General features: G+C 63.9%; 55 protein-coding genes (2 of these 55 cut by a window edge). 33 read left to right on the forward strand and 22 right to left on the reverse strand.

From position 1 onward, the window contains the following. The 4 genes from AWB66_RS00770 to AWB66_RS00785 all read right to left on the reverse strand — a co-directional run. On the reverse strand, positions 1-268 hold the 5' portion of the coding sequence (locus AWB66_RS00770; RefSeq protein WP_087628347.1) for an organic hydroperoxide resistance protein. 149 nt of this gene lie to the left of the window's left edge; 268 of the gene's 417 nt are visible here — the first part of the coding sequence; it begins with the start codon at positions 266-268; its stop codon lies off the left edge, out of view. A 27-nt stretch (positions 269-295) separates the two neighbouring features. Further along, complete coding sequence (locus AWB66_RS00775) at positions 296-571, reverse strand: hypothetical protein (protein WP_087628348.1); 276 nt, start codon at positions 569-571, stop codon at positions 296-298. A 70-nt stretch (positions 572-641) separates the two neighbouring features. Beyond that, on the reverse strand, positions 642-863 hold the full coding sequence (locus AWB66_RS00780; RefSeq protein ID WP_087628349.1) for a DUF4148 domain-containing protein: 222 nt from the start codon (positions 861-863) through the stop codon (positions 642-644). A 210-nt stretch (positions 864-1,073) separates the two neighbouring features. Next, a complete protein-coding gene (locus AWB66_RS00785; RefSeq protein WP_087628350.1) occupies positions 1,074-1,604 on the reverse strand; it encodes a thioredoxin family protein in 531 nt (176 codons plus the stop codon). A gap of 181 nt (positions 1,605-1,785) precedes the next feature. Here AWB66_RS00785 and AWB66_RS00790 point away from each other — a divergent pair, with 181 nt between their 5' ends. Genes AWB66_RS00790 through AWB66_RS00800 form a run of 4 tightly spaced genes read left to right on the forward strand, consistent with a single transcriptional unit; the run spans position 1,786 to position 4,346 of the window. Further along, complete coding sequence (locus tag AWB66_RS00790; RefSeq protein ID WP_087628351.1) at positions 1,786-2,163, forward strand: GFA family protein; 378 nt, start codon at positions 1,786-1,788, stop codon at positions 2,161-2,163. Further along, complete coding sequence (locus tag AWB66_RS34865; RefSeq protein WP_268811125.1) at positions 2,160-2,282, forward strand: hypothetical protein; 123 nt, start codon at positions 2,160-2,162, stop codon at positions 2,280-2,282. The genes AWB66_RS00790 and AWB66_RS34865 overlap by 4 nt, the downstream gene beginning before the upstream one ends. A gap of 7 nt (positions 2,283-2,289) precedes the next feature. Next, complete coding sequence (locus AWB66_RS00795; protein WP_087628352.1) at positions 2,290-3,030, forward strand: response regulator; 741 nt, start codon at positions 2,290-2,292, stop codon at positions 3,028-3,030. After that, positions 3,027-4,346: an ATP-binding protein gene (locus AWB66_RS00800; RefSeq protein WP_087628353.1), complete on the forward strand. Its 1,320-nt coding sequence runs from the start codon at positions 3,027-3,029 to the stop codon at positions 4,344-4,346. Before AWB66_RS00795 ends, AWB66_RS00800 begins: the two co-directional genes overlap by 4 nt. On the opposite strand, the gene AWB66_RS00805 is transcribed toward AWB66_RS00800, so the two are convergent. Both AWB66_RS00805 and AWB66_RS00810 read right to left on the reverse strand, forming a co-directional pair. Next, positions 4,343-5,539 (reverse strand): glycosyl hydrolase, encoded by a 1,197-nt coding sequence (locus AWB66_RS00805; RefSeq protein WP_087628354.1) that lies wholly within the window; start codon positions 5,537-5,539, stop codon positions 4,343-4,345. The genes AWB66_RS00800 and AWB66_RS00805 overlap by 4 nt on opposite strands. Before the next feature lie 468 nt (positions 5,540-6,007). Then, on the reverse strand, positions 6,008-6,529 hold the full coding sequence (locus AWB66_RS00810; RefSeq protein ID WP_087628355.1) for a hypothetical protein: 522 nt from the start codon (positions 6,527-6,529) through the stop codon (positions 6,008-6,010). A gap of 155 nt (positions 6,530-6,684) precedes the next feature. Here AWB66_RS00810 and AWB66_RS00815 point away from each other — a divergent pair, with 155 nt between their 5' ends. After that, on the forward strand, positions 6,685-7,338 hold the full coding sequence (locus AWB66_RS00815; RefSeq protein ID WP_407642255.1) for a YceI family protein: 654 nt from the start codon (positions 6,685-6,687) through the stop codon (positions 7,336-7,338). Positions 7,339-7,362: 24 nt separating this feature from the next. On the opposite strand, the gene tdh is transcribed toward AWB66_RS00815, so the two are convergent. Next, a complete protein-coding gene (gene tdh, locus AWB66_RS00820; RefSeq protein WP_087628357.1) occupies positions 7,363-8,394 on the reverse strand; it encodes an L-threonine 3-dehydrogenase in 1,032 nt (343 codons plus the stop codon). 135 nt (positions 8,395-8,529) lie between these two features. Beyond that, positions 8,530-9,729 (reverse strand): glycine C-acetyltransferase, encoded by a 1,200-nt coding sequence (locus AWB66_RS00825; protein WP_087628358.1) that lies wholly within the window; start codon positions 9,727-9,729, stop codon positions 8,530-8,532. Between the two features lie 136 nt (positions 9,730-9,865). On the opposite strand from AWB66_RS00825, the gene AWB66_RS00830 reads away from it, so the two are divergent. After that, a complete protein-coding gene (locus AWB66_RS00830) occupies positions 9,866-10,483 on the forward strand; it encodes a helix-turn-helix domain-containing protein (protein ID WP_407642256.1) in 618 nt (205 codons plus the stop codon). A gap of 172 nt (positions 10,484-10,655) precedes the next feature. Here AWB66_RS00830 and AWB66_RS00835 read toward each other — a convergent pair whose 3' ends face one another. Further along, complete coding sequence (locus AWB66_RS00835; protein WP_087628360.1) at positions 10,656-10,844, reverse strand: CsbD family protein; 189 nt, start codon at positions 10,842-10,844, stop codon at positions 10,656-10,658. Between the two features lie 266 nt (positions 10,845-11,110). Between AWB66_RS00835 and AWB66_RS00840 the strand changes: the two genes are divergently transcribed. Continuing rightward, positions 11,111-11,470 (forward strand): DUF2471 family protein, encoded by a 360-nt coding sequence (locus AWB66_RS00840; protein ID WP_087628361.1) that lies wholly within the window; start codon positions 11,111-11,113, stop codon positions 11,468-11,470. A gap of 55 nt (positions 11,471-11,525) precedes the next feature. On the opposite strand, the gene AWB66_RS00845 is transcribed toward AWB66_RS00840, so the two are convergent. Further along, complete coding sequence (locus tag AWB66_RS00845; RefSeq protein ID WP_087628362.1) at positions 11,526-12,956, reverse strand: DUF2252 domain-containing protein; 1,431 nt, start codon at positions 12,954-12,956, stop codon at positions 11,526-11,528. Between the two features lie 181 nt (positions 12,957-13,137). On the opposite strand from AWB66_RS00845, the gene AWB66_RS00850 reads away from it, so the two are divergent. Then, a complete protein-coding gene (locus AWB66_RS00850; RefSeq protein WP_087628363.1) occupies positions 13,138-14,148 on the forward strand; it encodes a tyrosine-type recombinase/integrase in 1,011 nt (336 codons plus the stop codon). A 66-nt stretch (positions 14,149-14,214) separates the two neighbouring features. Here the strand turns inward: AWB66_RS00850 and AWB66_RS00855 are convergent, their stop codons facing one another. Beyond that, positions 14,215-15,414 carry a DNA-binding protein gene (locus tag AWB66_RS00855; protein WP_087628364.1) on the reverse strand — a complete coding sequence of 400 codons (1,200 nt, stop codon included), beginning with the start codon at positions 15,412-15,414 and terminating at the stop codon, positions 14,215-14,217. A 1,450-nt stretch (positions 15,415-16,864) separates the two neighbouring features. Continuing rightward, entirely contained in the window at positions 16,865-17,014 is a 150-nt protein-coding gene (locus AWB66_RS33540; protein WP_159462863.1) for a hypothetical protein, read from the reverse strand. A gap of 160 nt (positions 17,015-17,174) precedes the next feature. Here AWB66_RS33540 and AWB66_RS00860 point away from each other — a divergent pair, with 160 nt between their 5' ends. Then, positions 17,175-18,527 carry a replication initiation protein gene (locus AWB66_RS00860; RefSeq protein WP_087628365.1) on the forward strand — a complete coding sequence of 451 codons (1,353 nt, stop codon included), beginning with the start codon at positions 17,175-17,177 and terminating at the stop codon, positions 18,525-18,527. A gap of 33 nt (positions 18,528-18,560) precedes the next feature. Here AWB66_RS00860 and AWB66_RS00865 read toward each other — a convergent pair whose 3' ends face one another. Beyond that, complete coding sequence (locus tag AWB66_RS00865; protein ID WP_087628366.1) at positions 18,561-19,625, reverse strand: ParB/RepB/Spo0J family partition protein; 1,065 nt, start codon at positions 19,623-19,625, stop codon at positions 18,561-18,563. A gap of 24 nt (positions 19,626-19,649) precedes the next feature. Next, positions 19,650-20,312 (reverse strand): ParA family partition ATPase, encoded by a 663-nt coding sequence (parA, locus tag AWB66_RS00870; protein ID WP_087628367.1) that lies wholly within the window; start codon positions 20,310-20,312, stop codon positions 19,650-19,652. A gap of 553 nt (positions 20,313-20,865) precedes the next feature. Between parA and AWB66_RS00875 the strand changes: the two genes are divergently transcribed. From AWB66_RS00875 to AWB66_RS00895, 5 genes are all read left to right on the forward strand, one after another. After that, complete coding sequence (locus AWB66_RS00875) at positions 20,866-21,429, forward strand: fimbrial protein (protein WP_087628368.1); 564 nt, start codon at positions 20,866-20,868, stop codon at positions 21,427-21,429. 146 nt (positions 21,430-21,575) lie between these two features. After that, complete coding sequence (locus AWB66_RS00880; RefSeq protein ID WP_235020936.1) at positions 21,576-22,253, forward strand: fimbrial biogenesis chaperone; 678 nt, start codon at positions 21,576-21,578, stop codon at positions 22,251-22,253. A gap of 237 nt (positions 22,254-22,490) precedes the next feature. After that, positions 22,491-25,058, forward strand: a complete 2,568-nt coding sequence (locus AWB66_RS00885; protein ID WP_235020956.1) for a fimbria/pilus outer membrane usher protein — start codon at positions 22,491-22,493, stop codon at positions 25,056-25,058. Further along, positions 25,055-26,059 carry a fimbrial protein gene (locus tag AWB66_RS00890; RefSeq protein ID WP_087628371.1) on the forward strand — a complete coding sequence of 335 codons (1,005 nt, stop codon included), beginning with the start codon at positions 25,055-25,057 and terminating at the stop codon, positions 26,057-26,059. Before AWB66_RS00885 ends, AWB66_RS00890 begins: the two co-directional genes overlap by 4 nt. Before the next feature lie 79 nt (positions 26,060-26,138). Next, a complete protein-coding gene (locus AWB66_RS00895; protein ID WP_087628372.1) occupies positions 26,139-28,565 on the forward strand; it encodes a GNAT family N-acetyltransferase in 2,427 nt (808 codons plus the stop codon). Between the two features lie 51 nt (positions 28,566-28,616). Here the strand turns inward: AWB66_RS00895 and AWB66_RS00900 are convergent, their stop codons facing one another. Then, positions 28,617-29,162 carry a hypothetical protein gene (locus AWB66_RS00900; RefSeq protein ID WP_087628373.1) on the reverse strand — a complete coding sequence of 182 codons (546 nt, stop codon included), beginning with the start codon at positions 29,160-29,162 and terminating at the stop codon, positions 28,617-28,619. A 90-nt stretch (positions 29,163-29,252) separates the two neighbouring features. Continuing rightward, complete coding sequence (locus AWB66_RS00905; protein ID WP_087628374.1) at positions 29,253-30,053, reverse strand: IclR family transcriptional regulator; 801 nt, start codon at positions 30,051-30,053, stop codon at positions 29,253-29,255. A 263-nt stretch (positions 30,054-30,316) separates the two neighbouring features. Here AWB66_RS00905 and AWB66_RS00910 point away from each other — a divergent pair, with 263 nt between their 5' ends. The 9 genes from AWB66_RS00910 to AWB66_RS00950 all read left to right on the forward strand — a co-directional run bounded on the left by AWB66_RS00910 (position 30,317) and on the right by AWB66_RS00950 (position 39,166). After that, entirely contained in the window at positions 30,317-31,342 is a 1,026-nt protein-coding gene (locus AWB66_RS00910) for a sugar ABC transporter substrate-binding protein (protein ID WP_125469626.1), read from the forward strand. Beyond that, positions 31,339-32,844, forward strand: coding sequence for a sugar ABC transporter ATP-binding protein (locus AWB66_RS00915; protein ID WP_087628375.1), 1,506 nt, complete (start codon positions 31,339-31,341; stop codon positions 32,842-32,844). Before AWB66_RS00910 ends, AWB66_RS00915 begins: the two co-directional genes overlap by 4 nt. Beyond that, positions 32,834-33,874 carry an ABC transporter permease gene (locus tag AWB66_RS00920; protein ID WP_087628376.1) on the forward strand — a complete coding sequence of 347 codons (1,041 nt, stop codon included), beginning with the start codon at positions 32,834-32,836 and terminating at the stop codon, positions 33,872-33,874. Before AWB66_RS00915 ends, AWB66_RS00920 begins: the two co-directional genes overlap by 11 nt. Position 33,875: 1 nt before the next feature. After that, positions 33,876-34,196, forward strand: a complete 321-nt coding sequence (locus AWB66_RS00925; protein ID WP_087628377.1) for a UxaA family hydrolase — start codon at positions 33,876-33,878, stop codon at positions 34,194-34,196. 41 nt (positions 34,197-34,237) lie between these two features. Then, positions 34,238-35,551 carry a UxaA family hydrolase gene (locus AWB66_RS00930; RefSeq protein WP_087628767.1) on the forward strand — a complete coding sequence of 438 codons (1,314 nt, stop codon included), beginning with the start codon at positions 34,238-34,240 and terminating at the stop codon, positions 35,549-35,551. A gap of 22 nt (positions 35,552-35,573) precedes the next feature. After that, positions 35,574-36,626, forward strand: a complete 1,053-nt coding sequence (locus tag AWB66_RS00935) for an aldo/keto reductase (RefSeq protein ID WP_087628378.1) — start codon at positions 35,574-35,576, stop codon at positions 36,624-36,626. Continuing rightward, on the forward strand, positions 36,623-37,465 hold the full coding sequence (locus tag AWB66_RS00940) for an amidohydrolase family protein (RefSeq protein WP_087628379.1): 843 nt from the start codon (positions 36,623-36,625) through the stop codon (positions 37,463-37,465). Before AWB66_RS00935 ends, AWB66_RS00940 begins: the two co-directional genes overlap by 4 nt. A 61-nt stretch (positions 37,466-37,526) precedes the next feature. Further along, positions 37,527-38,270: an SDR family oxidoreductase gene (locus AWB66_RS00945; RefSeq protein WP_087628380.1), complete on the forward strand. Its 744-nt coding sequence runs from the start codon at positions 37,527-37,529 to the stop codon at positions 38,268-38,270. Between the two features lie 47 nt (positions 38,271-38,317). Beyond that, positions 38,318-39,166 (forward strand): ureidoglycolate lyase, encoded by an 849-nt coding sequence (locus AWB66_RS00950; RefSeq protein ID WP_087628381.1) that lies wholly within the window; start codon positions 38,318-38,320, stop codon positions 39,164-39,166. 139 nt (positions 39,167-39,305) lie between these two features. Here the strand turns inward: AWB66_RS00950 and AWB66_RS00955 are convergent, their stop codons facing one another. Next, positions 39,306-39,746, reverse strand: coding sequence for a PaaI family thioesterase (locus tag AWB66_RS00955; protein WP_087628382.1), 441 nt, complete (start codon positions 39,744-39,746; stop codon positions 39,306-39,308). A gap of 228 nt (positions 39,747-39,974) precedes the next feature. Here AWB66_RS00955 and AWB66_RS00960 point away from each other — a divergent pair, with 228 nt between their 5' ends. Further along, positions 39,975-41,585: a methyl-accepting chemotaxis protein gene (locus AWB66_RS00960; RefSeq protein WP_087628383.1), complete on the forward strand. Its 1,611-nt coding sequence runs from the start codon at positions 39,975-39,977 to the stop codon at positions 41,583-41,585. On the opposite strand, the gene AWB66_RS00965 is transcribed toward AWB66_RS00960, so the two are convergent. Beyond that, positions 41,586-42,710 (reverse strand): AGE family epimerase/isomerase, encoded by a 1,125-nt coding sequence (locus AWB66_RS00965; protein WP_087628384.1) that lies wholly within the window; start codon positions 42,708-42,710, stop codon positions 41,586-41,588. Positions 42,711-42,850: 140 nt separating this feature from the next. On the opposite strand from AWB66_RS00965, the gene AWB66_RS00970 reads away from it, so the two are divergent. From AWB66_RS00970 to AWB66_RS33925, 3 genes are all read left to right on the forward strand, one after another. Beyond that, the gene (locus AWB66_RS00970) at positions 42,851-43,534 is read left to right on the forward strand and encodes an MgtC/SapB family protein (RefSeq protein WP_087628385.1); all 684 of its coding nucleotides are present in this window, start codon (positions 42,851-42,853) and stop codon (positions 43,532-43,534) included. A 255-nt stretch (positions 43,535-43,789) separates the two neighbouring features. After that, entirely contained in the window at positions 43,790-44,791 is a 1,002-nt protein-coding gene (locus AWB66_RS00975; protein WP_235020937.1) for a hypothetical protein, read from the forward strand. 291 nt (positions 44,792-45,082) lie between these two features. Continuing rightward, a complete protein-coding gene (locus AWB66_RS33925; RefSeq protein WP_200818895.1) occupies positions 45,083-45,235 on the forward strand; it encodes a hypothetical protein in 153 nt (50 codons plus the stop codon). A gap of 163 nt (positions 45,236-45,398) precedes the next feature. On the opposite strand, the gene AWB66_RS00980 is transcribed toward AWB66_RS33925, so the two are convergent. Further along, positions 45,399-45,998, reverse strand: a complete 600-nt coding sequence (locus tag AWB66_RS00980; RefSeq protein ID WP_087628386.1) for a DUF2239 family protein — start codon at positions 45,996-45,998, stop codon at positions 45,399-45,401. 144 nt (positions 45,999-46,142) lie between these two features. On the opposite strand from AWB66_RS00980, the gene AWB66_RS00985 reads away from it, so the two are divergent. Beyond that, positions 46,143-46,760, forward strand: coding sequence for a flavin reductase family protein (locus tag AWB66_RS00985; RefSeq protein WP_087628387.1), 618 nt, complete (start codon positions 46,143-46,145; stop codon positions 46,758-46,760). 60 nt (positions 46,761-46,820) lie between these two features. On the opposite strand, the gene AWB66_RS00990 is transcribed toward AWB66_RS00985, so the two are convergent. Further along, entirely contained in the window at positions 46,821-48,764 is a 1,944-nt protein-coding gene (locus AWB66_RS00990) for a methyl-accepting chemotaxis protein (RefSeq protein WP_143328340.1), read from the reverse strand. A 337-nt stretch (positions 48,765-49,101) separates the two neighbouring features. Between AWB66_RS00990 and AWB66_RS00995 the strand changes: the two genes are divergently transcribed. From AWB66_RS00995 to AWB66_RS01005, 3 genes are read left to right on the forward strand one after another with little or no spacing between them, the layout of a single operon-like run. Further along, positions 49,102-50,280, forward strand: a complete 1,179-nt coding sequence (locus tag AWB66_RS00995; RefSeq protein ID WP_087628389.1) for a quaternary amine ABC transporter ATP-binding protein — start codon at positions 49,102-49,104, stop codon at positions 50,278-50,280. Beyond that, positions 50,273-51,175: a choline ABC transporter permease subunit gene (choW, locus tag AWB66_RS01000; RefSeq protein ID WP_087628390.1), complete on the forward strand. Its 903-nt coding sequence runs from the start codon at positions 50,273-50,275 to the stop codon at positions 51,173-51,175. The genes AWB66_RS00995 and choW overlap by 8 nt, the downstream gene beginning before the upstream one ends. A 7-nt stretch (positions 51,176-51,182) precedes the next feature. Next, positions 51,183-52,175 carry a GlxA family transcriptional regulator gene (locus tag AWB66_RS01005; protein ID WP_087628391.1) on the forward strand — a complete coding sequence of 331 codons (993 nt, stop codon included), beginning with the start codon at positions 51,183-51,185 and terminating at the stop codon, positions 52,173-52,175. Positions 52,176-52,416: 241 nt separating this feature from the next. Here AWB66_RS01005 and AWB66_RS01010 read toward each other — a convergent pair whose 3' ends face one another. Beyond that, complete coding sequence (locus tag AWB66_RS01010) at positions 52,417-53,172, reverse strand: class II aldolase/adducin family protein (RefSeq protein ID WP_087628392.1); 756 nt, start codon at positions 53,170-53,172, stop codon at positions 52,417-52,419. Between the two features lie 17 nt (positions 53,173-53,189). Continuing rightward, on the reverse strand, positions 53,190-54,269 hold the full coding sequence (locus AWB66_RS01015; RefSeq protein WP_087628393.1) for a GlxA family transcriptional regulator: 1,080 nt from the start codon (positions 54,267-54,269) through the stop codon (positions 53,190-53,192). A gap of 459 nt (positions 54,270-54,728) precedes the next feature. Here AWB66_RS01015 and AWB66_RS32740 point away from each other — a divergent pair, with 459 nt between their 5' ends. Further along, the gene (locus AWB66_RS32740; protein ID WP_143328341.1) at positions 54,729-55,139 is read left to right on the forward strand and encodes a hypothetical protein; all 411 of its coding nucleotides are present in this window, start codon (positions 54,729-54,731) and stop codon (positions 55,137-55,139) included. A 231-nt stretch (positions 55,140-55,370) separates the two neighbouring features. Further along, positions 55,371-56,305: the 5' portion of an L-serine ammonia-lyase gene (locus tag AWB66_RS01025; RefSeq protein ID WP_087628395.1), read on the forward strand. The gene runs 460 nt beyond the window's last position; the window shows 935 of its 1,395 coding nt (coding positions 1-935); its start codon is at positions 55,371-55,373; its stop codon lies off the right edge, out of view.

Consider the following 56,305-nt stretch of genomic DNA (forward strand, 5'->3'; position numbering starts at 1 on the left):
CATCGGTCGTACCGAGATCGACTTCGGCATCGACGGCCGTATCGGCGGGAAGCGCGACTTTCATCTTCGCTGCCGCCAGCCCCATCGCGCCGATGAAACACGCGGACCAGCCGGCCGCCAGCATCTGCTCGGGATTCGTGCCGCTGCCCTTCGAGCCGGGCGCCGAGAGCTTGACGTCGAGGCGTCCGTCCGAACTGCGGGCGGCGCCGTCGCGGCCGCCGGTGGTGTGCGTCTTGCCGGTGTAGAGCACTTTGTCGATCTGGGTCATGATGAATTCCTTGCGTGATGGATTGGCTTAGTGATGCGCGAAGAGCGATGCGGACCCATTCGATCCAACGAAGACGCCCGATTGCGATGTCGTATCGCGCACGCCGCCATACGATTGCGTGCCGGTGTCGGCATTCGCGTATTCGGCGTTGATCGTCTGAGTGCTCACGCCGCGTTGCGACGCGGGCGCGCCGGCCGTCGGGTTGTAATGCGGCGCGGGGCCATAGCCGCTGCTCGCGAACACGGAGCCGGCGGCGGCGAGTCCAACGGTGACGACAGTCGCGGTGATAAGACGCTTGAACATGATTGATCCTTGATGAATGAATGAGGTTGCGGGGCCGGTCGATGCGATCATCGGACCGGCCTTTCGACTTTCAGCTACCGCGATACAGGTTGCTGAGCGACGCAATCTGACCGTCCTTCTGCGCGTGCACCAGTTCTTGCCGGACTTCCGCGCGCGTCTTCGCCATCACACTGTTGCGGCTCACAGACACGACGGCCGTCTTGTCGGCGCCATCAGGCGCGGGCACGGCAGCGTGAGCGATACCCGTGAAGGCGGAAGCGGCGAGGGCCAAAGCGATGATCGAGGTTTTCATGGTGTTCTCCTGGAACGATTAAAAGGTAAGACGCCGGGATTCCATCGGGTGCTGCTGGCTTGTCGTGTGGAATCCGTCGTTGATGCAATTTGAACCCGCCGATGTATCTGGCTCATGTCGGAAAATCCGTGTTTTGCAATGTTGTGTATCGGCTGAGACGCTGGATACATTGCGATACGAAACCACCCGAAGACCGCGGCGGCTGCCGCCCTACTTCTGTGCGAGCAAGGTCTTGATCGCGGCCTCGGTCTGCGCGTAATCGCCTTCGCCGAAGTGGCTGTAGACCACCTGACCTTGCTTGTCGATGAGATAGAAGGCGGGCCAATACTGGTTGTCGTAGGCGCGCCAGGTCGCGTAGCGATTGTCCTGAGCCACCGGGAAAGTGATGCCGTAGCGCTTGACGGCCGACTTCACGTTGCCCGTGTCGCGCTCGAACGGAAACTCGGGCGTATGCACGCCGACGACCACGAGCCCCTGGTCCTTGAATTTCTGATTCCAGCTCTGGACTTGCGGCAGCGTATGGATGCAGTTGATGCAGCTATAGGTCCAGAAGTCGACCAGCACGACCTTTCCTCGCAACTGGTTGAGCGTCAGCGGATCGCTGTTGATCCACGAATCGATGCCGGTGAATTCCGGCGCGGGCTTGCTGTTCACCGGCGTGCCCGCGATGGCGGCGCCGCTGGTTGCGGCGGCCACCGCGAAGACGGTCAGGGCTGCGACGTTCTTGAGTCGGGAGAGCATGTCAGGTCCTTTGCATACGGGTTGGAATGGCCGTATTGGACCGTTTGCGCGTATCCGGCTTGTGTCGTCGCGGGGTGGTTTGTGCAATGTTATGTATCGTGCGAACGGCGGGATACACTGGGATACAAAACTCCGCCCGACCTGCGCTATAACGCAGTCATCGACGATCACGGAGCATCACATGAGCACGAATACCCAGCTGTTGCACGGAGCCTGTCATTGCGGTCGCGTCCGGTTCGAAGTTCGCACCGCGCTCGCGCCAGCGTCGCGCTGCAATTGCAGCCTGTGCCGCCGCAAGGGCGCGTTGATGACGCCGCCGTTCGCCGCCGCCGAACTTGCGATCCTGAGTGGCGAAGACGCGCTCACGCTGTACCAGTTCAACACGCGCGTGGCGAAGCATTATTTCTGCAAACACTGCGGCATCTACCCGTTTCACCAGACGCGCAAAGACCCGCAGCTCTGGCGCGTGAACATCGGTTGCCTGGAGGGCGTCGATCCCTATACGCTTGACGCTGGTCTCTCGGACGGCGCGAGTCTGTCGGTCGTGGAGGACGCATGAGACGACTGCTTTCGATCGTCGCGTTCCTCGCAGGCGGATTCGCGGCCGAACTGGCGAATCCGGTGCAGTGTCTTCTAATCGATGCGGGCCGGGTGCAGGTCAAGCGCAACAAACCATGATCCGATGATGGAAACCACTGACCACGTGCTGATCGTCGACGACGATCGCGGGATTCGCGAACTGCTCGCCACGTATCTCGAGAAGAACGGCATGCGCGTGTCGCTTGCCGCGAACGGGCGCGAGATGCGCGCCGCGCTCGAACAGGGCGCGCCCGATCTGATCGTGCTCGACCTGATGATGCCCGGCGAGGACGGACTCGTCCTGTGCCGCGAATTGCGGGCGGGCAAGTTCCGCGCGGTGCCGGTCGTGATGCTCACCGCGCGCAACGAGGAAGCGGACCGCATCGTCGGTCTGGAAATGGGCGCCGACGACTATCTGCCGAAGCCGTTCGCGGTGCGCGAACTGCTGGCGCGCATTCGCTCGGTGCTGCGCCGCGCGCGCATGTTGCCGCCGGGCATGCAGGTCGTGGAATCCGCGCCGATACTGAGCTTCGGCGACTGGCGGCTCGACACGACCGCGCGCCATCTGCTCGATCCGGACGGCACGATGGTCGCGCTCTCGGGCGCGGAGTACCGGCTGCTGCGCGTGTTTCTCGATCACCCGCAGCGCGTGCTGACGCGCGACCAGTTGCTCAACCTGACACAGGGCCGGCAAGCGGACCCGTTCGACCGTTCCATCGATTTGCTGGTGAGCCGGCTGCGTCAGCGTCTGAACGACGTCGCGCGCGAGCCGCGCTACATCAAGACGCTGCGCAGCGAAGGCTACGTGTTCTCCGCGGCGGTGGTTCCGCTCGAAGGTCCGCAATGAACGCCCGCTCGTTGCTGCGCTGGCCGCGCAGCCTGTTCGCGCGACTCGCGTTGATCCTCTTCGTCGGTCTGGCGATCGCGCAGACGCTGTCGTCCTGGCTCACGATGACCGAGCGCGACCAGACGATGACCAACGTCATGATGGGTTATATCGAACGCGAGGTCGCGAGTTCGGTCGCGCTGCTCGATCATCTGCCGCCCGCCGAACGCGCCGAATGGCTGCCCCGGCTGGCGCGGCGCACCTATACGTTCGAACTCGGACCGGGCATCGGGGGCGCACCGCCCGATGCCGAACTGTCGGAGCGCGTGGCCCGCTCGATTGCGGAAGGCATCGGCAAGCGCTATCCGCTGACGGCGAACGCCGTTCCCGGCGATCCCGAACGTCTGCAAGTGCACCTGAACCTGAGTGACGGCGCGCCGCTCACCATCGACTATCGGCCGATGCCGGGCGCGCCGCTGTCGCGCTGGCTGCCGCTCGTGCTGGCACTGCAACTGGCGGTGGTCGGCGCGTGCTGCTGGCTCGCCGTGCGCCTCGCGACGCTTCCGCTGAAGCAGCTCGCGCGGGCCGCCGACACGCTCGGACCCGACCTCAAGGCGGATCGCCTGCCGGAAGACGGTCCGGACGAAGTGGCGCGCGCGGCCCGGGCCTTCAACGCGATGCAGGATCGCGTCGCGATGTACATGACCGAGCGCATGCAGATCCTGGCCGCGATTTCGCACGACCTGCAAACGCCGATCACCCGCATGCGCCTGCGCGTCGACGTGATGGACGACAGCGCGCAGGGCGCCAAGCTGCAACAGGATCTGCGCGAGATGGAAACGCTCGTCAAGGAAGGCGTGACGTATGCGCGCACGCTGCACGGCGCGAGCGAGGTGCCCTGCCGCATCGATCCGGATGCGCTCTTCGACAGCCTCGTCTGCGACTATCTCGACGCCGGGAGCAAGGTGGCGCTGCAGGGCCAGGTCGGGCGGCCGCTGGTGACGCGTCCGCAGGCGCTGCGCCGGATCGTCGGCAATCTGGTCGACAACGCGCTGAAGTTCGCCGGCGCCGCGGAAATCAGCGTGGAGGCGCGCGCGGACGGTCAGGTCGTCATTGCGGTGCTCGATCGCGGGCCGGGCATTCCGGCCGAAGCGCTGGACGCCGTGTTCGAACCGTTCTACCGCCTCGAAGGCTCACGCAACCGGCACACGGGTGGCACCGGGCTCGGTCTGGCGATCGCGCGGCAACTCGCGCTCGCGATGGATTCGATCCTGACGCTGCAAAACCGTGCCGGCGGCGGGCTGGAGGCGCGGCTCGTGCTGAAGAAGGTCAGCTAGACCGGATTCGCCGCGACGAAGTCCCTGAACGCGGCGTAAGCGGCATTCTTCGACTTGCCGTCCATCTGGATCAGCCCGTAGTTCGGGTCGATCACGCAGTACATCATCACCGATTCGATGTCGTACTTGTCCTTGATCGACCGGTATTGTTTGAGCGCCTTCGTCACGTAGTCGGCTGCCGACTGCTGTGTGTCCCCGCTGCCGGCCCAGCCCCACTCCGTCAGCCAGATCGGCACGCCGAACGAGTCCTTCAGCACCTGCAACACGTCCACGCACGCGTTGTAGCGCCCGCCGCACTGGATGTCGCCGGAACTTTTGTACCAGTGATAGCTCGTGAAATCCCAGCGCAGCGCCGCCGCGCCCGACACGCCCGCTGCGCTGCCATCGGGCGAAACGCCGTTCCACAGCATCTGCAACGCGCGATACGCCATCGGAATGCCGACGTTAACGCCGCACTTGATGGACGGATCGATCGACTTCACGCCGTCGATCATCCCGCGCAAAGCGCCGCGAAACGACGGCCAGTAGGCCGGGTTCCAGTCGGACGAGAGACTGCCGTCGCCGCCGATCTTGAGCGGCACGTCGAGTTCGTTGCCGCATTCGATGTGCGTGACGAGCCCCTTCAGCGGGCGCGCGCAGTTCACGCCGAGGTCGTAGCCGAGCGTGTACGCCGCCGCTTCGGAACTCGTGCAGTCCCACCCGGCGGAAAACGGATTGAGCACAGGCAGGATCGAGACGCCGCTGCCCGCGAACGCGCCCTTCAATGCATCGGCGAGCACCTGTGACATGACGCTGCCCGCGACGTCGCAGCGGTAGTTGGTGACGCCCAGATCCTTGAGGATGGCGAGTTGCTCGGCAGCCGACATCGATTTGTAGATGCCGTTGCCGTAGGCCATGTGGCCGTTCATGCCGTAGAAGAGCGTCGAGGCGTTCGAAGACGATGCGACCGTCTCCGGGACCGTCTGCGGAACCGGCACCACGGCCTGCGACGCGGGGCTCGGGTCGGACGTCGCCTTGCCGACGCTGCCCACGGCTTGCGTTCCACCGCCGCCGCCGCACCCTGACAGCATCGCGCCGCCCGCTGACGCCAGCATCATCGAGAGGAACTTGCGGCGCGAAGTCGGCGTGCCGACGCGCCCGTTTTCGGCGGGTGTGTGTGGCGCGATGGCGTCGTCGGGGTCGGGGTCGAACATGGGCGGTGGTTTTTCGGGCGGGAATAACCTCCGTTTACGGCTGAACGACGGCGACCTTGAATCGCGGGAATGATTTTCGGGGCCGCGTGCAGACGCGTTTTCGCTACGCGCGCTAGTGTGTGACCACGCCGGAACGTCGGCGGCGTTCGTCAACGATGACGGCACCAGCGCGAACCCCGATGGCGAGGTGAACGTCAGCCCGCCGTGGCGGGCTCGTCGGCCGGCCTCGGTCGCGGTCAGAATAACGACACGGTCGTGGTTGCGACCCGTCGGCGAGCAATCCGTCGATCACACTCGTGCTCGACCGCACGAGCGGCTCGACACGCGCCACGATCCCGTTCAGCGGCGTGGACCGGATCGCGTATTGGAAGTCTGGTGCCTCAGCGGCAGGAAAAAGCGATTCGACGCAGCGTGCGACGCAACTGTTCCGACCTGCGCCTCTCGGGCCTTCTCAGATTCCGCAGCGCTTCAAAACTTCACCTTGAGTTGGAACCCGATCGTGAACGGCAGATCGCTCGATGGAATCGGCGGAATCAGGATGATGTTCGCCCCGACGCGCCGGTACTCGGCCATGATGAGCGGCGCGATCACGGGCCCGATCGTGTGATCGTGCCCGAAGCCCCAGTTGCCGTACGGATAGCCGGAGATCAGGCCGCCCATCGCGGCCAGCCGGATAAATCCCCAGTGCGCGAATTCCGGCGCCCAGACGCCGCCGCCGTACAGCGACGGCTTCGACAGCGAATTGCGGAAGTACCCGCCTGTCAGCGCCCATTCCGGCGCGATCCAGCACTCGACGCCGATGCCCGGATTGAATTCCTCGAAATCCTTCTTGGGGTGGATGTGATGCGAGCCGATCATCGCGTCGATCCACACGCCGTTGCCGCACCAGTCGCCAGCGCGGGCTTCCGGCGCCGCCGCAAGCGACGCGCAAGTCGCAAGTACGAGCCATGTCGCGCGTGACGCGCCGAGTCGGGTCAACCATGAACGCATGTGTTTTCCGCCCTCGCATTTCGCGAGGACGCCTTTTTCGAGACAGGTTTTTCGACCGGAACTCTACCTGAAGGCGCGTGTATCGTGTGGGACGTGATCCCGGCGCAACGCGCGTTGCGTCGCTTCCGCAACCGTCATTCAAGTGAAATACGATGATGAGCCGACATGCATCGAACCGCGCGCGCGCCTGGGCCGCCTGCGGCGCCCTTCTCGCCCTGATCGCCTGTACGCCGTTGCAGGTCGTGACGCACCGCGTGTCGCCGAACGAGGCCAGCGTGCCGGCCGGGCGCTACGTGCTCGACCCGCATCACTGGAACGTGAGTTTCGATGTCGATCACTTTCACTACTCGCGATTCGTCATTCGCTTCGACAAGGTCGCAGCCGCGCTGGACTGGAACAGCGGCGGCGTCGAGCAAAGCACCGTGTCCGCGACGATCGACGCAGCAAGCGTGAATACGAACGTTGCGCTGCTCGACCGGCTGGTGAGAGGCCCGGACATGTTCGAGACCGAGCGCTATCCGGAGATTCGCTTCGTGAGCACGCGTTTCGTGCGCACCGGTGACGACAAGGGCACGCTGACCGGCGACCTGACCGTGCACGGCACGACCCGGCCGGTCACGCTGAACGTGACGTTCAACGGACACGCGCCCAACCCGCTGACGAAACAGGAAACGCTGGGCTTTTCCGCCGACGGGCATTTCAGCCGAGCGCAGTTCGGGTTGTCGAAGTGGTATCCGGCCGTCGGCGACGATGTGCACGTCGCCATTCAGGCCGAGTTCGTGAAGGCGCCGGCAGACGCGGCGCGGTGAGCGGAAGCGACCGCGCGCGATCGCTCAGGCCGCGGTCCAGTCGAGCACGACCTTGCCGCTGTTGCCGGAGAGCATCGTGGCGAACGCGCGCTCGAAGTCGTCGACGGGATAGGTGTGCGTCAGAATCGGCGAGAGGTCGAGCCCGCTCTGCAACATCGCGACCATCTTGTACCAGGTCTCGAACATCTCGCGCCCGTAGATGCCCTTGATTTCCAGTCCCTTGAAAATCACCTGATTCCAATCGATCGCGGTTTGCGCGGGCGGAATGCCCAGCAGCGCGACCTTGCCGCCGTGGTTCATCGCTTCGAGCAGCCCCGTGAACGCACTCGGCACGCCGGACATTTCCATCCCGACGTCGAAGCCCTCGGTCATGCCGAGTTCGCTCATCACGTCGCGCAAATTTTCGCTCGCGACATTCACGGCGCGCGTCGCGCCCATCTTGCGCGCGAGTTCGAGCCGGTATTCGTTGACGTCCGTCACGACGACATTGCGCGCGCCGACGTGCCGCGCAATCGCGACGGCCATCACGCCGATCGGTCCGGCGCCGGTAATCAGCACGTCCTCGCCGACGAGATTGAACGACAGCGCCGTGTGCGTCGCGTTGCCGAACGGATCGAAGATGGCGGCGAGGTCGTCGGAGATGTCGGCGGGAATCTTGAATGCGTTGAACGCGGGAATCACGAGATATTCCGCGAACGCGCCCTCCCGGTTCACGCCGACACCGACCGTATTGCGACATAGATGCCGACGCCCTGCCCGGCAGTTGCGGCAGAACCCGCAGGTGATATGCCCTTCGCCCGACACGCGGTCGCCCAGCGAAAATCCGCGCACCTCCTGCCCCATCTCGACAATTTCGCCGACGTACTCGTGCCCGACGTGCATCGGCACGGGAATCGTCTTTTGCGCCCATTCGTCCCACTTCCAGATATGGATGTCGGTCCCGCAGATGGCCGTTTTCCTGATGCGGATCAGGACGTCGTTATGGCCGACCTCCGGACGCTTCACGCGCGTCATCGTCAGGCCCGGCGCGCGTTCGAGTTTGGCTAAAGCTTTCATGGGTGGCGATCCTTAAGCGCGGTCGATGCGCGGCTCGGCGTTATGTCGTCGATGGTGAGGAGCGATGCGCGCTTGCCGCGAGGCGAGGCGAACTTTATGCGCATCAAGTTTTTGGGGTGCTCGTCCGGACGCCGCTCAGATCACGCCGAGCGATCGTCCGACTCGCGCGAACGCGTCGATCGCGCGGTCGATCTGTTCCGGCGTATGCGCGGCGCTCATCTGCGTGCGAATCCGCGCGCCCCCTTTCGGTACGACCGGATAAGAAAAACCGATCACATAGACGCCTTCTTCGAGCAACGCGTCGGCCATCTTCGAGGCGAGTTGCGCGTCGCCGAGCATGACGGGGATGATCGGATGGTCGCCGGGAACGAGCGTGAAGCCGAGCGCGCTCATTGCCGCGCGAAACCGCGCGCCGTTTTCGTGGACGCGCCGTCTGAGCGCGTCGCCTTCCGCGCTCGCGAGCAATTCCAGCACTTTCAGCGACGCGGACGCGATGCTCGGCGCGAGCGTGTTCGAAAAGAGATACGGCCGGCTGCGCTGGCGTAGCAATTCGACGATTTCCTTGTGCGCGGCGACGTAGCCGCCCGACGCACCGCCGAGTGCCTTGCCGAGCGTGCCCGTGATGATGTCGACGCGGTCGAGCACGCCGCAGTGTTCCGGCGTGCCGCGCCCGTTCGGGCCGATGAAGCCGACCGCGTGCGAGTCGTCGACCATCACGAGCGCGCCATAGCGGTCGGCGAGATCGCAAATGCCGGCGAGGTCGGCGATGATGCCGTCCATCGAAAACACGCCGTCGGTCGCGATCAGTTTGAAGCGCGCGCCGGCTTGGTCGGCTTCCTGCAATTTCGCTTCGAGATCGGCGAGATCGTTGTTCCGGTAACGCAGGCGCTTCGCCTTCGAGAGCCGCACGCCGTCGATGATGCTCGCGTGGTTCAACTCGTCGCTGATGATCGCGTCTTCTTCGCCCAACAGTGTCTCGAAAAGACCGCCGTTCGCATCGAAGCAGCTCGAATAGAGAATCGCGTCGTCGGTCAGCAGGAAATCGGCGAGCGCCTTTTCGAGCGCCTTGTGCACGCTTTGCGTCCCGCAGATGAAGCGCACTGACGCCATGCCGAAGCCGTCCGCATCGAGTCCCGCCTTGGCCGCGTCGATCAGACGCCGGTCGTCGGCGAGGCCGAGGTAATTGTTCGCGCAGAAGTTCAGCACTTCGTCGCCGTCGGCGAGCCGAATGTCCGACGATTGCGGGCTAGCGATCACTCGCTCGGTCTTGTAGAAACCCGCCGCGCGAATTTCGTCAATCGTGTGCTGCACGTGAGACAGATAGCGCTCTTTCATCGTGGACTCGTGTGGTCGGTGGCTGGGCGGTTCGCCGCGTCGATTACGCGGGCCTCAAGCCTGTTATAGTCGATCCATTGGGCTGGACATATTCGATATTTCGAATTGATTTCCAATATACCGAACACTCTAAGGGATAGACGCGTCGATGGCAAGCTCGGGCACGAGAGACAAAGCAGGCGCGCTGGCGCCGCCCGCGGTAGCGGCGCCGCCGCGGGTGGGTGAACAAATACAGCGGTTGCGCAACGAAAGAAAATTGACGCTCGACGATTTATCGCGCGCTGCGGGCGTATCGAAATCGATGTTGTCGGAAATCGAGCGGGACAAAGCCAATCCCACGATCGCGGTTGCGTGGCGGCTGACGAACGCGCTCGGCATCAGCCTCGATCAGTTGTTCGCGCAACAGAAGCAAGCGGACACGATTCGCGTCGCGGGGCCGCACGAGATTCCGACTTTGAGCGGCGACGAAGGCGCATACCAGTTGCGCGTGTGGGGGCCCATCGAGCTGGCCGGTAAATTCGAATGGTACGAACTGACGCTGCAGCCGGGTGGGGCGCTCGTCTCCAACGCGCACGAGCCGGGTACGCGCGAACATCTCACGGTACTCAACGGGACGATCGAAGTGGACGCATCGGGGACGACCCGGCGCGTGAAAGCAGCCGAGACCGCGCGTTATGCCGCCGACGAACCGCACGCGATCCGCAACGTCGGGCGAGCGGAGGCAAAAGCGCTATTGGTCGTGATCCACGGTTGAGCGTCGCGAGGTTGCAACGCGGGCGGCCCGGGGCGCGGCAAAAACTTGATGCGCATAAAGTTTTCAGGTCCTTCAGCCCACGCGCGCATGACGCGAAAAAAAACGGGACACGCGTTAAACGTGTCCCGCCTCTCAGGCCACAGCTATGCGGCCGGACAACTCGCTACGACCCTTACGGGTTCTTCTTCACGCTGTCCTTCAGGTCTTCGCGTGCATCGCCGACGCCTTTCTGTACCTTGCCGGCCGCCTGCTGCATGTCGCCCTTGGCTTCCTGCGCCGGGTCATTGGTGACCTTGCCGACGACTTCGTTGACCTTGCCCTTCGCTTGCTTCAGTACGCCGTCCGTTTGATCCTTGTTCATCGTCGATCTCCTTGAAGTGCATCGGTTTTAGGCGCTTGGCGCAGTGCGCACCGCAACTGTCGCGCCTCGCCGGGAGCGTCCCTGAGGACGTCGCCGAGCATGACTCTACGATGCGCTCCGTGGCGCGGCGCGCATAGCCGCGCATGTCTGATAAGCGCGTAGGCGGAATCGCACATACAGACCGCGCGAGTAGAGCGACGCTATTCTCGTTGCTACAAATACTGTATGTATGTACAGTACACAACGACGTGTAGAAGGGGAACAAGATGGACTCGAACGGCGAGAATCTGAACAAAAAGCAGTTTGCCCGGGCGGTGCGCGATCTCGAGCGTATTACTCGCCAGATCGCGGCGCGCTACATCGAGCAGGGTGTGCCGCTCACGTGGCGACTGCTGCACGCGATCGAAGGGGAAGCGGTGGCGGACCTCGGATTCGCCGGCCGGCACGAAGCGGCTTTGCGCGAACTGTTCGCGCGTCCGGACGCGTTCCAGTACCCGGAGACCGACGATGTCGTCGATTTTCGTTCGTCCGACGCGCTACCGGCGGTTTTCGCGTTCGCCGTCGATGCCTACGAGCGCGCCGCGCAACACGGTAAGCCGAAGCTGGCACTGGCGGCGGGGCACTGAGACGAAGCCAACACGCGGCGCGCGCGCGTTTGGGCGTTCAGGGCGTTCAGGGCGTTCAGGGCGAGAAATCGGCGGCCATGTCGGCATCCGAGCGCGCTTCGAGCCGTCCGTCGCGACATGCCGCGCGAAACGCGTCGTAGTCTTTCTCGACCTGGTCCGCATAGGCGCGGCCGTAGCGCACGAGCGCGTCCGCCATGCGCTGGCCGGAGCCGAGATACCCGGCGATTTCGAGCGCACAGCCGCTCGCTTTCGCGTGCGCACGGGCGAGCCCCCATCCGCACAGCGCCGCGTAATCGCGAAACGCGTCCACGCCGAACGTCTCCAGTTCCGCCGAAATCTTCATGTCCCGCAATTGGCGCACATAGAGTGCGCGGCCGAGCGGCCCGGTCGACCAACCCAGGAAGGGATCGGTCGCCGCCTGCATCAGCCGCTGGCCGTGAACGACGCGCCTGCCGGCATGTGACGGATCTGCAGGATCGTCCCGGGCGCCTTTGAAAAACATCGATACGACCGACTTCGACGCTTCCTTCAACTGCAGGAAAAGCGGCTTTCCGTGCGGCTCGATGAGCAGGAGCACCATGCAACGCGTGCCGACACTGCCCACGCCGACCACTTTGAAAACCAGATCCTGAATCGTGAATTGCCTGAGCAGCGCGGCGCGCTCGACCGTCAACGACGCGAAGTATTCGCTCAGCACGGGCGCCAGAATCTCGTCGCGATGAGCGGTGAGGGACATCACGTCGTCGTTCTGATCGAACAGCGTGTTTTTGCCGCGAATATGAAAGATCGCCGGCGGCGCATCGCGGATCTGCCATTCGTTCTCGGTGCGGTCCGCGAGCTTCGGCAGCATCGTTTCGTGCGTGCGACGCGTCGCGCGTTCGACGCCGCGTTTGATGCGACGGCGCGCGTCATCGGTCTGCACGGCGTCGTACATCCGGTCGAACGTGATGCGCTCGTACCAGAGATCGAGCACGCCCATGTCCGCGTACTCGCGCATGCGCGTGCGATAGCTTTCGGCGGCGCAAAACGCGAATTCGTCCGCGGACGCGTCGCCGTGACCGAGGTGCCGCCCCGCGATGGTGAAGCTCGCGACCAGCCGCTTGACGTCCCATTCCCACGGACCGACGGCGGTTTCGTCGAAATCGTTGAGATCGAAGATCAGCGAGCGCTCGGGCGTCGCGAATCCGCCGAAATTCGAGAGGTGGCAATCGCCGCAGATTTGCAGATGGATGCCGCTGTCGGGCGTGCCCGCCAGATCGTGCGCCTGGAGGATGGCGCTGCCGCGATAGAACGTGAACGGCGACACGAGCATTCGGCCGTAACGGAGCGGCACGAGCGCCTCGACGCGCCCGGCGCTGCTTTGTTTCAACAACTCGACGGGATCGCGATCGACATCGCCGATGGCATCGTGCGTGCTGCGTGGCGCCTGCTGACGCGCGGTCCGTCCCCGCGCCCGGCGTTCTTCGCCCATCGGCAAATCGGACATGGCTCGCTCCTTTGTTTTGCTTATGTTCTGGAAGGCAACCGTCGACTGAACAGTATCGGATTGCGTGCAGCGCACAAGGAAAAAATATCGTGCGCCATCCGGCAAACTTGACGAAATGGAATGGAACGATGAAGCTTCCGGGAGCAACTAACGGTAATTAAAGCCAACCCGGAATCCACCCGTGCCGAACAATCCGAACCCGACCGATTTCTTCGACCAGGAACGCGCCGACTGGCATGCCGATCCGCAGATCGCCTTCGACGCGTGGCTCGCGAAGCAGGACTTCCGTGCATCGTCGGCGGATGTCTATCGCGCGCAATGGGGACTGTTTCTCGAATGGCTGAAGGTCAGGCGGACGACACTGCGAACGGTGGAGCGGCCAGTCATCGAGGAGTTCGTCATGCAACTCGACATCCGCCGACCCCAGCGCGTGCGCTATCTGCGGCTAATCGAGCGCGTGCTCGACCACGTTCGCGAGATCGAAATGGCGTCGACGAACCCGGCGCGTTTCATCGCTCAGGATGGCGACGCATCGTGGCGCGACGCCCGCGAAAACGAGCCGACCGGTTTTCTCGCGCATGGCGAACGGGCTCGGCTGATCGCCCATCTTTTTGCGCCGCTCGGCGACTTGTCCAACGGGCAACGCTGGCGTGAGCGGCGGGATCGCGCGCTAGTCGCCGCGTTTCTCGGTGGAGGCGTGAAGACCGGAGAAGCCGCCGCGCTGACGGTTAGTTGCTATACGTGGGACCAGCCGTGGCTCACGATCGATGCCGAAAACCCGGCGTTCGTGCGCCAAACGCGCTTGGCGCCATTCGCCATCGCGTTATTCGACAACTGGATCAGCGAGCGCAAGACGGTCGGCATCGCGGGCAACCTGCTGTTTCCCGCCGCGCCCTCCGGCCGGCCCATGCACAAGGCGACGATGCTTCGTGCGATCGACGCTGTCGTCGACGCATCGGGGATCGCCGCGTCACGGACCGCGCGGGCGAGTCCGCAAACGTTGCGCAACACGTTCGCGGCGGAATTGTTCGAGGGCGGCACGGACCCCGAGCACGTCGGTCAATGGCTCGGCTTTCAGCAGCCGATTTCCTCGCAACGGCTGCACAGGGCCTGGCAAAACTGGTTGGGTGAGGAAATACGGGAGCGCGATATCGCGCGCGCGAACGAGCGCGGCGACCAGAAAAGCGCATAGAGCCGCGCGCCATCGCGCTTGGGCGACCGCTCCCGAAAAACCTCACCTTTGGCGTTTTCCGACCGCTCAGGACGTTTCGGCTCGCGCCGGCTTCCCGAAACCGGCCAGCGCGGCCAATTTCGACGACGACGCGCCCGACGTGTGCTCGCACTCCGGGCAAGACAGTTCGAATTCGTCCTCATGGCGCGATAACTCCGGCTCGCCCGCCTCACAGACCGGACAGCGCGCGGGAAGCTCGACGTGCGCATCCGCGAGCGTGCCGAGCGTTGCCAGTTCGTCCGCCGACAGCCGGCCCTGAGCGGCGAGCGCGCAGAGCGTGCCGCCGACCGCATCGCTCATTGCACCCCGCGATCGCAACGCGTCACGCTCGCGGGCGAGCGCATCGATTTCGTCCGATTGCTTTCGAATCTGGATCTCCAGCCGGTCGGCACGACCTTTCGACGCGCTAAGTTGTTGAATAAATTCGAATTCCTTCTGACTGGCGTCGCGCACGCCGGACTGATAAGTCGCCGACATCGTGCGCAGCGAATCCAGTTCGACCAGCATCGGCTTGACGCGGCGTTCGGCGTCGCTAACGGCGTCCTTGATCTGTCGGGCGTAGTGTTCCGTGTTTTCGCGCAGTTCGGTCTGCAGGGCGTCGAGCCGGTCGCGCAAGGCGGCGTTCGCGGTCTGCTCCTGTTCGATGCGCTTCGAGAGCGCCTCGTTTTCCCGTTCGAGCCGCGCTATCAGCGTCTGCAAGCCGTCGTGCGCGTGACTTTCGTGCCCGCGCAAGGCGGCCAGCTCGGCTTCCAGGGCGGCGATGCGCGACGCCGCCGCCTCGGCTCGCGATTCGCTGCGCTGATAAGTCTCTTTCATCGCTGCGTGCCGCACGTCCGCGTCGTGCAGACGGCTTTCGGTCGCTTCGATCATCGACTGGATTTGCTGCTGTTCGACTGCGAGCGCAGCGCGTGCGCAGTCCTGGGCTTGCGAATAGAGCAGGCCGAGCAGTTCTCCGGCGCGTTCTTGCAACGCTTCCGGTATCGCGCCGCTTTCGATCCGAACGCGCGACGCGGAACGGACACGCGTCCAGAACGCCTCGATGTCCTTCGGGATGTCGCTGGCGCTGCCGGTTTGTGTCAGGTCACGAACAGTGGCGATGGATGGCCGGATTCCGAAATCGAAGAACAATCGCTCGCACGCGTGCATCGAGAGTTCTCGCCGACGCGCGCCTTTCGTGCGCAAATCTTCGATTTCATGGCGTAGTTGGTCGCGGTCTACGGTGTTCATCTGGATGGATTGGCGTTTCGGACGGAGCAATCGTAACGTTTTACGTAGCGCCCGTCACTTTTTCAGCGTGTGTTTCGTCGTAACAATAGACAGCATGTAGATGCAACGCGCTTTCCGTGGTTCTTCAAGAGTTAAACGACAATTCCGTGAAACATAATCAAGTTCAGTGTCTAACTTCATGATTGTATTCGTGATTTCCGTCTTCAACAGTAATTTCTGCATGTTTCACGGTTTTCCGCGTTGGCGGATCTCTCTGCTGTGCACTGCCGACTCGGTTGAGAGTATTAGAAGTAAACACCTTTGAACCCTTGTTAAAGACGTTAACGCCACCGCAAACCCTTATGGGACGGGCCTTTGCGCCATGCAAGGTGAAGCTCTTCGGGAGCCCTGGTGAGGGAGTGCGGGAAGCACGGGTGATGGGGTTCAGGGATACGTGTGAGGATATCCGGGACACATCGTGAGTGTGTTCGGGAGGACCGCCGATCGCCTCGGTGAGGGAATGCAGGACGTGCCTGCGCGCAGAGCTAGGCGGTGCAAGGTTCGTAACCGATCGACCTGTCGCGAAACGTGAGCTTCTTCGGGATGCACCTCTTTGCGCTCGTTCGGCCGTGATTCAGGGAATTTTTACCGATAGGTGAGACTTTACGGGTCACCAACGGGGGGCGGAGTGAGCTTATACGGGAGGCAAGAGCTGATTTTGGGCGATTTCGTCCCAATTTCGTCCGTAGGGTGAGGGAATGCGGGAGCCGGCCTGATACGCCCAAGGCATCTCGGTGCCAAGGCAGACAAAATTCGTCGCAGGAAGGTGCCAAAATCGACGTAGACGGCCTCAAGGTGAGTCTTTACGGGAAGCGTTATCGCCTGCGTGGCCGGCTGATGTGTCTTCGAGAACAATTCCTCCGGTGAGCGTTTTCGGGAGACGCGCGGCGAGCGGCCTTGCGCACATCGATGGGGTAAGTTCGAGTAGAGTCCTACAAATGACAAAAAATCGTTTATTAATCAATGGCATAAATGGGTTCACATTGGAATGGATCTGGCAAAGGTGAGGTTTTTCGGGGGCGCCCAGCGTGTTGTAGATGCGCTGCCCGTGCCTACGAAGAGGCCCGAAGGTGAGAATCTACGGGAACGCATCCTTTGAGACTCAGGACCAGATTTCCCTTCTAAGCACCGGAAAGATAGAGCTATTTTCGAGCGCGAGCCCCTGAGGTGAGCTTTTCCGGGAGGAGACCGGCGCATCTTTCGTATTATCTGCGGGCGCCTTGGATCACAAAGGTGAGGTTTTTCGGGATCGCGAGCGTGCATCGCGCCCAATGGCTGCGGCCAGGAAGACGACGCTCTACAGTGCTCCTGCAGGCAAAGGTGAGGGTTTGCGGGAGCCGAGGCGCAGCTGTCGTTTGGATCCAATGCAGTTTCCGTGGCGGAATCGGAAAAACGCCCGGAAATTGACCATTCACACCGCTGTCTTGGCCTGTTCCAGCGCCGCAACAGCGAGAAGAAGATCAAAAAATATTTCAGGTGAGATTTTTCGGGAGAAAAATCGAGGACGCAATGAAAGCGGGAAATCCAGCGCGATCCGTTTACCCGCGTGGAACTTGAGCATACGGGTAGCGGATGAATGGTGAGCGGTGAGACTTTTCGGGAGCGCACCGCAGTGAGGCAATGCGACGGGTATCACTTCACCGCACGATGGTGAGAGAACGCCTCTAGACGGGCATCACCGCAATCAGTATCCTCATCGCAAAATCCATCTGGCCCGACGCATGGCAACCAAGCGCGCAAAGAAAACCGACGTAGTCAGCCCGAGTTCTGCGGAGTTGCGCAAGGCCGTCGAGGCCATCGCGATCCAGCCGAAAAGCGGCAAAATCACGCTGCTCACGCGCAAGCTCTTCAACGTGCTTCTCGCAGTCGCGCAGCAGGCCGACGAATCGGGCGATACGTACCGCGCGTTATTGTCGGACATCGTTGCCAATTCTGCGTTCGATTCGAACGACACGGCGCTCGTCAAAGAACATTTGCGGCGCATGGTGTCGGTGCAGGTCGAATGGAGTACCGGCACGTCGAGTCAAAAGCCGGGCCGCAAGTGGGGGATCTCGACGTTGATCGCCGATGCGGAAATTCTCGAAGATCCGGCGACGCGCCGCGTGTGGGTGGAGTTTTCGTTCGCGCCGAAAATCAAAAAGAAACTGCTCGATCCCGTCCAATATGCGCGCCTGAGCCTGCAGTTTCAGAGTCAGTTGCGCAGCAGCGCGGGGTTGGCGTTGTACGAAATCTGCGTGCGCTATCTGACGAATCCCAGTCACCTTACGATGCGCGAGACGTGGGAATGGTGGCGGCCGATCCTTTCCGGGACGCCCGACACCGAAGCCGGTGATGAGGCAAAGCGCGAATACAAGTACTTTAAGCGCGACTATCTGCGCCCCGCGATCGCCGAAGTGAATGCTGTCACGAATATCGTCGTCGAATTGATCGAACATCGCGAAGGGCGACGAGTGGCAGAGATCCAGTTTCGTGTGACGGAGCAAAAGCAGCCGATGCTGGCGCTCGATGAGCATCCGAACGTCTTCGACAGTACGCTCGTCGATCGCATGGTGAAGATCGGCATTCCGCTGAAGGACGCGCAAACGCTCTACGCCGACAGCGAAGAAAATCGGATCCGTGCGGCGCTTCAGATGACCGAACAGCGCATGCGGAGCACGTCGCTGCCACCGGTGCGCAGCGCGGCTGCGCTCTTCAAGGATGCGTTGAAGAAGGGCTACGCGCCGCCGGTAGAGGCGCTGCCGGCCGTCCCCGCGGCTTCCGCGCGCAACGGCGGTGCGCCCGCGGACGACCTGAAGGCTCGGCTGCTCAGCGAATTTTCGGCCTATCGTCGCAAGGAGGCGCGGGCGCTCTACGACGAACAAGGTGAGGAAGAACGGGAACTGGCGCGCCAGACGTTCGAGGAAGACGTGTTACCCGAACTCGGCACTCATATGCGTGACGACTGGCGCAAGCGGGGACTGGAGTCGAAGCTGGCCGAAACGTCGTTCTTTGACTGGCTCGCCCGGAAGACGTGGGGAGAACCCACAGATGGCGATCTGCTCTCCTTCACGCTCAATCAGTCACGCGCCGCCTGACCGGCGGGCGTGATGTCCGAAATCTAATTTCTTTTATTGCTTCGCTGCATTCGATTGCAGCATCTGCTCGATTTGCTCGAGCAGTTCATCGCGCTTTTGCTTCGACAAGCCGCGCAGGCGCAATTCGAGTCGGTCGTCGCCATACGACTTCAGGTCTCCGACCGAGATGCCGTCGAGCTTGATCTCCAGTCGTTGCGCGTATCGCTGGCGTCCTGCCACTTTGGGTGCTTCCAGCGCGGTCGCTCGCCCTTTCACGATGTCTGCCACCTGGCGGGTGCTCAGATCGTCGGAGAGAATCTTGTTGATGAGCCGCAGGGTCGCGTCTGTGCCGCGCGCCGTGTGGTACCGCGTCACCTGATACGCCATGTTCGAACCGAATCGATCGGGGCGCGCCACCATTTCGTGCATGACGTTCTCGGGCAACTTCGCAATTGACAACGCCACCGCAATCGTGGATTCGTCGAGGCCGAGATGATCGGCGAGTTCGCGTTGACTCTGAAAGTGCTGATCGTCGAGGAATCGTTTCCAGACGATTGCGTTGTCGAACACGGTCTGGGAATCCCGCTGCACATTCAGGTCATAGCCGAGTTTGTAGCTCTCGATGCCAATCGGGAGGTCGATGACCACCGCCTTCACGGTTTCCTTATTCGCTTCTTTCAACGCGCGGACACGTCGCCCACCGTCGCTTACGAAAAACGTGCCTGGATTTTCATAGTCAGGAATGACATGGATGGCCTGCTGCTGACCTTGCTTCGCGAGGTTCACGGCGAGTTCGGCAATCGACGCCTTCAAATAAAAATGACGCGGATTGAACGGACTTGGCTTGATTGCTTTTAAAGGCAACTCGACGACTTGCCCGGCAGCATATCGATTCGAACGACGCCACGTTTTGAACTCGTCGGATTCCAGGATGGCCGACGAGTCCAGGTCCTGGTCCGGCGTGAACGCGCTTGAACGACCGTTGGCGGCGGGCTGATTGACCTGCTCATTACTCACCATGCCGTCGATGGCATTCAGGCGGTCCAGAGCGGTTCTCTTTTCACTGCTTGTGGTGTCGGGTCTGGCTTTGAAGCCTTTGGCGAACTGGGACGGTTTCATTCAGGGACCTTTATGCGCATAAAGTCAGGGGAGCATCGCGAGAATTTCGTCGGCACAGGCTCGGATTTCGGCGGCTGCAAGCCGCGAACCGCGGTCAGTCATTTGAAGGACGGTCTGGCCAAGTGCCATCGCCTGTTTGTAGCACTCGCGCGTGGGGATCTGCGTTTTGAGAAGCGGGAAACCGAGTTCCTCGAGCGCCACCTTGAGTTCGCGGGTCAGCATTCGCTTCTCTTCCGTCTTGTTCAGCAGAAAGACCGCCTGCAGGTCTTCGTTCATCACTTGCGCTTGCTGAATGAGCTTCACCAGACCGACGCTTGACCAATAGTCGGCGGGTGATGACGAGGTGGGAATCACTGCAACCGTCGCGGCGAGAAGGACAACACCCGAAACTTTTTCGGTGATAGACGGCGGGCAATCGACCACGATGATGTCGTAGTCGCCGACGAACTTCTTGATCTCTCGATGGATTTGTCCGCCAGCTTCGGAAAGATTGACGACGGGGAACGGAATGCCACCAGCCCCTTCCGATGAAGCGCTTGTCCAGTGGATCAGGGTATTTTGCCCGTCCGCATCCACGACCAGGACGCGCTTCTTTTTCTCATGAAAGGCAGCGCCCAGGTGCATCGCTATCGTGCTCTTTCCAACCCCGCCCTTCTGTTGCGTGATCGCAATGATTTCCGCTGCCACGTCGTTCACTCCTGTTTTTTGAGGCAAAGGAATTCTACTTTGAATGTTTATGTTTTTTAAGTAGAAAAATGATGAAGCGGCGCACATTAGCCATTCGGCAGAGCCGGAAAGCAGGATTGTGGCGAGACGACGACAGATGCACCCACGCCGCACACGTAACGAATGTCTTCTCGCGAACGAACGCGAGTCCAGCGACGACTCGACAGCCGAAGTCGGCCCGAAACTTTATGCGCATAAAGTCCCGACCGAGGTCGCGTAGCTTTGCGCCCCATACCGAAACGCCAAAGCGCGTCCTGCCGCGCCGCGAGCAGGTCGCCCCGATTTGTATTCATTTTCCTAATAAAAATCTCGATTTGATTTTTGGGAGTTGTCTCAGGGTAATCCCGAAATACCCCCGTAATATTCGGTTCAACGCAGACAAACACCCTCGCTCCTTCCGAGCGGTCCAGCTGAAGGCAAAAAGGTGCGCGACTGCGCTGCGGCACGAGTAACAGCAGGCTTAGATGCCGCGAATAACTTTCCTTACTTCGCCATTCATTTATTTGGAATTTTCATGAAATCCCTTATCTCCACGCTGACCGGCATTGCAGCACTTAGCGCCATCGCACTCGCATCGACGGGCGCGCAAGCTGCCGACGGCACGATCAGCTTCACCGGCCAAGTGTCGGATACGACGTGCTCGATCGACACGCAAGCCAGCGGCGCAGTGAACAAGGCTATTACGCTGCCGACCGTTTCGAAGCGCACGCTCGGCGCAAGCGGCGCGACGGCCGGCACGTCGGCCGCAACCGATCTGACTTTCGCACTGACCGGCTGCACCGCCGGCACGAAGGCACTCGCGCACTTCGAGAATGGTCCGACCGTCGACCAGGCCACGGGCAACCTCGCGAACCAGTCGACGAACTCGCCTGCCACGAACGTCGAAGTGCGTCTGCTGAACGCCTCGCTTCAGCCGATCAACATCGTCAGCAGCGTCAACAATGACTTCACGACCGATGGCGTGGGCATCACCAGCGGCTCCGGAAATATAAAGTACTTCGCCCAATACATCGCGACGGGCGCGGCGACGGCCGGCGAAGTGAAGACGTCGGTTCAGTACACGATGCAATACCAGTAAGCAATATCAACGGGTATCCGCCAACTCGGATACCCGTTTTTTTAACCAATTTTAGAGACAGGTTTTCACGGAGATACATCATGAAGTCGCTTACTCGAATTGCATGTGCCTTGGGTGTCGTTGCTGCGCTGTATACAGGCAGTGCAGTGGCAAGCGTCACCGTAGGCGGCACGCGCGTGGTGTATCCCCTTGAGAATCGCGAAGTCACGGTGAAGCTCGACAACGACCGTGCCGAACCGTCGCTCGTCCAGGTCTGGATGGATTCGGGCGACGCGAACGCGAAGCCCGACGATGCCAGCGCACCCTTCGTGCTGACACCGCCGATCTTCCGGATGGACGGCCACAAGGCGCAGACGCTGCGCATGATGTACACGGGCGATGCGCTCCCCAAGGATCGCGAATCGGTCTTCTGGCTGAATGTGCTCGACGTCCCGCCCAAAGCCAAATCAGGCACGGACGAGAACTCGCTCCAGTTCGCTTTCCGCACGCGCATCAAAGTATTTGCACGTCCTAAGGATCTGCCGGGCACGCCTGCGGATGCGGCCCAGACGCTGACATGGAAAATCGTGCCTGCTCCGGATAACAAAGGGTATGCGGTGGCTGCGGCGAATCCGAGCGCTTATCACGTGTCGTTCAGTGAAATCGACGTGGTGAGCGGCGACCAGACCTTCAAAAACGAAGCGGGCGGCATGGTCGGACCGAAGAGCAGTGCCGTGTTTCCTGTCACGAATCTCACCGCGATTCGTGCAGGCGCCAAAGTGAAATTCATCACGATCAGCGATTACGGCGGCGCAACGCCGCACGAAGCGTCCCTCGGCGAATAAGCCAACGCTGCCGCCGCCGGCTCAGGCGGCGCACTCCAAAGCGCCCACGTTTCTCAGGGCGCATCAAACAGCGCGCATACAGCGCGGACCGCACCAGGCGGTCCGCTGGGACGACTCGCGCTTGATTTTCACCGAATCATCGCAGGCTTAGTCATGAAATCCCCCGTATCCCGCATCTCGAATCAGGACGACGTCGCTTTTCGCCTTAAGCCGTTGGCCGCCATCTCGCTGGTGATGATGACGTGCGCCGCATTGCCCGAGGCAAATGCAGCGAATGTGAACGCAGACACGACCCGGCCAGGCGCCGCGGATGAAGTGCAGTTCGACAATATATTTCTGCGGACGCAAGCGGGTCAGTCCGTCGATGTCGGTCGCTTCATGCGGGGCAACGTTGTATCCCCGGGGACGTACCTGGTCGAGCTCGTCGTCAACGGTGCGCGGGTGTCGCGCGAAGAGATTCGCTTCGCGTCGGAGGGCGGCGGCGCAGGCGCTCGGCCTTGCCTGAGTCGCGCATTGCTGCAACGCGTCGGCGTCGATCTGGGCAAAGCGGATGCCGCAGCCGGCCGCGCTGCCAATGCGGCCGCAGCCGAAGCGGAAGTATGCGGTGATATCGGTGGCCTCGTTCCGGGCGCCAGCGTCGACTTCGACTTCGAGGAACAACGCCTCGACGTGAGCGTGCCGCAGGCGTACATGCGCAACTCGGCGCGCGGCTATGTGTCGCCGGACCTGTGGGATCAGGGCGTCAACGCAGGCTTCCTCAGCTACAACGCCAATACGTTTCGCACCGGCGGCTCCGGACTCGATTCGACGCAGAGCTACCTCGGCGTCAACGCGGGCGTCAACGTCGGCGCGTGGCACTTCCGGCACCAGTCGTCGGTGACTTCGTCGACCGGACACGCGACCCAGCTCGACAACATCGCCACCTACGTCCAGCACGACGTGGAGAAGCTGCGCGCGCAGGTGACGCTCGGCGATTCGTACACGACGGGCGAAATCTTCGACAGCGTCTCGTTCCGAGGCGCGCAGATTGCCACCGACGATCGCATGCTCCCCGAATCGCTGCGCGGCTACGCGCCGGTCGTGCGCGGCACGGCGGAATCGAATGCGCGCGTGACCGTTCGTCAGAACGGCCAGGTTCTGCTCGAAACCAACGTTTCGCCGGGGCCGTTCGAAATCAACGACCTCTATTCGACCGGCTACGGCGGCGATCTCGTCGTCACCGTGACGGAAGCCGACGGCCGCACGAAGACGTTCACCGTGCCGTTCGCGTCGGTGGCGCAACTGCTGCGACCCGGCGTCACGCGCTTCAGCGCAACGGCGGGCGAGTTGCGCAACAATTCACTCGAAGACAAACCGGTCTTCGGCCAGTTCACGGTCCAGCGCGGTCTGACCAACACGGTCACCGCCTACGGCGGCGCCGTCGCGTCGACGGGATACGGCGCCGTCAACCTCGGCGCCGCGCTCAACACGCGCGTCGGTGCTTTCTCGATGGACGTGACCGGATCGCAAACCGACGTGCCCGATCATTCGTCGATGCACGGCGCGAGCCTGCGCATCGGCTACAGCAAATCCTTCGCGCCGACGGACACGAACGTCGCGGTCGCGGCGTATCGCTTTTCATCCGAGGGCTTCCTGAACCTGAACGACGCCGCATCCGTGCGCGACATCGCGAACCGCGGCGGTGACATCGATGCGCTCTTCCGCCAGCGCAATCGCGTGCAAGTCACGGTGAACCAGCGGCTCGGCGAGCACGGCACGGTCTATCTGACGGGTTCCTCGCAGAACTACTGGAACCGCAGCGGCACCGACACGCTGTATCAGGCGGGTTACACGAACAGCTTCAAGTACGGCACCTACAGCGTGACGGCCGGGCGCAACCGCACGATGGACGGGCGTCTGTCGAACGAATTCATGTTGAGCACGACCTTGCCGCTCGGCAGCTCGTCGTATGCGCCGACGCTCACGACCAACATCACGCACAACTCCGACGGCGCCACGAACACGCAGGCGAACATCGGCGGCTCGCTCGGGGAATTCAACCAGTTCACCTACAACGGCTACGGCAACTACAACGCGGGCGGCGCCGCCAGTTCGGGCACGACCGGCGTGAGCGGCACGTATCGCGCGCCTGACGCGACGTTCAATGCATCGGCGAGCGGCGGCAGCGGCGTGAACCAGATATCGGCGGGCGTCGCGGGCTCGGTCGTGGCGCACCCGGGCGGCGTGACGTTCTCGCAGACGGTCGGCGATACCTTCGGCATCGTGCAGGCGCCGGCGGCCAAGGGCGCGAACGTGCTGAGTTCGCCCGGCACGAAGGTCGATTCGCATGGCTACGCGGTGATTCCGTACCTGTCGCCGTACAGCATGAACGGCGTCGACCTCGACCCGAAGGGCACGTCGACGGATGTCGAATTCAAGTCGACGTCCGTGCAGGTCGCGCCGCGCGCGGGATCGGTCGTGATGCTGAAGTACGACACGGTGACGGGCCGCGCCGCGATGATCCGCGCGCCGAAGCTGGGCGACGGTGCGTTGCCCTTTGGCGCGAGCGTGGAAGACGTGGCGGGACGGTCGGTGGGTGTCGTCGGGCAGGGCAGCCGGATTTTCGCGCGCGGCCTCGAGGACAGCGGCGTGCTGAACGTGAAGTGGGGCGAGGGCGCGCAGGAGATGTGCCAGATCAGCTACACGCTGCCGAAGCAGATCGAAGGGACGACGGGGTATCTGTCGGTGGAGTCGAAGTGCGTCGCAAGGAAGATCCTGGTGACGGAAGACGGGACGCAGCCACATGTGAACAGCGGCACTCGATGAGCTACCTGGGGATTAAAATGAAGACCTCGGTTCGATTGAATTTCATTCGCGCTCTGCTACGCGCCCTGACGGTGCTTGCGATCGTATTCGCGTGGTCCACGGCAGCGCGCGCCGATTGTGCGACTCCGAACTTGAATTTTCCGTTCACCTACGGCTCCATTGCCGTGCCGGCCGATCTGGCGGTGGGGGGCATCATCCCCGGCACGACGCGGTCGTTCAGGGTCACCGGGCGATGTACAGCCTCGAACCTGTTCAACAAGGCAATCGTGGCCTGCCCGACAAATGGCTCGACCGCGGTTCCCGGTCTGCAGGGCGTCTTTACGACGAACGTCGCGGGGATTGGAATGCGGATGCGAAACAGCAGTGGCACACCGCTTGACAACAGCGACGGGTGCCAGGCACTCGGGACGCTCGGGATGACCGACGGCGCCGGCAACTTCGATATGACGGGAACGTTCGAACTTGTCAAAACCGGCACTGTATCGACCGGGACACTGAGTTCCGCGAATTCGTACAAAACCGGCGTGCTCAGTACGGGCGTCGTTTTGAATAACGGCACCAGCTACCTTTATATCCCGGACGGGACCGCCGTTCGCGCGGTAACTTGCACCGTCACGGCCGCCACAGCGAGCCAGACCGTGTCGATGCGTACCGCCAATAGTGCTGCGCTGTCCACGACGGGTGCGGTTGCGGGAAAGACGCCGTTCGCGATCAACCTGACGTGCCAGTCGGGTGTAAAAGTCAATGTGAGTTTCAGCAGTGTGTCGGGTTCGTCCGGCGTTGCTTCAGTCGTGGGCTCCACCGGCACGGCGACGGGTATCGGCATTCAGTTGCTCGACGCATCCGACACGCCCATCGTTCTGGACCAGTCGCACACCGTGGTCAATTCCACGTCCGGCAGCACGACGGTCCCTTTCTCGGCACAGTATTACCGGCTCGGCAGCGGCGTCGTGGCGGGCACGGTGCGCGCGGCAGCCACGTACACAATGAGCTATCAGTAGCCAGCCGATGGAGCCGCCCGCCGGAATCGCCTATCCTTAGGCGAACTCACACGCACGTGATCCGCCGCCCGGAGCGACCATGACTGTCCGCAACCTCGATGTCCTGTTTCGCCCGAAGTCGATTGCCGTCGTCGGCGCGTCGGCGCGTGAGCGCAGCATCGGCGCGATGGTGTGGTCGCGGCTGTCGCAAAGCGGTTTCGGCGGGCCGGTCTGGCCGGTGAATCCCAAACACGAGCGGCTGGGCGAACACCCCGTCTTCTTCGACGTCCGCGATCTGCCCGAAGCGCCGAGCGTCGCCGTGCTGTGCACGCCGCCGTCGACGTGGCCGCCGATCGTCGAGCGGCTCGGCGAACGCGGCACCAAAGCCGTCGTCATTGTCGGCGCGGCGGGCGGACGGCCACACGCCGGAGCGTCCGCGACCTGGCGTGCCCACGACCGCGACGACTGGACCGCCCGCACGCTCGCCGCCGCGCGCCCGTTTCTACTGCGCGTGGTCGGTCCGGCGAGCGTCGGCGTGATGACGCCCTCGCTCGGCGCATGCCTTGGTGCGCCCGCCTGCTCGATCAAACCGGGCGGCGTCGCGTGGGTGTCGGGGTCGAACGCGCTGACGAACGGCGTCCTCGGCTGGGCGCAGGCGCGCGGTCTGGGCTTCTCGCGCGTCGTCGCGCTCGGCGACGAAGCCGACGTCGACGCGGGCGACATCCTCGATTTCCTCGCGAGCGATCCGACGACGCGCGCCGTGCTGCTCGCGATCGAATCGGTACGGGCCGCGCGCAAGTTCATGTCGGCGGCGCGGGCGGCCGCGCGCAACAAGCCCGTTCTGGTGCTGCGAACCTGTCAGGACGATCCGTTCGACGCCCTCTACGGCGCCGCGTTTCGCCGCGCGGGCCTGGTGCGGGTCGGCTCGCTCGACGACCTGCTCGACGAGATCGAAACGCTCGGCGTCGGCCGGGTCGCGGCGGCCGATTTCGCGACCGTCATCACGAGTGATCCCGGCGTCGGCGCGCTGGCCGCCGACGCCTTCGATGCCGCCGGCGCGAGTCTCGCGCACTGGCCGGTGCCGGCGCGCGATGCGCTCGCGGCCGCGCTGCCGCACGCGCAGGCGGGCAACCCGCTGTTGCTCGGCGACGCCGCCGCGCCCGCCGATTTCGGCGTCGCGCTCGAAGCGCTGGCCGCGCATCGCGAGACGGGCACGGCGTTCGTCGTTCATGCGCCGACGCACAGCGCGCCCGTGGCCGACGTGGCGCGCACGCTGATCGCCTCCCGGCAGCACGCGTATCGCGGCTTGCTCGCGTGCTTTTTCGGCTGCGTCGATGCGGCGACGCGCGACGAGCTGCACGCAAACGGCATCCCGGTGCATACGACGCCGCATCGGCTTGCACGCGGTTTCGCGCGTCTCGTCGACTACCGGCTCGGCCGCGAACTGCTGATGCAGACGCCGGAAGGGCTGCCGGCCGTCGTCCCGGAAGACATCGAGGCGGCCCAGAACGAGGCGTGCGCCGCGCTCCAGAGCGGCATCGCGGAACTGGAGGGCGAGCGGGCCGCGCGGCTCCTCGCCCGCTACAGCATCGTGGTGAAGCCCGGTCCGCCGCCGCCGCGCAGTCACGAAGCGGTCGAGGTCGAAGTGCGGCTGCTCAATCATCGCGTGTTCGGTCCGACCTTCGAATTTCGCGCGGAGGGCGCGCTCGGGCTGCCCGACGCGCTGCATGAATTCGCGTTGCCGCCGCTCAATCCGGTGCTCGCGCGCGATCTCGTGCTGCGTTCGCCGCGTGCGCGCGAACTGCCCGCGGAAACCTTGCTGGCGGCGCTGACCTCGCTTTCGCAACTCGTCTGCGACGTCGAGCAGATAGTGGCGCTGAAAATGACGATGCGCGTCACGCGCGAATCGGTCGCCGTGCACGAGCCGCATCTGACGCTCGGCGCGCATCGCAAGCCGCTCGCGATCGTGCCGTATCCACGTCACCTCGAAGAAACGCTCGACTGGCGCGGCCTGCACCTGACCGTGCGGCCGATCCGTCCGGAAGACGAAGCGGCACACCGCGCGTTCGTCGCGGCGAACACGGCCGAGGATCTGCGCTTGCGCTTTTTCGGCGCGGTGCGCAGCTTCGATCACTCGCAGCTCGCGCGCATGACGCAGATCGACTACGACCGCGAGATGGCGCTGATCGCGTGCCGGCCGGATTCGACCGGCGCGACGGAGACGCTCGGCGTCGTGCGCGCGATCGCCGATCCGGATAACGAGACGGCCGAATTCGCGGTCGCCGCGCGTTCGGACATGAAAGGGCACGGCCTCGGCTCGCTGCTCCTGTCGCGGATCATCGACTATTCGCGCAATCGCGGCACGCGCTGGCTGGTCGGCGAGGCGCTGCGCGAAAACACGCCGATGATCGAACTCGCGCGCCGCGCCGGATTCCAGGTTACGTCGACGGAAGATCCGGGCGTCGTCGGATTCCGGATGCGTCTGTGCGAAGCGAAAACCGACGTCACGCGCGACGCGGCGCCGTAAACGACAAATCGCCGCCCGAGGGCGGCGATTTTCATGGTGCGGCGGGAAGCATCAAGCCGCGAGCTTCGCGAGCGCCTCGTCGATGTGGGCGCGCGTGAGCGTCAGTTCGTCGAGCCACGCGTCGGCGTAGGTGCTGCCGGTTTCGCGCTCCAGCCGCGCGATGGTCGCGGCGCAGCGCGTCGCGTCCTTCGGCGTCGCGATGAAGCCCTTCACCGACGCGCCCGCCGTGAACGTCTCGAACAACGGCACGCGGATGTCGTCGGGCAGCGCGCGCGACGTCCACTGATACGGCTTGCCGTTATGAATGAGCTGCGGCGGGAGCGCGCGTTCCTTCTTCGCGGCCGGGATCAGCCCGAAAGTGCGCGCCGCGTCGCCGATCTGCTCGGGCGAGAAGAGCTCGTCCGGGCTGATGTCGAACTGCTGGATGAAGGTTTCGATCGACTGCATCGCGGCCGCGCGGTCGTCGCGCTTTTTCTGCGCGCGAGCGACGATGTCGCGCAGTTCGTCGGCTTCTTCGGGCGTGATCGTGAAGCTCGCCTGCTTTTGCTGAAGCTCGGTGAAGCGCTGGAATTCGGGATCGGACAGGAGTTTCGCCATGGAGATTGCTAACGTCGGAAGCGGCGGACCGCTAAAACAGCCGCCCGCCTTTTTGAGAGGGCCGCCATTCTAACGCGTCAGCGACGCGCTTCAATCCGATTCCTGTCCCGGCGTATTGCCCGCCATCGACAAACCGGCCGCCACGTCTTTCAGCAGCGCGGTCACGTCCTCGATCGACGGCGCGACGTATTCGTCGATCCGCCGCATGTAGGGACACGTCAGCGCCGCGATCGCCTGACCCGACGGCCCGAGCAGCGGAAACGTGATGTCCGTCACGCCCACCGTCTGAAGGCTGTCCTTGCGCGAAAAACCGTCCGCCTGAATCTGCGCGTAGGCCGCGTCCAGCACATCGCGGTCGAGCACGTGTTCGCCTTTTACCCTCGTGTGTTCGGCGAGCATGTGCTCGCGCTGCTCCGCGCTCTGGAACGCGAGCATCACGCGCCCCGAGCCGGTGTCGATCAAACCGACGCGCGAGCCGAGCCGCACCGAAATGCCCCACGTCCCCGGCCCGTCGACCTGCGCGATCACGAGCAGATTGCCGCGGTCGTACACGGCTAGATGCACCGACTGTTCGGCGGTATCGGCGAAACGCTGCATCACGGGCAGCGCCCCGGAGATCAGCCGGTTCATCGGCGGATGGCGGTGCGCGAGCGCGTACAGCTTCAGGCTCAGCGAATAACGGTCGCCAGCGGGCGAGCGCACGACGTATTGCCGCGCGACGAGCCGCTCCAGCATCCGGTACATCTCGCTTGCGTTGCGTCCGAGCAGCTTCGTGATTTCGGCGCGCGTCAGCCCGTCCTTCTGTTCCGAAAGCAATTCGAGGATGTCGAGCCCCTTGTCCAGCGCGGGCGCGCGGTAGCGGTCGGCGTCGTTGGTGTCGTCGGCTTCCATTCTTGATTTGGGTCGATTCATGTTTGGGCCGCGCCGAGTGTAAGCCGTCCGCCGCGCGACAGGCAGCCGCTGCGCGCTAGGGAAACTACCGACCGATGCTGCAGCGCACTTTCCTTGACTTCGGTTTATCCGTATATGAATAATACGTTCACTGATGAATGAACGCATCGAGGCAAACCCGAAGCAACGAACGGTCGGAGTGAAAAGGCCGAGGCTGGACCGAAGTCCATAGCAATCCAACGAGCACATCAGGAGACACGCACATGACGTTCATCAAGGGGCTGCCCACGGCCCGTCGTTTCGTTGCGGCCATCGTGGCCGCGAGCGCGGGGCTGGTCGCCACCGCCCACGCCGCCGACGCCGGCAAGGTCGGCCTCGGCCTGCCGCTTTTGACATCGCCGTTCTGGCAGTCGTACAACAACTACCTGCCGGTCTACGCCAAGCAGATGGGCCTCGACATCCTCGCGCCCGTCAATTCGAACGGCGACCCCGCGCAGCAGATCACCGACATGAACAACCTGCTGAATCTCGGCGCGAAGGGGATCGTCGTCGGTCCGCTGGATTCGGCCGCGATCAGCCGCGCGCTGGAGGCGTCGTCGGCGAAGAGCGTGCCGGTCGTCGCCGTCGATGTCGCGCCGACGCAGGGCAAGGTCGCGATGGTCGTGCGCGCCGACAACCGCGCGTACGGCTCGAAGGCATGCGATTACATCGGCGAGCACGTGAAGTCGGGCAAGGTCGTGCAGATCATGGGCGATCTCGCTTCCGTGAACGGCCGCGACCGCTCCGAGGCGTTCCGCGCGTGTCTCAAGAAATATCCGGGTCTGTCCCTGCTCGAAATCCCGGCGGCGTGGAAGGGCGACGTCGCGGCGACCGCGCTCGACAGCCTCCTGACCGCGAACCCCGACGTGAAGGCGATCTACATGCAGGCGGGCGGCGTCTATCTCTCGCCGACGCTGCAAACGCTGCGCCGCAAGCAGATGCTCTTCAAGGCGGGCGATCCGAAGCACGTCGTGATCGTGAGCAACGACGGCATTCCGCAGGAATTCGACGCGATCCGCCGCGGCGAGATCGACGCGACCATTTCGCAGCCCGCCGACCTGTACGCGAAGTACGGCCTGTTCTATATCAAGGCGGCGCTCGCGGGCCAGACGTTCCAGCCCGGCCCGACGGATCACGGCAGCACGATCGTGCAGCGCGCGCCCGGCATCCTCGAAGACCAGTTGCCCGCGCCGCTCGTGACGAAGGCGAACGTCGACGACAAGTCGCTCTGGGGAAATACCATCAAATGAACGTTCCAGTGGTGGAGGCGCGCAATCTGACGAAGCGCTTCGGCTCGACGGCGGCGTTGAACGACGTGAGCCTGCGCGTCTTGCCGGGCGAGTCGCACGCGCTCGTCGGACGCAACGGCGCGGGCAAATCGACGCTCGTCTCGATGCTCACGGGCCTGCGCAAACCCGACACGGGCGAAGTGCGCTTCAACGACGCGCCCGCGCCGCCAATCGCCGACCGCGACGCGTGGCGCGAGCGCGTCGCGTGCGTCTACCAGCACTCGACGATCATCCGCGAGTTGTCCGTCGCCGAGAATCTGTTCATCAACCGCCAGCCGGTGAAAGGCAGCGTGATCGACTGGCGGACGATGCGCCGCGACGCCCGCGCGCTGCTCGATCACTGGAAGATCGACGTGCGCGAGGACGCCCGCGCCGGCGATCTGACGGTGGAAGCGCGGCAGTTGGTCGAGATCGCGCGGGCGCTGTCGTACGGCGCGCGCTTCATCATCCTCGACGAACCGACCGCGCAGCTCGACGGCGATGAAATCAAGCGGCTCTTTCGGCGCATCGAGGAATTGCAGCGCGAAGGCGTGACGTTCCTGTTCATCTCGCACCATTTGCAGGAGGTGTACGAGATTTGCCAGGCGGTCACGGTGCTGCGCGACGCGCGGCATATCGTCAGCGCGCCGGTCTCCGCGCTGCCGCGCGAAAAGCTGATCGAAGCGATGACGGGCGAGCAGGGCGGCTTGGCCGTCGCGGATGCCGCCGCGCGTCCCGCGTTGCCCGCCGATACGCCCGTCGCGCTTCACGTCGATGCGCTCTGCGGCGAGGACTACGAAGGCGTGTCGTTCAGCGTCAAGCGCGGCGAAGTGGTCGGGCTGACGGGCGCGACGTCGAGCGGCCGGACGAGCGTCGCGGAGGCGATCGCGGGACTCACCGCGCAGCGCGCGGGCGCGATTCGCGTCGACGGCCGCGCGCTGCCGCCGGGCGATGTGCCCGCCGCGCTCGACGCGGGCGTCGGCTGCGTGCCGAAGGACCGGCATCGCGAGGGGCTCGTGCTGTCTCAATCGGTGGCGGAAAACGCGTCGATGACGATCGCGCGCACGCTCGGGCGCTTCGGCGTCGCGTCGCCGGCGAAGAAGAACGCGTTCGGGCGCCGCATGATCGACGCGCTCGGCATCAAGACGCAGGGACCGGAGCACGCGGTGTCGGGCCTGTCGGGCGGCAATCAGCAGAAAGTCGTGATGGCGCGCGCGCTCGCGACCGACCCCGACGTGCTCGTGCTGATCGACCCGACGGCGGGCGTCGACGTGAAATCGAAGGAAGCGCTGCTCGGCGTCGTCGATCGCGTGCGCGACGAGGGCAAGGCGGTGCTGGTGGTGTCGGGCGAACTGGACGATTTGCGCACCTGCGACCGCGTCCTCGTGATGTTTCGCGGCGCGGTCGCCGCCGAGTTTCCTGCCGGCTGGCAGGACCATGAACTGATTGCCTCAGTGGAAGGAGTGAGTCTCCATGAAGAATAACGTCCCGAGTCCCGCGATGGCCGGCAGCGCGCCCGGCGCGGGTGTCGGCGTGCGCGAGCGGCGTGCGCGCCTCGACCTCGCGCGGTTTCGCGACCTCGCGCTTCTGCCCGCGCTCGCGTTGCTGCTCGCGATCGGCGCGTTCGTCAGCCCGAGCTTTCTCACGAAGGCGAATCTGATCAGCATTCTCGGCGCGTCGGCGGCGCTCGCGCTCGTCGTGCTGGCCGAATCGCTGATCGTGCTGACCGGCAAGTTCGATTTGTCGCTCGAATCGACGGTCGGCATCGCGCCCGCCGTGGGCGCGATGCTCGTGATGCCGGCGGCGTCGGCGGGATTCGGCTTCGAATGGCCGGCGTGGGCGGGATTGCTCGCGATCGTCGCGGTTGGCGCGGTCGTCGGTTTCGTCAACGGCTTTCTGGTCGTGCGTCTGCGGCTCAACGCGTTCATCGTGACGCTCGCGATGCTGATCGTGCTGCGCGGGATGCTCGTCGGCGCGACCAAGGGCGGCACGCTCTTCGACATGCCGCCGTCCTTCTTCACGCTCGCGACGACGCTCGTCGCCGGCCTGCCGGTTTCCGTGTGGCTCGCGGCGGTGGCGTTCGCGGTCGCCGCGTTCATGCTGCGCTATCACCGGCTCGGGCGCGCGCTGTACGCGATCGGCGGCAATCCGGAAGCGGCGCGCGCGGCGGGCATTCGCGTCGAGCGCATTACGTGGGGCGTGTTCGTGCTGGGCAGCGTGCTGGCGTCGGTGGGCGGGCTGATCGTGACGGGTTATGTCGGCGCGATCAACGCGAACCAGGGCAACGGGATGATCTTCACGGTGTTCGCGGCGGCGGTGATCGGCGGCATTTCGCTCGACGGCGGCAAAGGCACGATGCTCGGCGCGTTGTCCGGCGTGCTGCTGCTGGGCGTCGTGCAGAATTTGCTGACGCTCGCGCAGGTTCCGTCGTTCTGGATTCAGGCGATTTACGGCGCGATCATTCTGGGATCGCTGATGGTGGCGCGGCTCGCGGGCGGCGAGGGGCAGAACTAAGATGACGTCGATGAACGAAACCGACCCGCGATTGATCTTGCTGAGTCCCGAGGACAATTGTCTGATCGCGGGTGCGGCTCTCGCCGCGGGCGAGACTGTACTGATCGACGGTGAAAGCGTCGTGCTTGCACGGGCCGTCGATCTCGCACACAAGATCGCGCGGTGCGCGCTCGTGGTCGATCAGAAAGTGCTCCGGTATGGAGCCGTCATCGGGCACGTCACGCGCGACGTCGCAAAGGGCGAGCATTTGCATACCCACAATCTCGCCAGCGATTATTTGCCCACTTATACGCACGACGCCGGGAACACCTTCGTGCGGTAAAGCATCGCCCCACAACGCAAAACAACTCCGCGACCATGCCGATGACATCCTCCCTCACTACGCCCGACCTGCTGGGTTATCAACGCTCCGACGGACGCAAAGGCATCCGCAATGTCGTGGCGGTCGCGTACCTGGTCGAATGCGCGCATCACGTGGCGCGCGAGATCGTCGCGCAATTCCGCCCTTCGTTCGACGCGTTCGATCATCACGAGCACGAACCGCCCGTCCACCTGATCGGCTTCCCGGGCTGCTACCCGAACAGCTACGCCGAAAAGATGATGGAACGCCTGACGACGCATCCGAACGTCGGCGCGGTGCTGTTCGTCTCGCTGGGCTGCGAGAGCATGAACAAACACCATCTCGTCGATGCCGTGCGCGCGAGCGGCCGTCCGGCGCAGGTGCTCACGATCCAGGAAAAAGGCGGCACGCGCAGCACGATCCAGAACGGTCTCGACTGGGTGCGCGAGGCGCGCGCGACGCTCGCCGCCCAGCCGAAAGTGCCGATGGCGCTTGATGAACTCGTCGTCGGCACGATCTGCGGCGGCTCGGACGGCACGAGCGGCATCACGGCGAACCCAGCCGTCGGCCGCGCATTCGACGCGCTGATCGAAGCGGGCGCGACCTGCATCTTCGAGGAAACCGGCGAACTCGTCGGCTGCGAATATCACATGGAAAAGCGCGCGGCGCGGCCGGAACTGGGCGCGGAAATCGTCGCGTGCGTGGCGAAGGCGGCGCGCTATTACTCGATCCTCGGCCACGGCTCGTTCGCCGTCGGCAACGCGGACGGCGGTCTCACGACGCAGGAAGAAAAGTCGCTCGGCGCGTATGCGAAAAGCGGGGCGTCGCCGATCGCCGGCATCGTCAAACCCGGCGACGTTCCGCCGACCGGCGGCCTGTACCTTCTCGACGTCGTCCCGGACGGCGAGCCGCGCTTCGGCTTTCCCAACATCAGCGACAACGCGGAAATCGTCGAACTGATCGCGTGCGGCGCGCATGTGATCCTGTTCACGACCGGGCGCGGCTCTGTGGTTGGCTCGGCGATCTCGCCCGTCATCAAGGTCTGCGCTAACCCGACCACTTACCGCAACCTGTCCGGCGACATGGACGTCGACGCGGGCCGCATCCTCGAAGGCCGCGCGACGCTCGACGAAGTCGGACGCGAAGTGTTCGATGCGACCGTCGCGGTGGCGGCGGGCGCGGCGTCGAAGTCGGAAGGATTAGGCCATCAGGAATTCATCCTGACTTACAAGACGTTCGAGCCGGTCGGGCCGGCGTGCTTGCCGGCGCATTTGCCGCGCGCGGCGACCGCGCGTAATGTGACAGGCGGCGTAACAGTTGAACGCTTGCCAACTTAATCGCAGCAATGAGGTCGCGCAGATGAACGAAAAAACAGGAGACGCGGCGGTCGGTCGCCGCCGCAAGATCGGCCGCACCGCGCTGGAAGTGACGGCGCTTTCGCTCGGCACGGCGCCGCTCGGCGGGCTGTACCACGAGTTGTCGGAAGAGGCGGCGATGGCGACCGTCGACGCCGCGTGGCAAAGCGGCATCCGTTTCTTCGATACCGCGCCGCACTACGGCCATACGAAAGCGGAGCACCGCCTCGGCAACGCGCTGCGCCGCTATCCGCGCGCCGACTACGTGCTTTCGACGAAAGTCGGCCGCCGCTTCGTGCCGCGCGTGCATCCCTACGACGGCAGCGAAGGCTGGGCGAATCCGCTGCCCTTCGAAGCGATCTACGACTACAGCTACGACGGCATCCTGCGCTCGTTCGAGGACAGCCAGCAGCGCCTCGGCATCGTGGATATCGACATCGTGCTGATTCACGACATCGGTCGCGTGACGCACGGCGAAAAGAACGCGTTCTACTGGCGACAACTTACGGACGACGGCGGATTCCGCGCACTCGATGAACTGCGCCAGACGCGCGGCGTGAAGGCGGTCGGACTCGGCGTGAACGAAGGCGCGGCGATCCGCGAAGCGATGGCCGAGTTCGACATCGACTGCGCGCTGCTCGCCGGACGATACACGCTGCTCGAACAGGCCGTCCTCGACGACTTGCTACCGGAGTGCGAGAAACGCGAGGTCAGCATTCTCCTCGGCGGCGCGTTCAACTCGGGCATTCTCGCGCGCGGTCTCGACGCTGGCGCCGAAGGCGATCTGAAATTCAACTACGGCGATGCGCCCGCCGCGATCGTCGAACAGGTCGGCAAACTTGAACGCGTCTGCCGCGAGCACGGCGTCGCGCTGTCGAGCGCGGCCCTCCAATTTCCTTATGCGCATAAAGTTATTGCGACCGTGCTGATGGGCGCGCGCAGCGCGCACGAAGTGGTCGAGAACGCGGCGTCGTTCGCCGAGCCGCTGCCCGCCGCGCTTTGGGACGCGCTACGCGCGAGCCAGTTGCTGCATCCGGACGCGCCGGTGCCGCGATGAATATCGACGCGCATCAGCATTACTGGGACCCCGCGCGCGGTGACTACGGCTGGCTCAAGCCGGAGATGAAGGCGCTGTATCGCGTTTTCGCTCCCGACGATCTCAAGCCATTGCGCGAAGCGGTGAATGTTGCGCGGACGGTGGTCGTCCAGGCCGCGCCGACGGTCGATGAAACGCGCTATCTGCTGGATCTCGCGCGCAACGAGGAATCGATCGCGGGCGTGGTCGGCTGGGTGCCGCTCGACGCGCCCGACGCGCCCGCGCTCATCGAAACCCTCGCGCGCGATCCGAAGTTCAAGGGCGTGCGCCCGATGTTGCAGGACTTGCCCGACGACCACTGGATCGAAACGGCGCCGATCGAACCCGCGATCCGGAAACTCGTCGAACTCGATCTCGCGTTCGATGCACTGATTTTCGCGCGCCACGTTCCGTCTTTTACGAAGTTCGCGCAGCGTTATCCGGAATTGAGAATCGTCGTCGATCATGGCGCGAAGCCGCCGATTCGCGACGGCGCCGCAGGCTGGCAACCGTGGGCCGACGGCATCGCGCAACTGGCGGAACTGCCGCAAAAACCGTACTGCAAGCTGTCCGGACTCGTCACCGAAGCCGCACAAGAATGCGACGAATCCGTATTGAAACCCTACGTCGACCATCTTTTCGAACATTTCGGCGCGCAACGCCTGATGTGGGGCAGCGACTGGCCGGTACTGAACCTGAATGGCGACTATGCTGGCTGGCACGATGCCGCGCGCGCCCTTTTCCGATCGCGCTCCCATCTCGAAAGAGCAGACGAAGCGGCGATCTTCGGCGCAAACGCCCGTGCGTTCTACCGCCTGTGACGCCGGTTAAACCGGCGATATACCCGACATGTCTCAAAAACACTTTCAACCGGAGCTGTAGATGATACAAAGACTGGCAGGCAAGACCGCGCTGATCACGGCGGCGGGACAGGGAATCGGCCTCGCGACCGCCGAGCTGTTCGCGGCCCAGGGCGCGCGCGTGATCGCGACCGACATCCGCACCGAGTCGCTCGAAGGCAAGCCGTTCGAGTTCCGCAAGCTCGACGTGCTCGATACGCAGGCCGTCAACGACCTCGCGAGCGAAATCGGCGCGATCGACGTGCTGTTCAATTGCGCGGGCTTCGTGCACGCCGGTTCGATCCTCGAAGCGAGCGAGGCGGACTGGGACCTCGCGTTCGATCTCAACGCGAAGGCGATGTACCGTACGATCCGCGCGTTCCTGCCGGCGATGCTCGCGAAGGGCGGCGGGTCGATCATCAACATGTCGTCGGCGGCGTCGAGCGTGAAGGGCGTGCCGAACCGCTTCGTGTATGGTGCGTCGAAGGCGGCCGTGATCGGCCTGACGAAGGCGGTCGCCGCCGATTTCGTCACGCGCGGCATCCGCTGCAACGCAATTTGTCCGGGCACCGTCGATTCGCCTTCGCTGCAGCAGCGCATCGCCGAGCAGGCGAAGGCGCAGGGCGCGACGATCGAGCAGGTTCAGGCGGCGTTCGTCGCGCGTCAGCCGATGGGGCGCGTCGGCAAGCCGGAGGAAATCGCGGCGCTCGCGCTCTATCTCGGCTCCGACGAGTCGTCGTTCACGACCGGTCAGATCCATTTGATCGACGGCGGCTGGTCGAACTAGGCTGCAAGGCAACCGAATCACCTTTTGAAACACGAGGATCAAACCAGATGAAACTGCTTCGTTTTGGGCCGAAGGGTCAGGAAAAGCCGGGTCTGCTCGACGCCGATGGCAAGATTCGCGATCTGTCCGGCATCGTCGACGACATCGCCGGCGCCACGCTGACCGACGCGGGTCTCGCCAAACTGCGCGCCGTCGATCCGTCGACGCTGCCGGTCGCGTCGGGCGAGCCGCGCATCGGCTCGTGCGTCGGGCGCGTCGGCAAATTCGTGTGCATCGGCCTCAACTACGCCGATCACGCCGCCGAATCGAACCTGCCGGTGCCGACCGAACCCGTGATTTTCGGCAAATGGACGAGCGCGATCTGCGGTCCGAACGACGACGTCGAAATCCCGCGCGAGTCGAAGAAGACCGATTGGGAAGTGGAACTCGGTGTGGTCATCGGCAAAGAAGCGAAGTACGTCGACGAAGCCAGCGCGCTCGACTACGTTGCGGGCTATTGCGTGATCAACGACGTGTCGGAGCGCGAGTGGCAGCTCGAACACGGCACGCAGTGGGACAAGGGCAAGGGCTTCGACACGTTCGGGCCGATCGGGCCGTGGCTCGTCACGAAGGACGAAATCGCCGATCCGCAGAAGCTCGACCTGTGGCTCGAAGTCGACGGCCATCGCTATCAGAACGGCAACACGCGCACGATGGTGTTCACGGTCGCGCAACTGGTGTCGTATCTGTCGAAGGTGATGAGCCTGCAACCCGGCGATGTCATCTCGACCGGCACGCCGCCAGGCGTCGGCATGGGCGTGAAGCCTGCGGCCGTGTACCTCAAGGCCGGGCAGACGATGCGCCTCGGCATTCAGGGCCTCGGCGAACAGCAGCAAAAGACCGTCGGCGCGCAGTAAGGCAAAAGCCGTTGCGCGTTCGCGCGCAACGGCTTTTTTTCGCGCCGACGCAAAAGTGAGCTTTTACGGGAGCGCGTGAGGCCAACAAAAAACCTCGCGGTCGAGCGAGGTTTTTTACGTCGATGCCGCCGCACAAAAATCACGCATCGAACATCATCGGTTCCGGCGCGCCTTCGACGATGCGGTTGATCGTGCCCTGCGCCACCGCGACGAGCCGCTCGGCGTTGCCGTCCGTCACGTAGACGTCGCACTGGCAGGTCGCCTGCGTCATGCCGGCGTGGATCACGCGGGCCCGCGCCATCAGCGTGCCGGACACGGCCGGCCGCAGATAATTGATCTTGTATTCCCCCGTCACCACCTTCGGGCCGAGCCTCAGCGCGCCCGCGAACGTCAGCGCATTGTCGACGAGATAGCTCACGACGCCGCCGTGCACGAAACCGTGTTGCTGCCTCAGGTCGTCACGAATGGTGAGACACAGCGTGAGACTCGCTGAGTCGACCTGCATCAGTTTCGTGCCCAGCAAGGCGCTGAACGGTTGCGCGTTCAGCGCACCGCGAGCGATATCGACGATTTCGGCCATTCGGACACTCCTTCGGTGGGTTCGGTCCTGCAAAGACTGTAGGTAGCGTTCGTCCACTCTGCAAGGAAGTTCGCCAAAACCCGCCGAAAAACTTTCGCCAATGTTTCAGAACGCTTGCTGCGCGCGTGTTCGAAGAGAAAACTGCGAATCCCGTTCAAGCGCGCGTCCTCGACTGCCGTAAACCCGCATATTGCCCTGTCGGGCTATTACATGAAATCGGGTGCCAGAATGTTGGGAAAAATCAAAGTTGCTTCAAGTTTGCTCGTCGTATTGCTGGTGTTCTGCCTGTTTCAGGTGGTGACGGAAGGACTCGGTTTCTGGTCGTTGTCGAACACGCATGACGATGTCGGCAACTTGTCCAACATCGCGCTCAAGCAGGTCAACATGGTCAACGAGACCACGCAGCGTCTGATGGACGCGCGCATCAACCTCTCGCGCGCCGGAACGCGGATGGTGCGCGGCGGCGCGGAGCCGGTCGAGATCGTGCAGCACGCGCGCGAACAGATCGCGCTCGCGGAGAAGTCGTTCAGCGCGTTCGTCAGCGCGCCGAAAACGGGCGACGACAATCAGGCGCGCGTCGCGGCGCTGCAAGAGAAGTACGCGGCCTATTCGAAGGCGCTAAGCGAACTCGTCCAGTACCTCGATTCGGGCAATATCCAGGCGTTCCTCGATCAGCCGACGCAAGGCTTCCAGGACCGCTACCTCGCCGAGCAGCAAAAATTCATGCAGTTCGGCGACGCCGCCGGCCGCGCCTATCTCGAATCGATCGACGAGCGCTTTTTCCTGTTCCGCGCGGTGGGCGCGGGCATCTTCATCGCGCTGGTGGCGGGCATCGTGCTCGTGCACGTCGCGCTGCGCCGTGGCCTCGTCGCGCCGCTCGAAGAAGCCGGCCGCCACTTCGAGCGCATCGCGCAAGGCCGCCTCGACGAGCGCATCGCCGAGCGCGGCAGCAACGAGATCGGCCGTCTGTTCGCGGGTCTCGCGGTGATGCAGGCGAGCGTCGCGCGCACGGTGGCGACGGTGCGCGAGACGTCGGATTCGATCAACTATGGCGCCGATGAAATCGCCACCGGCAACGCCGACCTGTCGGCGCGCACCGAGAACCAGGCGGCGTCGCTCGAAGAAACGGCGTCGAGCATGGAGGAACTCACCGCGACCGTGCGCCAGAACGCCGAGCACGCGCGCGAAGCGAATTCGCTCGCGGGCGACGCGCTCAGCGCGACGTCGCGCGGCACGGGCGTCGTGGAAGACGTCGTCGAGAAGATGCGCAGCATCGCGCAAAGCTCGGACAAGATCGCGGAAATCATTTCGGTGATCGACGGCATCGCGTTCCAGACCAACATTCTCGCGCTCAACGCGGCCGTCGAAGCGGCGCGCGCGGGCGAACAGGGACGCGGCTTCGCGGTCGTCGCGGGCGAAGTGCGCGGGCTCGCACAGCGCAGCGCGCAGTCGGCGAAGGAAATCAAGGAACTCATCAGCGAGTCGGTGTCGCAGGTCAGCGACGGCTCGGCGCTCGTCGAGCGCGCGGGGCAGGCAATGCGCGAAGTGTCGTCGTCGATTTCGCGCGTCACGCAGATGATGGCCGAGATCAGCGCGTCGTCGGCGGAGCAGAGCACCGGCATTGAGCAGGTCAATCAGGCCGTCACGCAAATGGACGAGATGACGCAGCAGAACGCGGCGCTCGTCGAAGAGGCGGCGGCCGCGGCGCAATCGCTGCACGAGCAGACGCGCCAGTTGAAGGCGGCGGTGGCGGTGTTCCAGATCTCCGACGCGGTGCTCGACGGCGACACGCGCGAACCGGCGCCTTCGTTTCGCGCGACGCAATTCTCGGCGGTTTGATCAGCGCAGCGCTGCGTAAGCGGTCGCGAGGTGGTACGGCGTGGTCGACGGCATGTCGGCGCGCGTCACCACGCCTTCCGCCGACTGGCATTCGATCCAGCCGCGCGCGTGCAGGAAGCGCTCGCTGAAGCGCGCGATCTGCAACGGCAGTTCGGCGCGGCTGGCTTCGCTGTCGTGCGTCGCCAGTGCGCGCAGGTATTCGGTCTGCGCCCAGATGCGCTGCGTGCCGTCGATCACGCGGCCGGTTTCGTCGAGCGCGGCGAAGACGCCGCCCGTCGCCGGATCGACGCCGTAGCGGCGCGCGAAGTCGAACGCGCGCGCGAGCGGCTCGCGCAGACCGGCCGCTTCGAACGCCGGATGGCGGCTGCCTACCACCAGAAAATACCATTCGAACTGATGGCCCGGTTCCAGGCGATTGCCCGCCGCGCCGACCGGCAATTCCGCGATACAACCGCTTTCGCCGTGCACGAACGTCCGCGCGACCTCGCGCGCGAGCGTTTCGAGTCGACGGTCGAATGCGGCGTCGCCGGTGGCGTCGCGCGCGGCGAGCCACGCTTCGGTCAAGTGCATCAGCGGGTTCTGCAAAGGCGTTTCCAGCACGTCGCCGAAGTCTTCCGACATCACCGCATTCAGCGCGCCGCTTCCCGACGCGAAGCGCGTTTCCACCAGTGCCGACGTCTCGTTCAATAACGCGATTGCGTCGGCCGAGCCGCTTTTCTTCGCGTACGCCGCGCAGGCAAAAATCACGAACGCGTGCGTGTAGAGATCCTTCTGACGCTCGAAAGGCGCGCCGTCCGCGTCCACGCTATAGAACCAACCGCCGTTTTCCTTGTCCTGAAAATAGTGCCGCAACGACGCGAAGAGCGTTCCTGCATGCGCGAGATCGCCCGCGAGCGAGAAGACGAACAACTGGCGGGCGCAAGCCATCGCCCGGTAGCGCGACGGCGGCAGCGCGGCGTGATCGTCCGGCGATACCGCTTCATACGCGAGGCCGAGCTTCGCATTGAACCCGGCGCCGCGCCAGATGGGCAGCACGACGTTCGCGTAGTGATCGCGCAGCGCGGCGCCGTCTGCGGCCGGCGTGGCGGGCTGGCGGGCTGCGTCATGCGGTTTATGGTCTTGCATAGGGCGAATTTTGGGTGGTTGACGTACCGGGGCGCGCGTCGTGCGCGGGCGAGGCGCCAAGCATAGCAAACCCGCATCGGCGGAAACGGGACGACCGGCGCGGGCGCACATCGACAATGAAAAAAGGAGGACAGACATCCATGTTAGGCAATCTGGAACTCGTCTCGCGGCTCGTGATGGCCGCGGCGCTCGGCAGCGTGATCGGATTCGAGCGCGAGCGCCTTTCGTGGGCCGCCGGCCTGCGCACGCACATGCTGGTGTGCGTCGGGTCGTCGCTGATCATGATCGTGTCGGCGTTCGGATTCGCCGACGCGCTGCAAGGCGATCACGTCGTGCTCGATCCTTCGCGGATGGCCGCGCAGGTCGTCTCCGGCATCGGCTTTCTCGGCGCCGGCTCGATCCTGCTGCGCAACGAGATCGTGCGCGGGCTCACGACGGCGGCGAGTCTCTGGTCGGTGGCGGCGATCGGCCTCGCGGTCGGCGGCGGGCTCTACACGGCGTCGATCGCTGCGACCGCGATCATTCTGATCATCCTCGCGGGCATCAAGCCGCTCGAACGACGCTTCATCTCCGTGAAACAGCGCCGTCAGCTGACGATGCTGGTCGAGCGCGGCTCGCTGAATTTTCACGCGCTGCACGAAACGCTCGGGCCGGGCAGCGTGCGCGTGAAGCAGTTCGTCGTGCAGCAGAGCGACGATTCGCCGGAACTCGACGAAGTGCAGGTCGTGCTGTCGCGCGTGTCGTCGACGGAATATCAGGCGATCTGCGACCGGCTGCGCACGCTGCCGAGCGTGCGCGAATTCAGGGAAGAAGACGCGTCGTGACCGGTTTCGTGCGATGACGTTGCGGACGTAAACCGCCGTCGCGCGGAATCGGCGAAATCGCGCAGATTACCGCCAGGCAAGGCGCTGCGCCGTGCGACAATGCGCTCTCGAAAAAACGCTGATCCGCATTTTCTTTCCGCGCGCCGTCTTTTCCGGCCGCCGCTCTCCGACCTTATGCCCGATTCCGCTGTAAAAACCGCATCCCGATCCGACTCGACGACTCAGCCTTCGCGGCCGGACAGCATCGATCCCGCCGTGTCCAGCGATGCCGAAAAGAAACTCGCCCGCGCCGCGCGCTCCGCGCAGCGGCTCGCGCAACTGACGAGCGCGCCGCGCAGCGATGCCACGCTGGATCTGTTTGCCGAAGACATCGAGCGCGCGACGTTTCAGGCCATGAACACGGATATTCGGCAGGGCACGCTCGCCGGTTTCGAGCTGCCGGAAGTGTTCATGGCGGCGGTGCCGTCGGGCGCGGGTGGCGAAAGTGCTCAGGCAAGGCGTGCGATCCGCGCGGATGGCGAGCCGCGCGACGCCGACTCGGCGGGTCCGGCGGCGCAGGCGCGTCGAGGCGGCAAGGCGGCGAGTGCGTCGGCTTCAGCGACGCGGTCCGCGGCTGCTGTTATGGAACCGGTGTTGAACGAAGAGCTGGCGCTGGCAATCGACACGGCACCGGAGGAATGTCCGGCCGCCGAACCGAATTCGAACGAGTCCGTGGCGCCGGTGCAGGTCGACACCGCCGAGGGGCGCCTGGCGCCGTCGCCGCTGGCTGCTGCGCTCGTCGATGCCGATCGGCGGAATCGTCGCACCGGCGACGCCGCCGCGCCCGAACTCGACCGCGCCCGCGCGACGGCCTTCGCCGACACCATCGATGCGCTCTACGCCGTGACCGCCGACCAGCGCGTGTCGTCGACGGCGCACTCGCGCCGCATGAAGACGATGCTGACGATCATCGTCTGCGCGATGCTCGTGACGGTCGCGACCGGCGTCGCACAGACGCTCCTGCTCATGCGGATGAGCCGCGACAGCGCGTTACGGCAGCAGCGCATCGAGCAATTGATGCTCAACCAGCAGGCGACGCTCTCGTCGCTGTTCGACACCGATTCCGCGAACGTCAGCACGCTCAACGCGCTGAACGCGCCGAAGGAAACCGCCGATGCATCGCCGATCCGGCCGGTAAGCGCCGCGCGCAACGACGCTGGGCCGAAAAAGCACGCGACGAAGCACGTCCACCACCGCACGGACGTGACCGCGCGCTGAGCGGCGCGGGCCCACCATTCTCCATTCCGTGACTACGGTCATTTGCGCGCGTCCGTGACGCGCGCGCCACAGCGCGCCCTGTTCTCGCGACCGGCGCGTTCCGGCGGCACAAGCCCGTCCGATGGCCGTCCCAGACCTGTCCCCCTATCAGCGAATGACGTTGTTCAAAGGGTGTTGTAGAAAAACTACCTGTTTTCGCAGGCGAAATGCTGCATTGCACTAGATATCGCTAAGGGGAAACCCTATAATTAGTGCTAAGGGAAAACCCTGCAACATTAACTGGAGTCTGACATGAGCTACCTCTTCGCCTTGCTGCAAAAGTTTGCTTCGCTGTTCGAATCGCCGCACCTGCCGCTGGACTCGGATTACTCGTACCAAGCCCGTCACCGCGAAGCCGAGCGTATTCGCAAGTCGCGCGGATCGGCCTTCGGGATTCGTCTGTGAGCTTGAACGAAAGCGGCGCGGGACAGGAATAACAGCATCTGAACAAGGTCGATCGACCGGTTTTTCCGCCCGCTTTCATGTAGTCTGAAATGTAGTTTTTCTAGCTTCACCATCAATTACTCGGCGGCCTCTCCGTCGACGTCCACACTGGCGCCATTCGGCGCTATTTTTTTGTCTGCGCCTGTTCGCTGTCGCCGAAAGCGAGGCGCGTGGCGTAGTCGCGAACATCACACGGCCACCCGCCGATCTGTTGGGCGAACCGTGGAGCGTCATCGGCGAACAATGCGCGCGTCGCTTCCTCGAAGCCGGGCAAGTCTCCCGCAACTGCCGACATGAACCGATACGCCCGCTCGTGCGCCTTGCGCGTCCTGTCCTGATCGCCGTTCGCGCGCCGCGCTTCCTCAACCAGTTTTCGCAATGCCACCGATGCGCCGCCGGGTTGCGTCGCGAGCCATTCCCAATGGCGCGGCAGCAGCGTCACCTCGCGTGCAACCACGCCCAGCTTCGGGCGTCCGCGCCCGCGAGCTTCATCCGCGCCGGCAGACGCCGCGCCTTCCTGCAACCGAGCCGCCGCGTCTTCGGCCGGCGCTCGCATGTCGATGTCGATCACGCGGCCCGTTTCGTCCTCGAAGATCAAAACGGGTTTGGACGCGCCGTCACCGATCGCGCGTCTTGCCGCCAGCGCGTTCGCCTGAAGCGAGCCGGTCGCGATGCGTCGATCGCCCTCGAAGGTGGTGTAGCAACTGGCAAACGCCTGGGTCATGGCAGAACTCGAATGGAAGAAGAAGGCTGAATATTATCCGGGTATAAATAAGAGGTCAATTAAACCCGGATAAAAATCGTCCTGCCGACATCGCCGCCCTCGGCTATGCTTGGGCTCCTTCGCCTGCCGACACCTCAAACGCACATGACCGACGACGTCCATTTCTACCGTCCCGACGAGGGCCACGGCCTGCGCCACGATCCGTTCAAGGCGATCGTGGCGCCGCGCGTGATCGGCTGGATTTCAAGCCGCGATGCCGACGGCCGCGTGAACCTCGCGCCGTACAGCTTTTTCGGCGCGTTCGCGGCATTCCCGTACATCATCGGATTTTCGAGCGAAGGCTATAAGGACAGCATCCGCAACATTGAGGCGACCGGCGAATTCGTGTGGAATCTGTCGAATCGCGAGTTGGCCGAACGGATGAACCGCACGTCGGCGCCCGTCGGACACGACGTCGACGAATTCGAGCTCGCCGGGCTGACCAAGGCGCCGGGGCGCAACGTGGACGTGCCGCACGTCGCGGAGTCGCCCGCCGCGCTCGAATGCAAGCTGTTGCAGATCGTCCGCCTGAAGAATCTGGACGGCGAGCCGATGAACAACTGGCTCGCGCTCGGCCAGGTGGTCGGCGTGCATATCCGGCGCGAATTCCTGAAGGACGGCCTCTTCGATACCGCCGCCGCGCGGCCGATCATGCGCGCGGGCTATCGCGGCGATTACGCGGAAATCGGCGAGATGTTCGAGATGATCCGGCCGACCGCATAGCCGGTCGAAAAGAAAAAGGCGCCCCGCAAGGCGCCTCTCGTTCTGCTAAAACCGCCGGAATCAGACCCTGAACACGCTCACCGCCTGCGCGAGACGCTCGGCCTGATCGCGCAAATCGGCGGCCGAATGCTCCGCCTCGCCGACGAGCGCCGCGTTCTGCTGCGTCGCCTCGCCGATCTGCATGACGGCGACGTTCACCTGCTCGATGCCGCTCGACTGCTCGCGCGACGCCGCGCTGATCTCGCCGATGATCGCGTTCACGTGCGCCACGCGCTCGACGATGCCACTCATCCGGCCGCTCGCCTCTTCCGCGATCCGGTAGCCGTCGGACACCTTGCCGACCGAATCCGCGATCAGCGACTCGATCTCCTTGACCGCCGCCGCGCTGCGCTGCGCGAGCCCGCGCACTTCCGAGGCGACCACCGCGAAACCCTTGCCGTGCTCGCCCGCGCGCGCCGCTTCGACGGCCGCGTTGAGCGCGAGGATGTTGGTCTGGAACGCGATGCCTTCGATGACCGACGTGATGTCCGCGATCTTGCGCGCCGACTTGTCGATTTCGCTCATCGTCGCGACCACGCGGCCGACCGCCTCGCCGCCCGCGCGCGCCGCATCGGACGCCGAGCCGACGAGCTTGTCCGCCTGCGTCGTGTTGGCGGCGTTCTGCTGCACCGTCGACGTGATTTCCTCCATGCTGGCCGCCGTTTCTTCGAGGCTGCTCGCCTGCGTGGCGATGCGCAGCGAAATGTCGCTGCTGCCCGACGCGATGCGCTCGGTCGCGTGCGACATGTCCGCCGACGCGTGGCGCACCTGCGAGACAATCCGCGCGAGTCCCGTCGCGATGCCGTCGATCGCGTGCATCAGGCGGCCGATGTCGTCCTCGCGGGTGGAATCGATGCGCACGGTCAGGTCACCCGCGGCGATCCGCTCGGAGGCCTTCGTGACTTCGTCGAGCGGCTCGCCGACGAGGCGCCGCACCGCAAACATCAGCGCCGCGACGAGCGCTGCGACCACGACGAGCCCGATCAGCAGGAAGCGATTGCGGCTCGCCTGGACATCGGCGAGCAGCTCGTCGCGATACGCGATGCCGCCGACGAGCCATTGCCATTCCGGCACCGTCGTGAACACGATCTCCTTCGCGCCGCCGTGCACTTTCGGATCGGCGCCGGCGATGTCGGCGCCGTCGAAATCGAGCCGTCCCTCGCGCTTGTCGAGCATCTGCGCGAACGGCGCGACGTGTTCGTCGGCGGGCTGGCCTTCAGCGCCCGGATGCACGATCAGCTTGCCGCGATTGGCGCTGTTCGACGCATCGACGACGAAGTAGTAGCCGTTTTCGCCGATCTTCAGGTCGCGGATGTTCTGCTGGAGCTTCGCGAAGGTCTCGCTCACGTCCACGCCGACGAAGAGCGCGGCGATCACGCGGCCCGACGCATCGGTGACGGGCTTGTACTCCGTGATGTACTGCTTGCCGAACAGCGCCGCGATGCCGATGTAGGACTTGCCCGCGAGCACCGGCGCGTAGGCCGGGCCCTTGCGGTCGAGCAGCGTGCCGATCGCGCGCGCCCCGTCCTGCTTCTTCAGCGAGGTCGTCACGCGCACGAAGTCGTCGCCGGTGCGGGCGAAGATCGTCGCGATGGCGCCGCTCTTTTCGAGGAACGCGTCGGGGATCGAAAAATCGAGGTTGAGCGGCGTGCCGCCCGCCGTGAGCGTCGGCGTGGCGACGCCGCCGATGTCCACGGTTCTGGTTTCGTCGAGCGCGAAATCCTTCGGAACGACGGTCGTGAAGATCGACATGAAGCGCCCGACTTCGGCGCCGACCGCCTTGTCGTAGAGGCCGATCATCGAAGCGATCGAGCGAGTGTCGCTTTCGACGCGCGCGAGCGCGTGGTCGTTGACCTGTTCGCCGGCTGAGTGGGTCACGGCGATCGTGAAGATCGCGATGATCGCGGCGGCGAGCGCGCACGCGAGAATGGCAAACTTGGTGCCGACATTCGCGCGGCGGAGCATGATGGATGAAATTGACTTGCTGATTTTGTAGGGATAGGGACTTACTACCGTTTACGGCGCCGGCGTGCGCTTCTTTACGGTCGACCGTTCGTTTTCTCGCGGGAAATTTGCCACGACTTGCCTCAGGACGACACGCCAAAAACCACATGCCGACGTACCGGAACCGTCCGCAAACCCTTGTCCCGCAAGGCTCCGGCCAGCGCGGTGCGATCTGCACCGCAAACGGGTGTCGTATTTCCTCATGTGGTTGTCGCAAATAGTCGGCTAGGCGCACTTTTTTCTGGCAACTATGTATGCACGGCGCGGACGCACGTCCGCCACGCTAGGAGAGCATTCAATGAATTCCCCCAAGGTCGTGGTCGAAGGGCTGTGCAAGGTGTTCGGCACGAGCCCCAAACAGGCACTCGACATGCTGGCAGGCGGCGCGACGAAGGAAGAAGTCTTCGCGCGCACCGGCCAGATTGTCGGCGTGCACAACGTGTCGTTCGAAGTGAAGGAAGGCGAGATCTTCGTGCTGATGGGCCTCTCCGGCTCCGGCAAGTCGACGCTCATCCGCCTGATCAATCGTCTCGTCGAGCCGACGGCCGGCAAGGTGCTGATCGACGGACGCGACGTCGCCGCGGTGCCGCGCTCGGAACTCACCGCGCTGCGCCGCAAGGACATGAGCATGGTGTTCCAGTCGTTTGCGCTGATGCCGCAGCGCACCGTGCTCTCGAACGCCGCGTTCGGGCTCGAAGTCGCGGGCATCGGGCGCAAGGAACGCGAGCGGCGCGCGATGACCGTGCTCGAACAGGTCGGGCTCGCGCCGTTCGCGCAGAAGCTGCCGGCGCAGCTTTCGGGCGGCATGCAGCAGCGCGTCGGGCTTGCGCGGGCGCTGGCGGTCAACCCGTCGCTGATGATCATGGACGAAGCGTTCTCCGCGCTCGATCCGTTAAAGCGCAAGGAAATGCAGAACGTGCTGCTCGAATTGCAGCGCGAACAGCAGCGCACGATTCTCTTCGTGTCGCACGATCTGGAAGAGGCGATGCGCATCGGCACGCGCATCGCGATCATGGAAGGCGGGCGTGTCGTGCAGATCGGCACGCCGCAGGAAATCATCACGAATCCCGCCGACGACTACGTGCAGGCATTCTTCGACGGCATCGACACGAGCCGCTATCTCACCGCCGGCGACCTGATGCAGACCGACGCCGTGCCGCTGATGAAGCACTCGCCGCAGATCGACGCGTCGTCGGTGGCGGCGACGCTCAACGGCAGCGCCGACTACGCATTCGTTCTCGACGGCGAGCGCAGGATTCGCGGCTTCGTGTGCCGCGATGCGATGGGCGGCGCGTCGCCGCTCGTGAACCAGATCGAGTGCATCGATCGCACGACGCCGCTCGACGACGTCGTTACGCGCGTCGTCGCGAGCCGGGCCCCGCTGCCGGTCGTCGAGGCCGACGGTTCTTACTGTGGTTCGGTCAACAAGACGAACGTGCTGAAGGTTTTAACGCGCCATCGAGGTTCCCATGTCTGAAATGATTCCGCTCGGTAGCTGGGTCGATCACGGCGTCCACTATCTGCTCGACCACGACGCCAAGACGTTCGATTCCATCGGCAAGGTCATCGAGACCTTTGCCGCCCTGGTCGAACACGGCCTGCAGGCCATTCCGATGTGGGCGCTGATGGCGCTCTTCGTCGGCATCGGATTGTGGCGCGTCGGCTGGCGCTTCGCGTTCTTCACGCTGCTGTCCATGCTCCTCATCTACGGGACCGGTTTCTGGGACCAGATGGTCATCACACTCGGCCTCACGCTTTCGTCGACGTTGATCAGCCTCTTGCTCGGCGTTCCGCTCGGCATCTGGACCGCGAAGAGCAAGTACGTCGAAATGGCCGTGCGCCCCGTGCTCGACCTGATGCAGACGATGCCCGCGTTCGTCTACCTGATTCCGGCTGCGATGCTGTTCGGACTCGGGCGCGTGCCGGGGATTCTCTCGACCGTCATCTTCGCGATGCCACCCGCGGTGCGTCTCACGTCGCTTGGCATCAAGCATGTGAACCGCGAGATCGTCGAAGCGGGACAGGCCTTCGGTTGCACGCCGTGGCAACTGCTCTACAAGGTGCAGTTTCCGAACGCGCTGCCTTCGATCATGACCGGCGTGAACCAGACGATCATGATGGCGCTCTCGATGGTGATCATCGCGTCGATGGTGGGCGCGGGCGGTCTCGGCAACGATGTGCTCGCGAGCATTCAGCGGCTCGATATCGGGCTGGGTTTCGAAAGCGGCTTGTCGGTCGTGTTGCTCGCGATCATTCTCGACCGCATCACGGAAAGCTTCGGCCGCTCGCCGGGCATGGCACGCGCACCGCTGCTCTCGGGCCTTCGCAGCGTCATGAAAGTGCGCCGCGCGCCGGCGACGCAGCAAGGCTGAGCGGCTCATGAAGCGCGACGCGATCACGCCTGTCACGAACGATTCGCCGTTATCGAAGCTGGCTCACTACGGCTTCCTCACGCTGCCGAACTTTTCGATGATCGCGTTCACGAGCGCGGTCGAGGTGCTGCGCATGGCGAACTACGTGGGCCGGGCGCAGCACTACACGTGGTCGGTGATCACGCCGGATGGCGAACCCGCGCGCGCGAGCAACGGCATCACCGTCAAGCCGACGACGACGCTCGCCGAAGTGGGCATGCCGGATGTGTTGATCGTGTGCGCGGGCTGGCATGTGCGCGATTACGTCGACGAGAAAGTGATTTCGTTGTTGCAGGAAGTGGCGGCGCGGGGTGTGCCGCTTGGCGGCATCTGCACGGGGCCTTATGCGCTGCTCGCGGCGAACCTGCTCGATGGTTATCGATGCACGGTGCACTGGGAGGATATGTCGCCATTGCACAAGAGCTATCCGCACGTGCGTTTCGCCGATGAGTTGTTCGTGATCGATCGCGATCGCGTGACGTGTACGGGCGGGACGGCGCCGCTCGATCTGATGCTCAATCTGGTTGGCATGCGGCTCGGGCAATCGCATGCGGCGCAGGTGTCGGAGCAGTTCATCGTCGAGCGGATTCGCGGGTCGAGCGATTATCAGCATATTCCCGTCGATGCGCGGGTTGGGTTTTCTCGTGCCGAGTTGATCGAAGTCGTGCGGTTGATGGAGGCGAATATCGAAGAGCCTCTTTCGCTAGAGGAACTTGCGCGGCTCGTCCAGTTGTCGCAAAGACATCTGCAGCGGATGTTCAAGGCGTTCCTTAGCGTTTCGCCGACGCACTACTACTTGACCTTGCGCCTGCGGCGGGCGCGCGAGTTATTGCGCAATACCGATGCTTCCATTGCCCGTGTTACCGCCGTTTGCGGGTTTCATTCGCCTTGTCATTTTAGTAAGGCGTACCGCGCTCAGTTCGGGCATGCGCCCAGTGTCGAAAGGCGGCATTCTGCTTAAGCCAGGTTTTGGTTTGTGCTTCTATAGAAACGTAAAAGCATCAAATACTTCGAAGCAAGCAATTCGAAAAAACCCCAAGAGAGCGCCCCAAAAAACGAATCTTAAGTGGCTCGCGCCACTGTGCGCGCTCACCGTATCGACGTGCTATGCCGCCGACTCCGCTTCGCCGACGTCGGCTGGACCGACATCGCCGCCACGACCGGTCTCCCGTGAAGGCCTACGTGGCAGGCAAGTAACGGCGTCAGCTGCGGTAATCGGTCCCGCTTCCTTCGATCAGCCGCAGCGCCGCCTGCCATTGCAGGCTCACGATGTTGTCCGATTCGTCGCGAGCGAATTGCTGTGCCGTCAACCGGCGCACCGCTTCCGGCGGAAACGAAAGCTCGGCGTTGCCGGCAAGCGCGCGCACCTGTATCTCGCAGGCGCGCTCGAGAAAATAGATGTCCTGGAACGCCGCCGGAATCGACGTGCCGCCCACCAGCAAGCCGTGATTGCGCAGGATCATCGCGTTGTGCGGGCCGAGATCGGCAACCAGCCGCTCGCGTTCGCCGAGGTCGAGCGCAATGCCTTCGTAGTCGTGATACGCAATGTGCTCGTAGAACTTCAAGGCGTGCTGGCTGATCGGCAAAAGGCCCTGCTTTTGCGCCGACACCGCCGAACCCGCGGACGTGTGCGTATGAATCACGCAGACGAGATCGGGCCGCGCCATGTGCACCGCCGAATGAATCGTGAAGCCCGCCGCGTTCACGCGATAGCGCTCGGGATGCATCCCGGCATCGGCTTCCACGGCGCGCCCCGCGCTGTCGATCGTCACGAGGTCCGACGCGCGCATCTCATGGAACAGCACGCCATATCGGTTGATGAGGAAATGATGCTCGGGACCGGGCACGCGCGCCGTGATGTGCGTGTCGATCATGTCAGTCATGCGAAAGTGCGCGACCAGCCGATACAGCGCCGCAAGTTCGCAGCGCACCGTCCATTCTTCCTGCATCGGGGGCATGGGGATTCGTCCTTTTGCTAGAGTGCCTGTGCGCGGCCGGGGAAGGTTTCGTCGTACTCGGCGGCGTCTTCGGCTTCCGCGGTGCCGCGCTGCTCGCGATACATCATCGGCGGCAGGCCGAACTGCTTGCGAAATTCGCGGCCGAGATGCGAGGCATCGGAGAAACCGCAGCTCGATGCGATGTCCGCGACGGTCTTGTCCGAACTCGTCAGCAGCCACGCGGCCGTGCGCAGACGCACCTGCTTCGCATACGCCTGCGGCGCCTTGCCGGTCTCGGCCTTGAACAGCCGTTCGAGCTGACGCGTCGAAAGATCGAGCTTGTGCGCGAGTTCGTCGAGCGACAGCGAACGGCCGACGTGCTGTTCCATCAGAAGGATCGCGCGCTTCACCTTTGGATGCGTGGCGGGCGCGAGACCCGGCGGATGCGGCTGCGGCGCGTTGCCCTTTTGCATGTCGTCGACGAGCAGGATGCGCAGCGCCTTTTGCACCGTCGCCGTTTCGAAATGGCGCAGCAAGATGGCTGCCGCCACGTCGATCGACGCGCGTCCGCCCGAACACGTGATGCGCCGCCGGTCGATCACGAAGAGGCGATCCGCGACCAGCAATGCTTCATCGACCGCCGGAAAGCGCTCGACGAAATCCCAGTAGTGGAACCAGCTCACGCAGATGCGATGGCCGCCGAGTACGCCCGCGCGCATCAGCGAGAACACACCGGTGCACATGCCGACGAGCGTTGCGTCGGTCGTGGCGGCGCGGCGGATGAATTGCAGCGTGGCCTCGCTCGCGGACGGCCCCGAATGCAGCAGGCCGCCGACCACGACGACGTAATCGAACGGCTCGGCCTGATCGAAGGTTTCCCACGGCGTGATCTGAATGCCGCAACTCGCGCGCACCGGTGCAAGGGTTTCCCCGATGACGCTCCACGAGCAGCGCACGGGCTTGCTGAAGTCGCCTTCGTCGGCGGACAGGCGCAGCAGATCGACGAAACCGGAAAACGCCGTCAGCGTGAAATTCGGCAGCAGGATGATGCCGAAGCGGATGCGCTCTTTCGATTTGCCGTCGATGGATTGGGGAGGAAGTGCTTCTGCGGAGTTCATGCGCCAAGCCGGAAAGACGAGTTACGACAAGCATATCACCGGGACCGTCGCGCGGATTTTATCGCGTGCAATATTCCGGGCGTTTGCGCGGACCGATCGAAGTATCGGGGAAATCGTACAAGCGTAGCGATATATAACGACTTGCTTGCTCATGCGCACTGAGTTAAGTGTAACCAGACGTCAGAATGGCAGTCTTAATTTCGCTTTCAACTTCGCCAAAGTCATTGAATGTTCTCCTTTTGCGCTTGACGCGGCGTGCTGTCTGGTTAAAATCTCGCATAAGCCTCGGATTTTATACAGAATATCCGATCGCACAACGCTCATGATCTCCTTATCATTCCGGCGCTTTTAGAAATCACCATCAAGGTGAACAAACCAGAGAGGCCGGTTATGAGAGAAATACCCGTATTAGACGAAAAAGAAATTCAAGTGCTCTGTGAGCGCGCAAAAACGATAATCATGGCGCACCCCGCGCCGCTGATTCGATTAGCGCGCGATATTGAAAGTATCCGCGAATTCGGTACACAAGGCGGACCGACGACTCCGCAATTCGATTTGTTATGCGCCTCGCCGCCTTTTGTGGCGATGTCGGCGCAAATCGTCGAAAGGTTCGTGCGCCATTTCGGGCACGGGCTGTTTCGGCCGCCCTTCAGCTTTCTGCTGCTCGCGCTCGCCGCGACCGGTCCGATCGCCGCTGCGCAAACGCTCGTACTGCGCGGTGCGCCCATTCATCGGCATGATCCGCTGCATGCGCTGATTCGTGGGCTCGAAGCGGTGTTCGCGAGCCATCCCGAGGCGCTGTCGATCCCTGTGCGCAAGGTTCTCGCTCCGTACATGCTCAATCCTCCAGGTTCGGCCGGGACCGCCTGATCGTTAGGCATCCACGGCGCGCGCGGCGCCTCGCAGGCGGTCCGATGCCGCCTGCGCGTTTTCAATAAACGCTTCGACAACCACCGCAAAATCCGTCGCCGTGTCCCCGTGTGAGCGGTCTGACGTCGCCGTCCCATTCGCATGCCGTTTTTGTTCTATCAGCCAAAACGCTGCGCTGGTGCAATAGCGCCATACCCGGAACCCAACGCATCGCAACCCGCAAAGGAAGCCATGAACGTCAGCGTCTTCGATCTGTTCAAGATCGGCATCGGACCGTCGAGTTCGCATACGGTCGGCCCGATGATCGCCGCATGCCGCTTCGCGTCGCACATCGAGGACGCCAACCTGCTCGCGTTCGTGCGCCGCGTCAAGATCGAGCTGTTCGGCTCGCTCGGCGCGACGGGCAAGGGTCACGGCACCGACAAGGCCGTGCTGCTCGGCCTCGAAGGCAATCTGCCCGACGTCATCGATCCGGACATCATCGAGCCGCGCCTGCGCGCGATCCGCGAGGCGAAGCAGCTTTCGTTGCTCGGCAAGCACGTCGTGAAGTTCGATGAACGCGAGCATCTCGGCTTCTTTCGCAAGCTGATGCCGGGCGCGCCCGGATCGAGCATCGTGCATCCGAACGGCATGCGCTTTCAGGCGTTCGACGAGAACGGCCAGTTGCTCGTCGAGAAAGAGTATTACTCGGTCGGCGGCGGCTTCGTGATCAATCGCGAAGGCGATCGCGTGAACGGCCTGCGCGCGGGCGCCGAAGTGCCGCATCCGTTTCGGACCGGCGACGACCTGATGCGCGTGTGCCGCGAAACCGGCCTCTCGATCGCACAGGTCACGATGAAGAACGAATGCGCGTCGCGCACCGAACAGGACGTGCGCGACGGCATGCTCGCGATCTGGCGCACGATGGCTGCGTGCGTCGAGCGCGGTTGCAAGGTACGCGGCGAGCTGCCCGGTCCGATGAAGGTGAAGCGCCGCGCCGCCGATCTCAGCACGCAATTGCGCTCGCGTTCGGAAGAGTCGCTGCGCGATCCGCTTTCGATGCTCGACTGGGTCAACCTCTACGCGATGGCGGTCAACGAAGAGAACGCGGCGGGCGGGCGCGTCGTCACGGCGCCGACCAACGGCGCAGCGGGCGTGATCCCGGCAGTGCTGCACTACTACGTGAA

This window comes from Caballeronia telluris, from assembly GCF_001544495.1.
Lineage (GTDB): Bacteria > Pseudomonadota > Gammaproteobacteria > Burkholderiales > Burkholderiaceae > Caballeronia > Caballeronia telluris.

Excerpts from the sequence above, each read along its gene's own strand:
- AWB66_RS00795 (WP_087628352.1), top strand. The coding sequence starts at position 2,290 with ATGGAAACCACTGACCACGTGCTGATCGTCGACGACGATCGCGGGATT.
- AWB66_RS01010 (WP_087628392.1), bottom strand. The coding sequence starts at position 53,172 with ATGCCCCCGATGCAGGAAGAATGGACGGTGCGCTGCGAACTTGCGGCG.
- AWB66_RS00865 (WP_087628366.1), bottom strand. The coding sequence starts at position 19,625 with ATGAAACCGTCCCAGTTCGCCAAAGGCTTCAAAGCCAGACCCGACACC.
- AWB66_RS01015 (WP_087628393.1), bottom strand. The coding sequence starts at position 54,269 with ATGAACTCCGCAGAAGCACTTCCTCCCCAATCCATCGACGGCAAATCG.
- AWB66_RS01005 (WP_087628391.1), top strand. The coding sequence starts at position 51,183 with ATGAAGCGCGACGCGATCACGCCTGTCACGAACGATTCGCCGTTATCG.
- tdh (WP_087628357.1), bottom strand. The coding sequence starts at position 8,394 with ATGAAAGCTTTAGCCAAACTCGAACGCGCGCCGGGCCTGACGATGACG.
- AWB66_RS00810 (WP_087628355.1), bottom strand. The coding sequence starts at position 6,529 with ATGCGTTCATGGTTGACCCGACTCGGCGCGTCACGCGCGACATGGCTC.
- AWB66_RS00915 (WP_087628375.1), top strand. The coding sequence starts at position 31,339 with ATGAACGTTCCAGTGGTGGAGGCGCGCAATCTGACGAAGCGCTTCGGC.
- AWB66_RS00970 (WP_087628385.1), top strand. The coding sequence starts at position 42,851 with ATGTTAGGCAATCTGGAACTCGTCTCGCGGCTCGTGATGGCCGCGGCG.
- AWB66_RS00940 (WP_087628379.1), top strand. The coding sequence starts at position 36,623 with ATGAATATCGACGCGCATCAGCATTACTGGGACCCCGCGCGCGGTGAC.
- AWB66_RS34865 (WP_268811125.1), top strand. The coding sequence starts at position 2,160 with ATGAGACGACTGCTTTCGATCGTCGCGTTCCTCGCAGGCGGATTCGCG.
- AWB66_RS00800 (WP_087628353.1), top strand. The coding sequence starts at position 3,027 with ATGAACGCCCGCTCGTTGCTGCGCTGGCCGCGCAGCCTGTTCGCGCGA.
- AWB66_RS00835 (WP_087628360.1), bottom strand. The coding sequence starts at position 10,844 with ATGAACAAGGATCAAACGGACGGCGTACTGAAGCAAGCGAAGGGCAAG.
- AWB66_RS00995 (WP_087628389.1), top strand. The coding sequence starts at position 49,102 with ATGAATTCCCCCAAGGTCGTGGTCGAAGGGCTGTGCAAGGTGTTCGGC.
- AWB66_RS00825 (WP_087628358.1), bottom strand. The coding sequence starts at position 9,729 with ATGAAAGAGCGCTATCTGTCTCACGTGCAGCACACGATTGACGAAATT.
- AWB66_RS00930 (WP_087628767.1), top strand. The coding sequence starts at position 34,238 with ATGACATCCTCCCTCACTACGCCCGACCTGCTGGGTTATCAACGCTCC.
- AWB66_RS00905 (WP_087628374.1), bottom strand. The coding sequence starts at position 30,053 with ATGGAAGCCGACGACACCAACGACGCCGACCGCTACCGCGCGCCCGCG.
- AWB66_RS00845 (WP_087628362.1), bottom strand. The coding sequence starts at position 12,956 with ATGTCCGATTTGCCGATGGGCGAAGAACGCCGGGCGCGGGGACGGACC.
- AWB66_RS00980 (WP_087628386.1), bottom strand. The coding sequence starts at position 45,998 with ATGACCCAGGCGTTTGCCAGTTGCTACACCACCTTCGAGGGCGATCGA.
- AWB66_RS00925 (WP_087628377.1), top strand. The coding sequence starts at position 33,876 with ATGACGTCGATGAACGAAACCGACCCGCGATTGATCTTGCTGAGTCCC.
- AWB66_RS00990 (WP_143328340.1), bottom strand. The coding sequence starts at position 48,764 with ATGCTCCGCCGCGCGAATGTCGGCACCAAGTTTGCCATTCTCGCGTGC.
- AWB66_RS00855 (WP_087628364.1), bottom strand. The coding sequence starts at position 15,414 with ATGAACACCGTAGACCGCGACCAACTACGCCATGAAATCGAAGATTTG.
- AWB66_RS00910 (WP_125469626.1), top strand. The coding sequence starts at position 30,317 with ATGACGTTCATCAAGGGGCTGCCCACGGCCCGTCGTTTCGTTGCGGCC.
- AWB66_RS00890 (WP_087628371.1), top strand. The coding sequence starts at position 25,055 with ATGAGCTACCTGGGGATTAAAATGAAGACCTCGGTTCGATTGAATTTC.
- AWB66_RS00815 (WP_407642255.1), top strand. The coding sequence starts at position 6,685 with ATGAGCCGACATGCATCGAACCGCGCGCGCGCCTGGGCCGCCTGCGGC.
- AWB66_RS00860 (WP_087628365.1), top strand. The coding sequence starts at position 17,175 with ATGGCAACCAAGCGCGCAAAGAAAACCGACGTAGTCAGCCCGAGTTCT.
- AWB66_RS00960 (WP_087628383.1), top strand. The coding sequence starts at position 39,975 with ATGTTGGGAAAAATCAAAGTTGCTTCAAGTTTGCTCGTCGTATTGCTG.
- AWB66_RS32740 (WP_143328341.1), top strand. The coding sequence starts at position 54,729 with ATGGCGCACCCCGCGCCGCTGATTCGATTAGCGCGCGATATTGAAAGT.
- AWB66_RS00840 (WP_087628361.1), top strand. The coding sequence starts at position 11,111 with ATGGACTCGAACGGCGAGAATCTGAACAAAAAGCAGTTTGCCCGGGCG.
- choW (WP_087628390.1), top strand. The coding sequence starts at position 50,273 with ATGTCTGAAATGATTCCGCTCGGTAGCTGGGTCGATCACGGCGTCCAC.
- AWB66_RS00790 (WP_087628351.1), top strand. The coding sequence starts at position 1,786 with ATGAGCACGAATACCCAGCTGTTGCACGGAGCCTGTCATTGCGGTCGC.
- AWB66_RS00780 (WP_087628349.1), bottom strand. The coding sequence starts at position 863 with ATGAAAACCTCGATCATCGCTTTGGCCCTCGCCGCTTCCGCCTTCACG.
- AWB66_RS33925 (WP_200818895.1), top strand. The coding sequence starts at position 45,083 with ATGAGCTACCTCTTCGCCTTGCTGCAAAAGTTTGCTTCGCTGTTCGAA.
- AWB66_RS00945 (WP_087628380.1), top strand. The coding sequence starts at position 37,527 with ATGATACAAAGACTGGCAGGCAAGACCGCGCTGATCACGGCGGCGGGA.
- AWB66_RS00775 (WP_087628348.1), bottom strand. The coding sequence starts at position 571 with ATGTTCAAGCGTCTTATCACCGCGACTGTCGTCACCGTTGGACTCGCC.
- AWB66_RS00935 (WP_087628378.1), top strand. The coding sequence starts at position 35,574 with ATGAACGAAAAAACAGGAGACGCGGCGGTCGGTCGCCGCCGCAAGATC.
- AWB66_RS00900 (WP_087628373.1), bottom strand. The coding sequence starts at position 29,162 with ATGGCGAAACTCCTGTCCGATCCCGAATTCCAGCGCTTCACCGAGCTT.
- AWB66_RS00965 (WP_087628384.1), bottom strand. The coding sequence starts at position 42,710 with ATGCAAGACCATAAACCGCATGACGCAGCCCGCCAGCCCGCCACGCCG.
- AWB66_RS00920 (WP_087628376.1), top strand. The coding sequence starts at position 32,834 with ATGAAGAATAACGTCCCGAGTCCCGCGATGGCCGGCAGCGCGCCCGGC.
- AWB66_RS00885 (WP_235020956.1), top strand. The coding sequence starts at position 22,491 with ATGACGTGCGCCGCATTGCCCGAGGCAAATGCAGCGAATGTGAACGCA.
- AWB66_RS00785 (WP_087628350.1), bottom strand. The coding sequence starts at position 1,604 with ATGCTCTCCCGACTCAAGAACGTCGCAGCCCTGACCGTCTTCGCGGTG.
- AWB66_RS00985 (WP_087628387.1), top strand. The coding sequence starts at position 46,143 with ATGACCGACGACGTCCATTTCTACCGTCCCGACGAGGGCCACGGCCTG.
- AWB66_RS00895 (WP_087628372.1), top strand. The coding sequence starts at position 26,139 with ATGACTGTCCGCAACCTCGATGTCCTGTTTCGCCCGAAGTCGATTGCC.
- AWB66_RS00955 (WP_087628382.1), bottom strand. The coding sequence starts at position 39,746 with ATGGCCGAAATCGTCGATATCGCTCGCGGTGCGCTGAACGCGCAACCG.
- AWB66_RS33540 (WP_159462863.1), bottom strand. The coding sequence starts at position 17,014 with ATGCTCAAGTTCCACGCGGGTAAACGGATCGCGCTGGATTTCCCGCTT.
- AWB66_RS00805 (WP_087628354.1), bottom strand. The coding sequence starts at position 5,539 with ATGTTCGACCCCGACCCCGACGACGCCATCGCGCCACACACACCCGCC.
- AWB66_RS00875 (WP_087628368.1), top strand. The coding sequence starts at position 20,866 with ATGAAATCCCTTATCTCCACGCTGACCGGCATTGCAGCACTTAGCGCC.
- AWB66_RS00950 (WP_087628381.1), top strand. The coding sequence starts at position 38,318 with ATGAAACTGCTTCGTTTTGGGCCGAAGGGTCAGGAAAAGCCGGGTCTG.